At 71.8% G+C, this 55801-nt stretch carries 51 protein-coding genes and 3 pseudogenes (2 of these 54 cut by a window edge); 18 read left to right on the top strand and 36 right to left on the bottom strand.

Annotated features, from left to right (window positions below; genetic code table 11):
* On the bottom strand, nucleotides 1-891 hold the 5' portion of the coding sequence (locus AC067Z_RS02475; protein WP_478787540.1) for a hypothetical protein. The gene continues 423 nt to the left of window position 1, outside the view; only the first 891 of its 1314 coding nucleotides appear in the window; the start codon lies at nucleotides 889-891; the stop codon falls past the left edge of the window.
* Between the two features lie 167 nt (nucleotides 892-1058).
* On the opposite strand from AC067Z_RS02475, the gene AC067Z_RS02470 reads away from it, so the two are divergent.
* Nucleotides 1059-2102, top strand: a complete 1044-nt coding sequence (locus AC067Z_RS02470) for a small ribosomal subunit Rsm22 family protein (protein WP_478787539.1) — start codon at nucleotides 1059-1061, stop codon at nucleotides 2100-2102.
* Between the two features lies 1 nt (nucleotide 2103).
* On the opposite strand, the gene ddaH is transcribed toward AC067Z_RS02470, so the two are convergent.
* Nucleotides 2104-2919, bottom strand: coding sequence for a dimethylargininase (gene ddaH, locus AC067Z_RS02465; RefSeq protein ID WP_478787538.1), 816 nt, complete (start codon nucleotides 2917-2919; stop codon nucleotides 2104-2106).
* A gap of 219 nt (nucleotides 2920-3138) precedes the next feature.
* Here ddaH and AC067Z_RS02460 point away from each other — a divergent pair, with 219 nt between their 5' ends.
* Nucleotides 3139-3756: a TetR/AcrR family transcriptional regulator gene (locus AC067Z_RS02460; RefSeq protein WP_478787537.1), complete on the top strand. Its 618-nt coding sequence runs from the start codon at nucleotides 3139-3141 to the stop codon at nucleotides 3754-3756.
* A 185-nt stretch (nucleotides 3757-3941) separates the two neighbouring features.
* The gene (locus tag AC067Z_RS02455; protein WP_478787536.1) at nucleotides 3942-4709 is read left to right on the top strand and encodes a bifunctional DNA primase/polymerase; all 768 of its coding nucleotides are present in this window, start codon (nucleotides 3942-3944) and stop codon (nucleotides 4707-4709) included.
* A gap of 90 nt (nucleotides 4710-4799) precedes the next feature.
* Here the strand turns inward: AC067Z_RS02455 and AC067Z_RS02450 are convergent, their stop codons facing one another.
* The 4 genes from AC067Z_RS02450 to efeO are packed head-to-tail and all read right to left on the bottom strand — an operon-like array spanning nucleotide 4800 to nucleotide 9058.
* Entirely contained in the window at nucleotides 4800-5780 is a 981-nt protein-coding gene (locus AC067Z_RS02450; protein WP_478787596.1) for an SCO2278 family lipoprotein, read from the bottom strand.
* Nucleotides 5668-6633, bottom strand: coding sequence for an iron uptake transporter permease EfeU (gene efeU, locus AC067Z_RS02445; protein WP_478787535.1), 966 nt, complete (start codon nucleotides 6631-6633; stop codon nucleotides 5668-5670). The genes AC067Z_RS02450 and efeU overlap by 113 nt, the downstream gene beginning before the upstream one ends.
* A 15-nt stretch (nucleotides 6634-6648) precedes the next feature.
* Entirely contained in the window at nucleotides 6649-7893 is a 1245-nt protein-coding gene (gene efeB / locus AC067Z_RS02440) for an iron uptake transporter deferrochelatase/peroxidase subunit (protein WP_478787534.1), read from the bottom strand.
* A 13-nt stretch (nucleotides 7894-7906) separates the two neighbouring features.
* Entirely contained in the window at nucleotides 7907-9058 is a 1152-nt protein-coding gene (gene efeO / locus AC067Z_RS02435) for an iron uptake system protein EfeO (RefSeq protein ID WP_478787533.1), read from the bottom strand.
* A gap of 369 nt (nucleotides 9059-9427) precedes the next feature.
* Between efeO and AC067Z_RS02430 the strand changes: the two genes are divergently transcribed.
* A complete protein-coding gene (locus AC067Z_RS02430; RefSeq protein WP_478787532.1) occupies nucleotides 9428-10192 on the top strand; it encodes a PhzF family phenazine biosynthesis protein in 765 nt (254 codons plus the stop codon).
* Nucleotides 10193-10240: 48 nt separating this feature from the next.
* Here the strand turns inward: AC067Z_RS02430 and AC067Z_RS02425 are convergent, their stop codons facing one another.
* The gene (locus AC067Z_RS02425) at nucleotides 10241-10891 is read right to left on the bottom strand and encodes a biliverdin-producing heme oxygenase (RefSeq protein ID WP_478787531.1); all 651 of its coding nucleotides are present in this window, start codon (nucleotides 10889-10891) and stop codon (nucleotides 10241-10243) included.
* 125 nt (nucleotides 10892-11016) lie between these two features.
* Nucleotides 11017-11874, bottom strand: a complete 858-nt coding sequence (gene map, locus AC067Z_RS02420; protein WP_478787530.1) for a type I methionyl aminopeptidase — start codon at nucleotides 11872-11874, stop codon at nucleotides 11017-11019.
* Between the two features lie 58 nt (nucleotides 11875-11932).
* Between map and AC067Z_RS02415 the strand changes: the two genes are divergently transcribed.
* On the top strand, nucleotides 11933-12160 hold the full coding sequence (locus AC067Z_RS02415; protein WP_478787529.1) for a hypothetical protein: 228 nt from the start codon (nucleotides 11933-11935) through the stop codon (nucleotides 12158-12160).
* Between the two features lie 264 nt (nucleotides 12161-12424).
* On the opposite strand, the gene AC067Z_RS02410 is transcribed toward AC067Z_RS02415, so the two are convergent.
* Nucleotides 12425-13702, bottom strand: a complete 1278-nt coding sequence (locus tag AC067Z_RS02410) for an MFS transporter (RefSeq protein WP_478787528.1) — start codon at nucleotides 13700-13702, stop codon at nucleotides 12425-12427.
* A 62-nt stretch (nucleotides 13703-13764) separates the two neighbouring features.
* Nucleotides 13765-14373: a hypothetical protein gene (locus AC067Z_RS02405; RefSeq protein ID WP_478787527.1), complete on the bottom strand. Its 609-nt coding sequence runs from the start codon at nucleotides 14371-14373 to the stop codon at nucleotides 13765-13767.
* Between the two features lie 139 nt (nucleotides 14374-14512).
* Here AC067Z_RS02405 and npdG point away from each other — a divergent pair, with 139 nt between their 5' ends.
* The gene (gene npdG / locus AC067Z_RS02400) at nucleotides 14513-15232 is read left to right on the top strand and encodes an NADPH-dependent F420 reductase (RefSeq protein ID WP_478787526.1); all 720 of its coding nucleotides are present in this window, start codon (nucleotides 14513-14515) and stop codon (nucleotides 15230-15232) included.
* A 71-nt stretch (nucleotides 15233-15303) separates the two neighbouring features.
* Nucleotides 15304-15492 carry a hypothetical protein gene (locus AC067Z_RS02395; protein ID WP_478787525.1) on the top strand — a complete coding sequence of 63 codons (189 nt, stop codon included), beginning with the start codon at nucleotides 15304-15306 and terminating at the stop codon, nucleotides 15490-15492.
* Between the two features lie 13 nt (nucleotides 15493-15505).
* On the opposite strand, the gene AC067Z_RS02390 is transcribed toward AC067Z_RS02395, so the two are convergent.
* Nucleotides 15506-16303 carry a site-2 protease family protein gene (locus AC067Z_RS02390; protein ID WP_478787524.1) on the bottom strand — a complete coding sequence of 266 codons (798 nt, stop codon included), beginning with the start codon at nucleotides 16301-16303 and terminating at the stop codon, nucleotides 15506-15508.
* 213 nt (nucleotides 16304-16516) lie between these two features.
* Between AC067Z_RS02390 and AC067Z_RS02385 the strand changes: the two genes are divergently transcribed.
* Nucleotides 16517-19882 (top strand): AfsR/SARP family transcriptional regulator, encoded by a 3366-nt coding sequence (locus tag AC067Z_RS02385; RefSeq protein ID WP_478787523.1) that lies wholly within the window; start codon nucleotides 16517-16519, stop codon nucleotides 19880-19882.
* A gap of 11 nt (nucleotides 19883-19893) precedes the next feature.
* On the opposite strand, the gene AC067Z_RS02380 is transcribed toward AC067Z_RS02385, so the two are convergent.
* The 4 genes from AC067Z_RS02380 to panB all read right to left on the bottom strand — a co-directional run bounded on the left by AC067Z_RS02380 (nucleotide 19894) and on the right by panB (nucleotide 23191).
* Nucleotides 19894-20718: an ABC transporter permease gene (locus AC067Z_RS02380; RefSeq protein WP_478787522.1), complete on the bottom strand. Its 825-nt coding sequence runs from the start codon at nucleotides 20716-20718 to the stop codon at nucleotides 19894-19896.
* Nucleotides 20715-21719: an ATP-binding cassette domain-containing protein gene (locus AC067Z_RS02375; protein ID WP_478787521.1), complete on the bottom strand. Its 1005-nt coding sequence runs from the start codon at nucleotides 21717-21719 to the stop codon at nucleotides 20715-20717. The genes AC067Z_RS02380 and AC067Z_RS02375 overlap by 4 nt, the downstream gene beginning before the upstream one ends.
* A 90-nt stretch (nucleotides 21720-21809) precedes the next feature.
* Nucleotides 21810-22172: a cupin domain-containing protein gene (locus AC067Z_RS02370; protein ID WP_478787520.1), complete on the bottom strand. Its 363-nt coding sequence runs from the start codon at nucleotides 22170-22172 to the stop codon at nucleotides 21810-21812.
* Nucleotides 22173-22318: 146 nt separating this feature from the next.
* Entirely contained in the window at nucleotides 22319-23191 is an 873-nt protein-coding gene (gene panB / locus AC067Z_RS02365) for a 3-methyl-2-oxobutanoate hydroxymethyltransferase (RefSeq protein WP_478787519.1), read from the bottom strand.
* 162 nt (nucleotides 23192-23353) lie between these two features.
* On the opposite strand from panB, the gene AC067Z_RS02360 reads away from it, so the two are divergent.
* The 4 genes from AC067Z_RS02360 to AC067Z_RS02345 all read left to right on the top strand — a co-directional run bounded on the left by AC067Z_RS02360 (nucleotide 23354) and on the right by AC067Z_RS02345 (nucleotide 28391).
* Nucleotides 23354-24952: an MFS transporter gene (locus AC067Z_RS02360; protein WP_478787518.1), complete on the top strand. Its 1599-nt coding sequence runs from the start codon at nucleotides 23354-23356 to the stop codon at nucleotides 24950-24952.
* 128 nt (nucleotides 24953-25080) lie between these two features.
* A complete protein-coding gene (locus tag AC067Z_RS02355) occupies nucleotides 25081-25716 on the top strand; it encodes a TetR/AcrR family transcriptional regulator (RefSeq protein WP_478787517.1) in 636 nt (211 codons plus the stop codon).
* A gap of 372 nt (nucleotides 25717-26088) precedes the next feature.
* Nucleotides 26089-27009: an endonuclease/exonuclease/phosphatase family protein gene (locus AC067Z_RS02350; protein WP_478787595.1), complete on the top strand. Its 921-nt coding sequence runs from the start codon at nucleotides 26089-26091 to the stop codon at nucleotides 27007-27009.
* A gap of 146 nt (nucleotides 27010-27155) precedes the next feature.
* Nucleotides 27156-28391, top strand: a complete 1236-nt coding sequence (locus AC067Z_RS02345; RefSeq protein ID WP_478787516.1) for an MFS transporter — start codon at nucleotides 27156-27158, stop codon at nucleotides 28389-28391.
* On the opposite strand, the gene AC067Z_RS02340 is transcribed toward AC067Z_RS02345, so the two are convergent.
* Complete coding sequence (locus AC067Z_RS02340; protein ID WP_478787515.1) at nucleotides 28357-30117, bottom strand: NAD+ synthase; 1761 nt, start codon at nucleotides 30115-30117, stop codon at nucleotides 28357-28359. The two genes, AC067Z_RS02345 and AC067Z_RS02340, sit on opposite strands and share 35 nt — an antisense overlap.
* Nucleotides 30118-30195: 78 nt before the next feature.
* Nucleotides 30196-30544, bottom strand: a pseudogene (locus AC067Z_RS02335) (CBS domain-containing protein); the annotation flags it as partial.
* 179 nt (nucleotides 30545-30723) lie between these two features.
* Between AC067Z_RS02335 and AC067Z_RS02330 the strand changes: the two are divergent.
* Nucleotides 30724-31382, top strand: a pseudogene (locus tag AC067Z_RS02330) (GOLPH3/VPS74 family protein).
* A 73-nt stretch (nucleotides 31383-31455) separates the two neighbouring features.
* Here the strand turns inward: AC067Z_RS02330 and AC067Z_RS02325 are convergent.
* The 6 genes from AC067Z_RS02325 to AC067Z_RS02300 all read right to left on the bottom strand — a co-directional run bounded on the left by AC067Z_RS02325 (nucleotide 31456) and on the right by AC067Z_RS02300 (nucleotide 36253).
* A complete protein-coding gene (locus tag AC067Z_RS02325; protein WP_478787514.1) occupies nucleotides 31456-32109 on the bottom strand; it encodes a DUF305 domain-containing protein in 654 nt (217 codons plus the stop codon).
* 5 nt (nucleotides 32110-32114) lie between these two features.
* The gene (locus tag AC067Z_RS02320) at nucleotides 32115-32762 is read right to left on the bottom strand and encodes a DUF3105 domain-containing protein (RefSeq protein ID WP_478787513.1); all 648 of its coding nucleotides are present in this window, start codon (nucleotides 32760-32762) and stop codon (nucleotides 32115-32117) included.
* Nucleotides 32763-32826: 64 nt separating this feature from the next.
* The gene (locus tag AC067Z_RS02315) at nucleotides 32827-33225 is read right to left on the bottom strand and encodes a hypothetical protein (protein ID WP_478787512.1); all 399 of its coding nucleotides are present in this window, start codon (nucleotides 33223-33225) and stop codon (nucleotides 32827-32829) included.
* A gap of 134 nt (nucleotides 33226-33359) precedes the next feature.
* Complete coding sequence (locus AC067Z_RS02310) at nucleotides 33360-35477, bottom strand: MMPL family transporter (protein ID WP_478787511.1); 2118 nt, start codon at nucleotides 35475-35477, stop codon at nucleotides 33360-33362.
* A 159-nt stretch (nucleotides 35478-35636) separates the two neighbouring features.
* On the bottom strand, nucleotides 35637-35891 hold the full coding sequence (locus tag AC067Z_RS02305) for a hypothetical protein (RefSeq protein ID WP_478787510.1): 255 nt from the start codon (nucleotides 35889-35891) through the stop codon (nucleotides 35637-35639).
* A complete protein-coding gene (locus AC067Z_RS02300) occupies nucleotides 35888-36253 on the bottom strand; it encodes an ArsR/SmtB family transcription factor (RefSeq protein WP_478787509.1) in 366 nt (121 codons plus the stop codon). The genes AC067Z_RS02305 and AC067Z_RS02300 overlap by 4 nt, the downstream gene beginning before the upstream one ends.
* 234 nt (nucleotides 36254-36487) lie before the next feature.
* On the opposite strand from AC067Z_RS02300, the gene AC067Z_RS02295 reads away from it, so the two are divergent.
* Nucleotides 36488-37849 carry a glutamine synthetase family protein gene (locus tag AC067Z_RS02295; protein WP_478787508.1) on the top strand — a complete coding sequence of 454 codons (1362 nt, stop codon included), beginning with the start codon at nucleotides 36488-36490 and terminating at the stop codon, nucleotides 37847-37849.
* Between the two features lie 251 nt (nucleotides 37850-38100).
* Nucleotides 38101-38574, top strand: coding sequence for a carboxymuconolactone decarboxylase family protein (locus AC067Z_RS02290; RefSeq protein WP_478787507.1), 474 nt, complete (start codon nucleotides 38101-38103; stop codon nucleotides 38572-38574).
* A 218-nt stretch (nucleotides 38575-38792) separates the two neighbouring features.
* On the opposite strand, the gene AC067Z_RS02285 is transcribed toward AC067Z_RS02290, so the two are convergent.
* A complete protein-coding gene (locus AC067Z_RS02285) occupies nucleotides 38793-39197 on the bottom strand; it encodes a VOC family protein (RefSeq protein ID WP_478787506.1) in 405 nt (134 codons plus the stop codon).
* Between the two features lie 161 nt (nucleotides 39198-39358).
* Between AC067Z_RS02285 and AC067Z_RS02280 the strand changes: the two genes are divergently transcribed.
* Nucleotides 39359-39544: an antitoxin gene (locus AC067Z_RS02280; RefSeq protein ID WP_478787505.1), complete on the top strand. Its 186-nt coding sequence runs from the start codon at nucleotides 39359-39361 to the stop codon at nucleotides 39542-39544.
* Nucleotides 39545-39748: 204 nt separating this feature from the next.
* Here AC067Z_RS02280 and AC067Z_RS02275 read toward each other — a convergent pair whose 3' ends face one another.
* On the bottom strand, nucleotides 39749-40552 hold the full coding sequence (locus AC067Z_RS02275) for an alpha/beta fold hydrolase (protein ID WP_478787504.1): 804 nt from the start codon (nucleotides 40550-40552) through the stop codon (nucleotides 39749-39751).
* Between the two features lie 55 nt (nucleotides 40553-40607).
* Here AC067Z_RS02275 and AC067Z_RS02270 point away from each other — a divergent pair, with 55 nt between their 5' ends.
* Nucleotides 40608-40931 (top strand): MerR family transcriptional regulator, encoded by a 324-nt coding sequence (locus tag AC067Z_RS02270; RefSeq protein WP_478787503.1) that lies wholly within the window; start codon nucleotides 40608-40610, stop codon nucleotides 40929-40931.
* A 119-nt stretch (nucleotides 40932-41050) separates the two neighbouring features.
* On the opposite strand, the gene AC067Z_RS02265 is transcribed toward AC067Z_RS02270, so the two are convergent.
* The 3 genes from AC067Z_RS02265 to AC067Z_RS02255 all read right to left on the bottom strand — a co-directional run bounded on the left by AC067Z_RS02265 (nucleotide 41051) and on the right by AC067Z_RS02255 (nucleotide 44271).
* Complete coding sequence (locus AC067Z_RS02265; protein WP_478787502.1) at nucleotides 41051-41485, bottom strand: VOC family protein; 435 nt, start codon at nucleotides 41483-41485, stop codon at nucleotides 41051-41053.
* 37 nt (nucleotides 41486-41522) lie between these two features.
* Nucleotides 41523-42080 carry a pyridoxamine 5'-phosphate oxidase family protein gene (locus tag AC067Z_RS02260; protein ID WP_478787501.1) on the bottom strand — a complete coding sequence of 186 codons (558 nt, stop codon included), beginning with the start codon at nucleotides 42078-42080 and terminating at the stop codon, nucleotides 41523-41525.
* 76 nt (nucleotides 42081-42156) lie between these two features.
* Nucleotides 42157-44271: a DUF8189 domain-containing protein gene (locus AC067Z_RS02255; RefSeq protein ID WP_478787500.1), complete on the bottom strand. Its 2115-nt coding sequence runs from the start codon at nucleotides 44269-44271 to the stop codon at nucleotides 42157-42159.
* Between the two features lie 339 nt (nucleotides 44272-44610).
* Here AC067Z_RS02255 and AC067Z_RS02250 point away from each other — a divergent pair, with 339 nt between their 5' ends.
* A complete protein-coding gene (locus AC067Z_RS02250) occupies nucleotides 44611-47598 on the top strand; it encodes a bifunctional [glutamine synthetase] adenylyltransferase/[glutamine synthetase]-adenylyl-L-tyrosine phosphorylase (protein WP_478787499.1) in 2988 nt (995 codons plus the stop codon).
* Between the two features lie 43 nt (nucleotides 47599-47641).
* On the opposite strand, the gene AC067Z_RS02245 is transcribed toward AC067Z_RS02250, so the two are convergent.
* The 8 genes and pseudogenes from AC067Z_RS02245 to AC067Z_RS02210 all read right to left on the bottom strand — a co-directional run.
* On the bottom strand, nucleotides 47642-48553 hold the full coding sequence (locus tag AC067Z_RS02245; RefSeq protein ID WP_478787498.1) for a phosphatase PAP2 family protein: 912 nt from the start codon (nucleotides 48551-48553) through the stop codon (nucleotides 47642-47644).
* Nucleotides 48554-48645: 92 nt separating this feature from the next.
* Nucleotides 48646-49725 carry a LacI family DNA-binding transcriptional regulator gene (locus AC067Z_RS02240; RefSeq protein WP_478787497.1) on the bottom strand — a complete coding sequence of 360 codons (1080 nt, stop codon included), beginning with the start codon at nucleotides 49723-49725 and terminating at the stop codon, nucleotides 48646-48648.
* A 134-nt stretch (nucleotides 49726-49859) separates the two neighbouring features.
* Nucleotides 49860-50582, bottom strand: a complete 723-nt coding sequence (locus AC067Z_RS02235) for a TetR/AcrR family transcriptional regulator (RefSeq protein ID WP_478787496.1) — start codon at nucleotides 50580-50582, stop codon at nucleotides 49860-49862.
* Between the two features lie 80 nt (nucleotides 50583-50662).
* Nucleotides 50663-51730, bottom strand: a complete 1068-nt coding sequence (locus AC067Z_RS02230) for a PDR/VanB family oxidoreductase (RefSeq protein ID WP_478787495.1) — start codon at nucleotides 51728-51730, stop codon at nucleotides 50663-50665.
* Between the two features lies 1 nt (nucleotide 51731).
* Nucleotides 51732-52616 (bottom strand): metal-dependent hydrolase, encoded by an 885-nt coding sequence (locus AC067Z_RS02225; protein WP_478787494.1) that lies wholly within the window; start codon nucleotides 52614-52616, stop codon nucleotides 51732-51734.
* 77 nt (nucleotides 52617-52693) lie between these two features.
* Nucleotides 52694-54657 (bottom strand): annotated as a pseudogene (locus AC067Z_RS02220) (hypothetical protein).
* Nucleotides 54658-54703: 46 nt separating this feature from the next.
* Entirely contained in the window at nucleotides 54704-55504 is an 801-nt protein-coding gene (locus tag AC067Z_RS02215; RefSeq protein WP_478787493.1) for a tyrosine-protein phosphatase, read from the bottom strand.
* Nucleotides 55505-55563: 59 nt separating this feature from the next.
* A protein-coding gene (locus tag AC067Z_RS02210; RefSeq protein ID WP_478787492.1) for an alpha-N-acetylglucosaminidase crosses the window boundary here: on the bottom strand, nucleotides 55564-55801 show its 3' end. The gene runs 2882 nt beyond the window's last position; only the last 238 of its 3120 coding nucleotides appear in the window; its start codon lies off the right edge, out of view; it ends in the stop codon at nucleotides 55564-55566.

Below are 55801 nucleotides of genomic sequence, written 5' to 3'. Positions count from 1 at the left end.
CGTCGCGGAGTCCTCGCCGCCCTTCGCGACCCGCCACCGCGCCAGCACATAGCCCTCGACGACCGACGTGGGGACCCCGCTGCCGCGGTCGGCGCCCCGGGGGGCCACGTCGCGGCTCGCCCAGCCGCCCCGCACCCAGAAACCGGGATCGCCGCTCACCAGCAGGCCCTTGTCGGTCACCCCGCGGACCTCGGTCAGCCGCCGGCAGCCGGCGCAGCCCTTCGGGGCGCGCACGTCGTTCTCCGCCACGGTGGTGATCCCGCCCGACAGCGGGTCGACGACCGCGTTCGCCGTGCCGCCGTCGGTGATCAGGACACCGGGGCCGGTGCCGGACACCGAGGGCACCGCGGGCCAGGGGACCGCGACACGGCGGCGTGCGCCGTCCCCGGCCGCGTACACGTCGAGCACGACGGCCGTGCCGTCGGCCGCCGCCGTGCCGGTGCCCCGCCTTCCGAACGACCAGACGACGAAGAACTCCAGGCCGTCCTTGGCCACGGTCAGCAGCTGCGGCCGGCTGCCGGGGGAGCCCGACGGGGACCAGGGCGGGCCCGCCCAGCCGCGCCTGCCCGTCGCCGCGTCCAGGGTGCGCAGGCGGAAGCGGTCGCCGCCGGCCCGCTCCAGGTGGCCGACCACCCCGCTGTCCCGTGCGACGGCGTACTCGCCGACGACACCGGACACCTCCCAGCCGCGGCCGCCGTCGTACGCCGCGGGAAGCGTGATCCGGGTCGACGCCGTCGGGGCCGGCCGTGCCGAAGCGGACGTGTCGTCCCCGCGGGAGCCCTTGCCGCCGGCCCCGGACGTGTCCTTGCCGCCGCACATCGACAGCAGGAGCAGCAGGGCGAGCGTGACCACACCGGTGACCAGCGCAAGGCGCACCACGCGCTGTCCCATGGTTCCCCCCGTGAGCCGTGCTGCGTCACTGTGCGTGTGCGGCAAGGGCCGCCAGCGTAGCAACAGCCCCCCGGCCCGGGGCAGTTCGGGCAACGGGCGGGGAGGGCGCTCACGGTGCTCGTTCCCGTGCTCGTTCCCGTGCGCGCCGCAGGACCTAGAATTTCCCGGTGAACGCCACCGCCCCCACCGCCGAGACCCTGCGGACCACCCTCGCGGGACTGCTGGACGGGCTGCCGCCCACCCAGGCCGCGCAAGCCGTCGACCGGCTGATCGCCAGCTACCGGGGCACCACCCCCACGGACGCCCCCGTGCTGCGGAACCGCTCCGACGTGGTCGCCTACGCCGCGTACCGGATGCCCGCGACCTTCGAGGCCGTGCGGTCCGCGCTGTCCGCCCTGCGCGCCGCCGCACCGGGCTGGACCCCTGCCGCGCACACCGACATCGGCGGGGGCACCGGCGCGGCGAGCTGGGCGGTCGCCGACGCATGGGACGGCCGGGCACCGGAGACCAGCGTTCTCGACTGGGCCGAGCCCGCGCTTGCGCTCGGCCGCGAACTTGCCCTCGCCTCGCAGGTGCCGTCCCTGCGCGCCGCGACGTGGCAACGCTCTCGTATCAGCGCATCGCTCCGTATCGAGAGCACCGATCTCGTGACGGTGTCGTACGTGCTCAAGGAGCTGACCCCGGCCGACCGTGTCGCCGTCGTCGCCGAGGCCGCCCGTGCCGCGCAGGCCGTCGTGATCGTCGAGCCCGGCACCCCCGACGGCTACGAGCGGATCATCGAGGCCCGTGACGCGCTGATCGCGGCCGGCCTGACGATCGCCGCGCCCTGCCCGCACAGCGCCCGCTGCCCCATCGAGCCCGGCTCCGACTGGTGCCACTTCGCGGCCCGGGTCTCCCGTTCCTCCCTGCACCGCCAGATCAAGGGCGGCTCGTTGGCGTACGAGGACGAGAAGTTCAGCTACGTCGCGGCCGTGCGTTTCCCGGCCGACCCGTCCGCCGCCCGGGTGACCCGCAAGCCCCAGATCCGCAAGGGCCTCGTCCTGCTCGACCTGTGCACCGACGCGCAGGAGCTGCGCCGCGAGACGGTCACCAAGCGGCACGGCGCGCTCTACCGGGAGGCGCGTGACGCGTCGTGGGGCGACGCCTGGCCGCCCCACGACGGTGACGCCCACGACGGTGACGCCCACGACGGTGAAGCGCCTTCGACCTGACTCAGGGGCGCAACTCCTGCGTGCAGCACTTCACGCTGCCGCCGCCCTTCAGCAGTTCGCCCAGGTCCATCCCGATCGGCTCGAACCCGCGGGCGCGCAACGGACCGAACAGGCCGACCGCCTCCTGCGGGAGCAGCACATGGAGCCCGTCGCTCACCGCGTTCAGACCGAACACCGCGGCGTCCGCCTCGCCGGCGATCAGCGCGTCCGGGAACAGCCGGGCGAGGACCGCCCTGCTGCCCGGAGTGAAAGCGTCCGGCCAGTACATGATCTCGTCGGCCGCGTCGTCGAGGACGCTCAGCGCGGTGTCCAGGTGGTAGTGACGCGCGTCGACGAGCTCCAGACCGACGACGGGGCGGCCGAAGAACTCCTGTGCCTCGCAGTGCGCGAGCGGACTGGACCGGAAGCCGCGTCCGGCGAGCACGAAGGACGCGGTGACGGCGAAGTCGCCCTCGCCCTCGTTGACGTGCTCGGGTTCGAGGACCTCGGTGTAGCCGTTGCCCCGGAACCAGTCCACGTGGTGGCCCGCCTCCGCGGTCCGCTCGGGATGGGCGAAGCGGGCGCCGAGCACACGTCCGTCGACGACGGTGGCCCCGTTCGCCGCGTAGACCATGTCCGGCAGGCCCGGCCGGGCCTCCAGCAGGTCGACGCGGTGGCCGAGCGAGCGGTACCGGTCGCGCAGGGCCTCCCACTGGAGCTGGGCGAGCGGCAGGTCCACCGGCTTGGTGGGATCCATCCACGGGTTGATGGAGTACGAGACCTCGAAGTGCTCAGGTGGGCACATCAGGTATCGGCGGGGCGAAGCGTCACGAGGCAATGCGGGCTCCTCACGGCGGCCGGGTGCGCACGGTTGTGCGTGGAGCCATGGTGCGGCCTGCGGGGCGTGCCTGCTGCCAGCCGAAGGAGTGGTTCACCGACCCGCCCCGGAACCGCCTCCGCCGCGCCTGCGGCCGTACATCCCGCGGCACCCGGCCCTGTCCCCCGGGACACGTGCTAGGCGAGACGTCTCGTCTCCATGCTTGGTAGATTCGATGCCATGACCGAGGCCAAGGCACCCGACTCCTCCCGCCGCAGCGAACGCTCCCGCCGCGCGATCTACGAAGCCGCACTCGCCCTCGTCGGCGAGGTGGGATACGGCAGGACCACCATCGAGGGCATCGCCGCCCGCGCCGGAGTCGGCAAGCAGACCATCTACCGCTGGTGGCCGTCCAAGGCGGCCGTCCTGCTGGAGGCATTCCTCGACCTCGCCGAACAGGCCGCGGAGGCGGTCGGGCCGGGGGAGTACGAGATCCCCGACACCGGCGACCTCGAGGCCGACCTGCGGTTCGTCCTGCGCGCCACCGTCGACGAGATGAACAGCCCCGCGTACGACGCCCCCGCCCGTGCACTCGCCGCCGAGGGTGTGGTCGACGCGGAGGTCGGCGCCCAGTTCGTCGAGAAGCTGCTCGAACCCCAGCTCCAGCTGTACGTCATCCGCCTGCGCGCCGCCCAGGACGCGGGCCAGGTGCGGGCCGGGATCGACCTGCGCATCGCGCTGGAGCTGTTCACCGGCCCCCTCGCGCACCGGTGGCTGCTGCGCACCCTGCCCCTGACCCACGACTACGCGGACGCGATCGTCGACTACGCCGTCAACGGTCTCGCGCCCCGCTCCTGAAGCGCCCGCACCGGCACGGGGCACACCACGACGAGCACTGCGCCCGGACCCTGCTCCGGCGCGCCCCCCGCGCGCCGGGAACAGACGAGCAGGTACCCCGGTTGGAAACTGTGGCGAACGGCAGCGCAGGATGGTGGGACCATGGCTGGTGTCCGCATGGGCGAGCGCGAGGTGTGAGGGGATAGATGGGCGACGGTATCGGCCGCTTCCGCGGCACGGAGGGCAGGAAGTCCGGGGAGAGCAGGCTGGCCCAGTGGCTGCGCCGCCGTACCGGGAACACCGAGGCGGAGGACTCGCAGCGCGAGGCCCTGCTCCTGGCCACCGCCGCTGCCGGACTGCCGCTCGCGCCTGCCGCGCATCCCGTCGGCCCGAGCTGTTCCTGTGAGCGCATCGGCTGCCCCACCCCGGGCACCCACCCCGTCTCCTTCGCCTGGCAGACGCAGTCCACGACCGACCGGGCGCAGATCGAGCGCTGGGCCCGGAATCAGCCGCAGGCCAACTTCATCACCGCGACCGGCATGGTCCACGACGTCCTGGACGTTCCGTTGGAGGCCGGTCGCAGTGCTCTGCGGCGACTGCTGGAGCAGGGCATCGATGTCGGTCCCGTGGCGGAGTCCGGCGGACCGGGCGAAAAGGGCCGGATGCTGTTCTTCACCGCGACCCGGGGCACTCCCGAGGACGAGGACGAGTGGTGGCCCTGTGCGCTCGACTGCCATCCGGAGACGATGGACGAGCACCCCGGGCTGCGCTGGCACTGCCGGGGCAGCTATGTCCTCGTGCCGCCCGCGCAACTGCCGGGAGACGGCGACCGGGCCGTGACCTGGTTGCGCGGCGTGGAGCATCCCCTGCCCGACCCGCTGACCCTGCTGGCGGCACTGACGGACGCGTGCGCACGGTACGCGGGCGACAACGCCCACCTGGACCACGAGCCCGCCTGGCCCCTCGGCCGCTGACAGCCCGGCCCTGACGGCGCGCCGCCGGAGCGGGCCGCGCCCCGCACGGGAGCACGCCCCGCAGGGCAGCACGCCCCGACTCCCGGGCCGCTACGAGCCCTTGGCCGCCGTCAGCCCGGTCAGCCTGCCCAGGACGTCGGGCTGCCCGCCGCCGCTGCCCACCGGCACCGTGACCAGCTGGCTGGAGACCCGCTCCTTGGTGATCGTGGACTTCACGTCACCGGTGAGCAGTGCCTTGACATCCGGGATGATCTTCAGCTTCACGCCCTTGGCGGCGGTCTGCCGCTCGAAGTTCTTCACCGAGAAGAACACCAGCGCACCGCCGTCCTGCGTGACGAGCCCCAGCGGCGCGAAGTCCCCCGTGTCCAGGGGCTGGTCGAGGTACTGGGTGGACAGGCCCGGCACCGAGGCGTTCCGCTTGCGGATGTCGCGCCAGCCGGAGGTGTGCGTGCCGTTCTTGAAGTGCTCCGGCGTCCCGTTCTGCAGATACGAGGCGTAGTCCTCGCTCAGATTGCGCGGGGCGACCGCGAGCGCGGCGCTGTCCGGGGCGGCCGGTTCCGCGTATCCGTCCGCGTCGCGTTTGAAGGCCGGCATCAGCTTCGGCGACAGGATCGACAGATACGCGGCCTTCCACGGGGCGTCGACACCGCTGCGGACGAACACGACGAGCCAGCGGTTGTCCAGCTCGCCGCCGTTGTCCTGGTCGCGGTTGGAATCCGTGTCCGCGACGAACCAGCGCGGCCAGCCCGCCTTCTTCGGAATGATGTACTTCGCGTCCGCCAGTTCCAGCGGCACGTGCCGCGGATTGCCGTTCGGGAAGTTGACCTGCCGGGCCTTGAGGCCCGCCTGGTTGATCGCGCCGAGCGCCCCCGTGACGTGCTGCGCGTCGAGCGCGGGGTCGTAGGCCTTGTCGGCCTTGTTGTACGCCGTGGTGAACTCGGTGAGCGCCTTCGCGGCCTCACCCTCCGTCGCCGACGGGACGACCTCCAGCTCCCCGTGAACCGTCATGCACGCGCTCGCCGTCAGGGACAGCACCACTGTCGCCGCGAGCCCCGTCGCCGCCCGACCCAGCCTTCTCATCGGTTGCCTTCTGCTCCTCGCCCCGCACTGACCGTCCGAACCCTACCGGGGCCAGGAACAGGCCGAGCGCCGGGACCAGATACAGCGCCCACACCGTGACCTGGAGAACGGTCGGGTCCGGCTGGAAGTTGAACACGCCCTTCAGCAGCGTCCCGTACCAACTGTCCGGCGGGATCGTCGCACTGATGTCGAACGCCTTGTCCGCCAGACCGCCCAGGAACCGGGCTTCCTGCAGGTCGTGCACGCCGTACGCCAGCACACCGGCCGCCACCACGACGAGCATCCCACCCGTCCAGGTGAAGAACTTCGCCAGGTTGATGCGCAGCGCGCCCCGGTAGAACAGCCAGCCCAGCACCACCGCGGTGGCGATGCCGAGCAGCACACCCGTCAGCGGGGCGCTGTTGCCGCCGCCGTCGGTCGCGGCACGCACCGATGCCCACACGAACAGTGCGGTCTCCAGACCCTCGCGGCCCACCGCAAGGAATGCGGTGGCCACGAGCGCGCCCGTGCCCATCCGCAGTGCGGCGTCCAGCCTGCCGTGGAGTTCGGCCCGCAGATGGCGCGCGGTACGGCGCATCCAGAAGACCATCCAGGTCACCAGGCACACCGCGACGATCGACAGCGCGCCGCCGAGCAGCTCCTGCGCCTCGAACGTCAGCTCCTGCGAGCCGTATTCGAGGGCGAAGCCGAAACCGAGCGAGATCGCGACCGCGACCCCGATACCCGCCCAGATCGGGCGCAGCGCGTCGCGCCGCTCCGTCTTCACCAGATACGCGACGAGAATGCAGACGACCAGGCTCGCCTCGAGGCCCTCGCGCAGGCCGATCAGATAGTTGCCGAACACGTCGGTCCCCTCCGCTCAGGCCAGCAGCGCCCGGCCCCACCAGTCGTCCTTGTCACGGACGCCCGGCGGGACGGCGAACAGCGCCGAACCCACGTGCTGGATGTACTCGTTGAGAACGTCCTGCGCGGCGAGCGAACGCTGCACCGGGACGAACCCCTGATGGATGTCCCGCTGGTACGCCAGGAAGAACAGCCCCGCGTCGAGGCGGCCCAGACCGTCGGTGCCGTCGGTGAAGGAGTAGCCACGGCGCAGCATCCGCGCCCCGTTGTTGCTGTCCGGGTGCGCGAGACGCACATGCGCGGTCGGCAGCATCGCCGGCAGATACGGCTCGTCGTGCTCCTTGGCCTTGCCGACCGCCGCGCCCTCGCCCTTGTCCCGGCCGAAGATGTCCTCCTGCTCCTGCAGCGACGTGCGGTCCCAGGTCTCGATGTTCATCCGGATCCGGCGGGCCACCAGATACGAGCCGCCGGCCAGCCACGCCGGACCGTCCTTCGCCGACACCCACACATGCTTGTCGAGCGCCGCCGCGTCCGTGCCGGAGATGTTCCGGGTGCCGTCCTTGAAGCCCATCATGTTGCGCGGGGTCTGGGCCTCGGGCGTCGTCGACGACGTCTTGCCGAAGCCGAGCTGCGACCAGCGCACGGCGACCTTCCCGAATCCGATCCTCGCCAGGTTGCGGATGGCGTGCACCGCCACCTGGGGGTCGTCGGCACAGGCCTGCACGCACAGGTCGCCGCCGCTGCGGGCCGCGTCCAGATTGTCCCCTGCGAACTTCGGCAGCTCGGTCAGGGCGGCCGGCCGGCTGCCGCGCAGGCCGAACCGGTCGTCGAACAGCGACGGGCCGAAGCCGACGGTCAGCGTGAGCCGGGACGGCTTGAGACCGAGCGCCTCGCCCGTGTCGTCCGGCGGCGCCTCGGGGATGCCGCCGTACGAGCCCTCGCCGACCTCGCGGCCGGCCGTCATCCGCTCCGCGGCCCGCGTCCAGTCCTTGAGCAGCTGCACCAGCTCGGCACGGTCCTCGGTCTTCACGTCGAACGACGCGAAGTGCAGCCGGTCCTGAACGGCGGTGGCGATCCCGGCCTGGTGTGCACCGTGGAAGGGCACGGCGGCGCCGCTGTCGGCGGCAGGCGCCGTCGTGCCGTCGCGGCCGAGCGCGACGGCCGCGCCGCCGGCCGCGGCGGCGCCCAGCGCGAGACCGGACGCGCCCCAGCCGAGCAGCGAACGCCGCGACGGCGCACTGCTCTCCTGCTTCTCCGACATCTTCCGCCCCCTGTTACTTCACGACAGCCGCGGCGAGCTTCGACAGCGGTTCGGCGAGCGCGTTGACGCCGTCGCTGAGCTCCTTGCGCTCGGTCTTGCCGACCTTGTCGTACGAGGTGAACACGTACGAGTTCTTGTCCTCGCGGTACTTGTCGAGCAGCGTGTTCAACGCGGCGAACTGCTTGTCCAGTTCGGCCACGAGCTTCGGGTCGTTCTTGGTGGCGACCGGCTTCAGCAGCTCGAACGACTTCTGTGCGCCCTCGACGTTCGCCTTGAAGTCCACCAGGTCGGTGTGGGAGTAACGCTCCTCCTCACCGGTGACCTTGCCGGTGGCGACCTCGTCGAGCAGCTCCTTGGCGCCGTTGGCCATGAAGGTCGGGCTGAGTTCGGCCTTGCCCACGCGCTTGACCCAGTCGGCGAGGTCAGCGTCGAGGGTGTCGGCGAGCTTCCCCTCCGCGGCGCCGAGCTTCTTGTCCTGCCACAGCGCCTTCTCCAGGCGGTGCCAGCCGGTCCACTCCTGACCCTTCTCCAGGTCTGCCACGCCGTCCTCGCGGAGGTCGACCTTCGGGTCGATGTCGCCGAACGACTCGGCGACGGGCTCGGTGCGCTCCCAGCCGATGCGGGAGTCGGCGTACGCCTTCTTCGCGGCCTCGATGTCGCCCGCGCGCACGGCGTCGGTGAACACCTTCACCTTGGGCAGCGTCTCGTCGGCCTGCGCCTGGACGTACTGCCGGTACGCGGCGACAGCGGCGTCCATCTCCGGAGAGCGCTCGACGGTCTTGCCCCCGGTGACCTTGACCTGCTGGCGGATGCCGTCGCCCTTCATGCCGGGCTTGCAGGCGATCTCGTAGTCGCCTGCCTTGACCTCGGCGGTGATGGTGGCCTTGGTGCCGGGGCCGATGTTCTCCCGCTCGGTGACGATGCGGTCGTCCGGGAACAGGATGTAGACCTCGGTGACCTTGGATCCCTTGTTCTCGACGGCCAGTTCGACGTGCCCGGCGGGGAACTCCTTCTTCGACACCTCGCATGCGTCGTCCTTGGCGACGACCTGGACGGCGCCGTCGCCGCTTCCCTTGGCGTCGCTCTTCGCGGTGCAGCCCGTGACGGCGGTCAGAGCGGCCGCGGTGACGGCGACGGTGACGAGTGGGAGGCGGACGGGTCGCATGCGGGCTCCACAAGGGGCGAGTGTCGGGTGAGCGGTGGTGAGGCGGACCTAACTTAACGGAGGCTTACCTGAGCGATACCCCGCCGTCCAGTGATTCGGCTCTCATGAATCCGGGCCGGACAAGGCCCGGTCACGGCATGCCCATGGCCGGGCCACGACAGCGTCAAGACAAGGTCAAGAGGGCCGTTCCGGCACGATGAGGGGCGTTCCTGTGGCCGCGTCCGGTGTCGTCGTCGCGGCGGGGGCGGGCGTCGTCCTCGCCGTACGGCCGCCAGGACTCCCTCGCCTGATCCGGCGCCGGCCGACCGCCGCCCCCGCGCCGCACGGCCGGGGGCGGCGGTCCGCCGCCGGGGGTGCTTCAATGCCGGGGTGAACGAACTCGACGTGCTCCAGGTCTTCTGCGGCCCCGACGGCCGGTTCGGCAACGCCCTCGGCGTCGTACGCGACCCGAGCGGCCGCACGGACCGGGCGGCACGGCAGGCACTCGCGGCGGAACTCGGATTCGGCGAGACGGTGTTCGTCGACGATCCCGAGCGCGGCATCGTCGACATCTACACCCCCGGGCTGCGGCTGCCGTTCGCCGGGCACCCCCTCGTGGGTGTGGCGTGGCTGCTGGATCTCGAAGCGGTGCGGCCGCCCGCCGGTGAGGTGTGGGCGCGCCACGACGGCGAGTTCACCTGGATCACCGCGCGCGCCGAGTGGGCGCCGCCGCGGCAGTTGGTGCAGTACGGCTCACCCGCCGAGATCGATGCCCTGCCGGCGCCGCCGCCCGGCGAGGGCTGGCTGTACGCGTGGGCCTGGGAGGACGAGGCGGCGGGCCGGGTGCGGGCACGCGCATTTCCGCGACGCGACGATCCGATCGTGGAGGACGAGGCGACGGGCGCCGCCGCCCTGTTGCTGACGGACCGGCTCGGCCGGGCACTGAACATCACCCAGGGCCGGGGCTCGCAGATTCTGACCGCGCCCGGCCCCGACGGCATCGTGGAGATCGGCGGACGGGTGCGCCTGGTGAGGCCGGCGCGTGAGCCGGGCACCTCCGCCGAACCCGGAGCCACCTCCCGTATCGCGCCCGTGCGGCGCGCCGAGCGGTCCCGACTCCCGCACGCCGTGATCATGCCGGGCGCGGCGGGCTGACCGGGCGCGCCCGGCATGGGCCACGGGCACTGACGTGCCCCAGGGGCCCTACGCGCTGAGCGGGAACTCCGCAGCCAGCTCCCGGAACACCGCTCCGTTGAAGTCGAAGGCCCGCTTGCACTCGTCGACGATCCGCAGCTTCTCCAGGTCGTCGGCGTTCACCGCGTCCAGCATTTCGCGGTAACTGCGCTTGAACGCCGCCGGGTTGACTATCCGCTCGAAGACGTAGAACCGCACGCCGTCGCCCTTGCGCGCGAAGCCCCACGCCTTCTCCGCCGTGTCGCGGACGACCTGGCCGCCGGCGAGGTCACCCAGGTAACGGGTGTAGTGGTGCGCGACGTAGCCGGCGGGCCAGGTCCGCGCGCACTCCTCGATACGGGCGGCGTACGCCGCGGTGGCGGGCAGGGCGGCCATGCCCTCGCGCCAGCCCTCGCCCCGCAGATGCGTCAGGTCGCGCTCCAGCTCGGCTGTGCGGAACAGCTCGGGCTTGATGAACGGCCCGGCGACCGGGTCGTCCTTCAGCGACTCCACGGACCCCTCCAGGGCCCGGTACACGAACCACAGCTGCTCCGTGTAGCGCGCGAAGGCCTCAACGCCCAGCCCGCCGCCGAGCAGATCGCTCATGAAGCGCGAGGTGTTCACCTCGTTGTGCTTCTCGTGGGATGCGACGCGGATGACCGTCGAGAAGGGCGTGTCCAAGGCGGGCCTCCGGGGACCGATGGGGACGGGACGGTGCTCTTGCCTGCACCGATCATCGTACTTAGGCTTACCTAAGTCAATACGTTCCCGACGTCCTGTCGGTAAAACGCTACCCGCCCTGCGGCTCACGGCAACGTGAGGATGTCCGCCCCCGTCTCGGTCACGACCAGTGTGTGCTCGAACTGCGCGGTGCGCCTGCGGTCCTTCGTGACGACCGTCCAGCCGTCGGCCCACATGTCGTACTCGTGCGTCCCCAGCGTCAGCATCGGCTCGATCGTGAACGTCATCCCGGGCTGGATGACCGTGTTCGCGTGCGGGGCGTCGTAGTGCGGGATGATCAGCCCGGAGTGGAACGACGAATTGATCCCGTGCCCGGTGAAGTCACGGACCACCCCGTAGCCGAAGCGCTTGGCGTACGACTCGATGACCCGGCCGATGACATTGACCTGCCGGCCCGGCCTGACCGCCTTGATCGCGCGGTTGAGCGACTCCCGGGTGCGCTCCACCAGCAGCCGCGACTCCTCGTCGACGTCGCCGCACAGGTACGTGGCGTTGTTGTCGCCGTGCACGCCGTTGATGTACGCGGTGACATCGAGGTTCACGATGTCACCGTCCCGCAGGAGCGTGGAGTCCGGGATCCCGTGACAGATGACTTCGTTGACCGAGGAGCACAGCGACTTGGGGAACCCGCGGTAGCCGAGGGTGGACGGGTAGGCGCCGTGATCGCACATGAACTCGTGCGCGACCCGGTCCAGTTCGTCGGTGGTCACACCGGGCGCGATGTGCTTGGCGGCCTCCTCCATCGCCTGCGCGGCGATGCGCCCCGCGATGCGCATCCGCTCGATGGTGTCGGAGTCCTGGACCTCCGGCCCGGTGTACGGGGTCGGCGCGGGCTTCCCGACGTACTCGGGGCGCCGGATGTTGCCGGGAACGGAGCGGGTGGGAGAGAGCTCCCCTGGTACGAGCAGCGACTGGCCAGACATGCCGGCGAGTCTAACCGGGTGGTGTGGGGCAGCATGGCCTCAGAGGAAGGAGCCGACGATGGCCCTGTTCAAGAAGCGCACGGTGGGCAAACCGGGCGAGTGGTACTACTGCCTGGAGCACAGGAAGGTCGAGGAAGGCCCGGAGTGCCCCGCGAAGGACCGCTTCGGACCGTACGCCTCGCGCGTGGAGGCGGAGCGGGCGATGGAGACGGCGCGCGAGCGGAACCTGGAGTGGGAGAACGACCCGAAGTGGCACGACAAGGCGTCGCAGGCGGAGGACGAGTAGCCGAGGACTCCGCACCCGGACCCGCCCCCTACGCCCTGCGGGAGTGGGGGACCCCCAGCGCCTCGATCTCCCCCCACGGCCTGGCGGCCGTGGGTGGGGACACCCCCGGGACAGAGCCCGGGGGAGTGCCCCCGGTGGGGCGGGATTTCGCCGCGCGACATCAGCCCGTCCGGGGTCTCCCCCCACGCCCGCAGGGCACCGCGCGAAGCGCGGTACGGGGTCCGGGGCCTGCCCCGGTTACGGGAAAGGGCGGGGAGGGGAGTGTCACACCCCCGCCGACTCCTTCTGCGCGCGCCTGCGCACCGCGTCCTCGTCCGTCTCCGCGTCGTAGGTCACCAGCTTCGGCAGCACCGCCGCCAGGACCCCCACCGACGCCACACACGCCAGACCGCCGCCCCAGATCGCCGGGCGCGTGCCCGTCCAGCCCGCCATCGCCCCCGCACGGACCTGGCCCAGCTGGGGGCCGACGCTGTAGGACAGCACCTCGATGCCCGCGAGACGGCCGCGCAGCTCCTCCGGGATGGTCTGGTTCCAGATCGTCGAGCGGCCCAGCCCGCTCAGCATGTCGCCCGCGCCCGCGAACGCCAGGCACAGCAGCACCAGCCATACGTTGGAGAACCACCCCGCCGCCGCGACCGCCAGCCCCCAGCCGGCCGCGCCGAACACCACGAACAGACCGTGCCGCCGCACCCGTGAGGTCCAGCCGCTCGTCAGGCTCAGCAGCACGGAGCCGACGGAGCCCGCCGCGTACATGAGCCCCAGAGACCATTCCGCGTCCAGATCGTCCGCGAGGAACGGGAAGATCGTGTTCGGGAACGCCAGGAGCATCGCCGCCAGGTCGATCGCATAGGTCCCCAGCAGCACCGGCCTGCTCCACGCGTACCGCGCACCCTCGGCGATGCCCCGCAGGGACGGCTTGTCCGCATCGTGCGCGGGCGGCGCCGGTGCCAGTCGCAGGCACAGCAACACGGACACGGCGAAGCCGGCGATCGTGATCCCGTACGCCGTGGCATGGCCCGCGTACGCCACCACGATGCCCGCCAGTGCCGGGCCCGCGATCGCGCCGAGCTGCCAGCGCAGGGCGTTCAGCGCGGCCGCCGCGGTGAGCTGGTCGTGCGGCACGATCCGGGCCATCAGCGAGTCCAGCGCAGGGCGCTGCAGACCGGCGAGCGCGGAGACTCCGGCCGCGACCAGATACAGCGGCCACAGCATCGGCTCCGGCAGCAGTGCGTTCACCAGCAGGACCACGGCCAGCACGCCGAGCCCGGCCTCGGTGCCGAGGATCAGCCGGCGCCGGTCGACCGCGTCGGCGAGCGCCCCGCCGTACAGCCCGAAGACGATCAGCGGGACGAGTTCGACCGCGCCCATCGCCCCGACCGCGAGCGGCGAGTCCGTGAGGTCCTTGATCTGCAGCGGCAGCGCGATCATCGCCATGAAACTGCCGAAGTAGGTGACCAGGCCCTGCACCCACAGAAGCCGGAAGTCCGGTGAGGACCGCCACGGCGAGAGGTCGGGCAGTACGGCGGCAAGCTTCGAGGTCACGAAGGGCCATGCTCGGCGCACCTGGTCACCTGGGGCAACCGAATTTCGGCAGTCGCCCCGCCCTACCACCGCTCCGGCGGCGGCGACGTCAACTGGTCCGCCAGCCGCGACAGCCGGTCCCGGAACCGCAGCCGCCCACCGCCCCGCGGCGCGGGCACGCCGTTCTCGCCGGTCGCCGCGCTGACGAGGTGCTGCACGGTGTCGATGTCGACCCCCGCCTCCGCGGGAACCGTCAGCGCCTCGTGCGCCAGTCCGTGCACCTCCGGCTCCCCGCCGTCCAGCGCCAGCACGGTCGCACCTGCCCGCCGCGCGTCGTGCACCCGCTCCAGCAGCCCCGTGTCCGGCAGTTCGGGGGCCACCAGGAGCAGCGTCTCGCCGCGCCGGACCGCCTCCAGCCTGCCGAGGCCGACGGCCAGATGGTCGGGGCCGCCGGGCCGCGCCCGGTGGCGCACCAGCGTCGGGTTCAGCTCCGGCCGGCCCGACCACGCCGCCTCGTCCACCAGATGCGCGGCCAGATGCCACGGCTCGTACTCCTGCGTGCCCACCAGCAGCAGCCCGCCGCCCCGCTGCACCACGGACCCGCGCAGCGCCCCGGCGAAGCGCCTGGTCGCCGCGGGCCACTCGGTCCCGGCGAGCACCTCACGCAGCAGCGCGACACGTACGGCGTCCATGGGGCGGCATCCTGCCGCAAGCCCCGTCCCTGCACGGCCGGTTGGTGGCACTTCACCCGTACGGGACCGGCCGGAGCGCAGCGGTGGCGCCGACGCAGGCCGGGACGTGCCGTCCCGACCAGCCAGTAATGTCGGGACCATGACTACGAATGACAATCAGCCCGCCCCGGCCGCGCCGAAGGCCCCCGCGAAGGACCCCTGGGACCTCCCCGACGTCTCCGGCCTCGTCGTCGGTGTCCTCGGCGGCACCGGCGACCAGGGCCGGGGGCTCGCCTACCGGCTGGCCAGGGCCGGCCAGCGGGTGATCATCGGTTCGCGCGCCGCCGAGCGTGCCGAGGCCGCCGCCGGGGAGCTGGGCCTCGGCATCGAGGGCGCCGACAACGCCGAGTGCGCGCGTCGCAGCGACGTGGTGATCGTCGCGGTGCCGTGGGACGGGCACGCCAAGACGCTGGAGACGCTCCAGAAGGAGCTCGTCGGCAAGCTCGTCGTCGACTGCGTCAACCCGCTCGGCTTCGACAAGAAGGGCGCCTACGCGCTGAAGCCCGAGGAGGGCAGCGCCGCCGAGCAGGCCGCCGCCCTGCTGCCCGACTCGCGGGTGACCGCCGCGTTCCACCATCTGTCGGCCGTGCTGCTGCAGGACGAGTCGATCGACGAGATCGACACCGATGTGATGGTGCTCGGCGAGTCCCGCGCCGACACCGACATCGTGCAGGCGCTGGCGGGCCGTATCCCGGGCATGCGCGGAGTCTTCGCCGGCCGGTTGCGCAACGCCCACCAGGTCGAGTCGCTCGTCGCGAACCTGATCTCGGTCAACCGCCGCTACAAGGCGCACGCGGGTCTGCGCGTCACCGACGTGTGAGACGGTCCGGGGCATGGGGGACACTGGAGGGGCTTCACTCCCCCCGAAGGACCCGACAGGAGCCGCACCCCATGCCCCGCCTCGCACTCTTCTCCCTCGTCGTCTGCGCGCTCTCCGTCGCCGCGGCGGTGCTGTCGTTCGTGCAGGGCATGTGGCTCGGGATCGTCTGGGTGCTGCTCGCCGGCCTGTCGTCGAACATGGCCTGGTACTACCTGCGCCGGGCGAAGGCGCAGCGGCAGGCGGGCGTCCCGTCGGCGTGAGTCCCGTGCTGCGTCAGGGAGCGGCGCAGAAGTCGTTCTGTCCCTCCCAGAACGTGAACAGGTCCCTGCCGCAGTAGATCTCGATCTCGTGCACGCCCAGCGCGTTCATGACGCCGTAGATCGCGTCGAAGAACACCCCGTTGACCTCGGGGATCCACAGGATCACGAAGACGGCCAGCAGACCGAACGGAGCGAACGGCTCCACTTGGCGGCGCACCTTGTGCGACAGCCAGGGCTCGATCACTCCGTAGCCGTCCAGTCCCGGCACCGGCAGGAAGTTCAGGATCGCGGCCGTGACCTGCAGCATCGCCAGGAACGCGAGCGCGAGTCGGAACGGCAGCGGGACCCCGTCGAGCGCGTCCAGCCAGAACGGGGCGGTGCACACCGCGGCGAACAGCACGTTCGTCAGCGGGCCCGCCGCCGAGATCATGCTGTGCTTCCAGCGCCCACGGATGCGGTGGTGCTCGATGAAGACGGCACCGCCCGGCAGACCGATACCGCCCATGATCACGAAGATCACCGGCAGCACGATGCTCAACAGGGCGTGGGTGTACTTCAGCGGGTTGAGCGTCAGATAGCCCTTGGCGCCGACGGAGATGTCGCCGCCGTGCAGTGCGGTACGCGCATGCGCGTACTCGTGCAGACAGAGCGAGACCACCCACGCCGAGACGACGAACAGGAACACGGCGAGACCGGGACTGGACGCGAAGTCCGTCCACACCGCCCAGCCCGTCACCGCCATCACCGCGACGATCCCTATGAATACGGGACTGATCCTGCGGTCGCTGTGGCGCCTGGCAGCTGTGGTCATGAGGCGGGCTCCTGAAGTGCGGCGGGGATGTGCGGGTGGAGCGTACCGGTGGCCACCTTCGGGCCCGGCACGGGGAGAACGTCTCCGCGGACTCCACCGGTTCCTGCCCGCGGACCACGAACCGGCCCGGTGACGTTCCTGCCCGCGGACCACGAACCGGCCCGGTGACGTTCCTGTCCGCGGACCACGAACCGCACCGGGGACAATGGCCGGGTGCGCTTCTGCCTCCTCGGAACCACCCAGGCCCACCACGACGACGGGACACCCGTCGCGCTGGGCGGCGCCCGGCTGCGTGCCCTGCTGACCGTGCTCGCCCAGCGCGCCGGCCGGACCGTCCCCGTCGCCGTCCTCGTCGACGAGGTGTGGGAGGACGACCCCCCTGCCGACGCGCACGGAGCCGTGCAAGCCCTCGTCGGCAGGCTGCGCCGCGCGCTCGGGCCCGACGCCGTCGCCTCCGCCGAGAGCGGCTACCGGCTGTCCGCCGACGCGGACGACGTGGATCTGCACCGATTCGACCGGCTCGCGGGGGAGGGGGCGCAGGCGCTCGCCGACGGCGACGCGGCCAAGGCGGCGGCGCTTCTCGACGACGCGCTCGCCCTGTGGCGCGGGCCGGTGCTCGCCGATCTGCCGGACCGTACGGCCGCCGCTGCGCGCTGGGAGGCGAGACGACTGGAGGCCCGCCGCGCCCGGCTGGCGGCCGCCCTCGCGCTCGGCCGCGCTGACGAGGCCCTACCGGAGCTCGCCGATCTGTGCGAGGCGCACCCGCTGGACGAACCACTGCAAACCCTCCGTATCCGGGCGCTGCGGGACTCGGGCCGTCAGGCGCATGCGCTGGCCGCCTACGAGGAGGTACGGCGCCGGCTGGCGGACCGGCTCGGTGCGGACCCCGGGCCGGAACTCCGTGCACTGCAGGGCCGGTTGCTGGCGCCCGATGCGCCGCCGGTAGGAGGCAACCTGCCGGCCCGGCTCACCAGTTTCGTCGGCCGGGGACCCGACCTGCGAGAGATTCGCGACGACCTGTCCCGGGCACGTCTGGTGACCCTGCTCGGGCCCGGCGGCTCGGGCAAGACGCGGTTGTCACTCGAGGCGGCGGAAGCCGCCGCGCACCCCGACAGCCCGCACCCCGACAGTCCCTGGCCCGACGGGATATGGCTCGCCGAACTCGCGCCGGTCAACGATCCGGACACGGTGCCGGAAGCGGTGCTGACCGCGCTGGGGGCGCGCGAGACGGTCCTGCGCGGCGCGGGCGCGGAGGAGCTGAGGGCGGTGGACCGCCACGGGGACGACCCGGTCGTCCGCCTGGTCGAGTACTGCGCACGGCGCCGCATGCTGCTGCTCCTGGACAACTGCGAGCACGTGGTGGAGGCGGCGGCCACCCTGGCCGAACGGCTGCTGGCCCACTGCCCCGGCCTCACGATCCTCGCGACCAGTCGCGAGCCGCTGGGAGTGCCGGGCGAACGGGTCCGCCCGGTCGACCCGCTGCCGGACCCGATGGCGCTGCGGCTGCTCGCCGACCGGGGCGCGGCGGCGAGGCCGGGCTTCCGGGTGGACGCGGACGAGGCGACGGCCGCTGCGTGCGAGGAGATCTGCCGCCGCCTGGACGGCCTTCCACTCGCCATCGAACTGGCGGCTGCCCGGCTGCGGATGCTGACGCCGCGCCAGATCGCCGACCGGCTGGACGACCGCTTCCGCCTCCTGACGAGCGGTGCCCGCACGGTCCTGCCCCGCCAGCAGACGCTGCGCGCGGTCGTCGACTGGTCATGGGACCTCCTCGACGCCCCTGAACGGGCGGTCCTGCGCCGCCTGGCGGTCTTCGCGGGCGGCTGCGACCTCCCCGCCGCGGAATCGGTCTGCGCCGGCCCCGCCCACCGGGGCGAGTCACCGCCCCCGCCGGGCACTTCTCCCTCCCTCCCCGCGGCGACCGCGTCCGAGGCCGTCCCGTGGTGCGACGTCACGGACGTCGTCGGTTCCCTTGTCGACAAGTCGCTCGTCGTCGCCGCCCCCGATCATCGTGGGCACATGCGGTACCGGTTGCTCGAGACCGTCGCCGAGTACGCCGCCGGGCGTCTCGACGAGGCCCGTGAGCGAAGTGCCGTCGAGCGTCGGCATCTTGTGCACTACCGCGAGCTCGCCCGTTCCACCGATCCCCTCCTGCGCGGGCCAGGGCAGCGCGACGCCGTCGACAGGCTGGAGCTGGAGTACGAGAACCTGCGCACCGCACTGCGCCGGGCGGTCGAGGCCCACGACGAGCACGAGGTGCTCTGCCTCGTGCTGTCACTCGGCTGGTACTGGCAGATGCGCGACCTCCGCGCCGAGGCCCGCCACTGGTCGGGGGCCGCCGCCGGACTGGGGCCGGACCCGTTCGGGCCCGGCGCCCGCCCCGCGCCTCCGCTGGACGAGCGCTGCATCGACACACCACCGCCCATGCGGCAGGAAATCCTCGAGGAGGCCCGCCGCGGCGTCGCGCTGATGCGGATGGCAACCATGGAACACGGGGTGGAGGACTGGACCACTCCGCAGCGGCAGGTGTGGCTGCGTTCCCTCGTCGGCACGTACCGTCCGGGGCTGCCGCAGACCTGCCGTTTCCCCGGCTCGCTCTGGTTCTTCGCGCTCATGATGACCGGCGAGGTCGATCTGCTGATGCGCGTCCTCGACGAGTCGGTGCGTGTCGCGGACGAGAAGCGCCTGGAATGGGAGTTGGCCGGCACGCTCCAGATGCGGGCCAACGTGTTCGCCAACCGCAGCGAGTCGGCCGCTGCCGCCCTCCGGGACGCCAACCGCAGCCTGGAGATCTACGAACGGATCGGTGACGGCTGGGGCGCCGCCGAGGCGCTCTCGGTCCGTGGCGAGGCGTACGAGCAGCGCGGCGAGTACGAGCAGGCCGCGGCCGACTACGCGACCGCCGTCGGCCACGCCAGGATTCTTGGCGCGCAGAGCCAGATCGGCGTGCTGCGGACCCGGTACGCCGCGGCGATCCTGGAGACCGGCCGCGGCGAGGAGGGCGAGGCGATCCTGCGTGAGGTGCTCGCCGGGAGCGCCCCGCAGATGGGCCACGAGGGCATGCCGATGGCCCGGCTGTTCCTCGCCGTCCGGCTCGGCCGCACCGGCCGCACCGCCGAGGCCCGCGAGCATCTCGCTCTGCTGCTCGGCGAGTTCCGTACGGACACTCTCGCGTTCCTGGAAGGCGTGGTGGTCGGCTGCGTCGCCTGGCTCGACGTGCTCGACGGCCGCCACGCCGAGGCGCTGGAGGGCCTGCGGGCCGCCATGGAGCACGCCCTCACACCGCTGTCGATGATGATCGCGCCGCATGCCCCCGCGACCCACCTGCTCACCACGGCCATGGCGTTGACCGGCCTGGGCGGGGAGGAAAGGGTCCGCTGCGCCGCCCGCCTGATCGGCGCCTATGCGGTCCTCGTGCCGCCCGCCCACGTCCCGGCACCGCTGGAGCGGGAGAATCGCGTGCTCGGCGAGCACGCCGCACGCGCCGCCCTGGGCGATGCCGCCTTCGAGGCCGCGTACGCCGAAGGCGGCGGCCTCGGTCTGGAGGAGGCCACCGCCCTCGTGCGCGACGCGCGCTGAAACGCCGGACGTCACGTCTTCCTGCGGAACTTCGCGACCGCGAGCGGAGCCGTCACCACCGTGATCGCCGCCGCCCACGCCAGCGTCATCCACACCGAGTGGGCCACCGGCCCGCCGTTGATGAGGTTCCGTGCCGCGTCCGCGAGATTGGACAGCGGGTTGTACTCCGTGAACGACTCCAGCCAGCCCGGCATCGTCGTCGGCGGGGTGAAGATCGACGAACCGAACTGCAGCGGCATCAGCACCAGCATCGCCATCCCCTGGACGGCCTGCGCCGTCTTCATCGTCAGCCCCAGCAGAATGAAGATCCACGTCAGCGAGGCGCCGAACAGCAGGGAGAGTCCGACGGCCGCGAGCAGGCCGAGCACGGACGTCCTGATCTCCAGGCCGAGCGCGAAGCCCATGCCCAGCAGGATCGTGATGGCGACCAGCATCCGGCCGACCTCGACCACGATCTTCGCGACGAGAACCGACGACCGGGCGATGGGCATGGTCCGGAACCGGTCCATCACCCCCTTGCGGAAGTCGTCGTTGATCCCCGTGCCGACGGACATGGCGATGTTCATGCCCATCATCGCCATCAGGCCGGGGACGACGTAGTTGACGTACACGTCCTGGTTGCCCTTGCCGGCGATCGCGCCGCCGAAGACGTACACGAACAGCAGGGTGAAGACGATGGGCATCAGCACGGCGTCGAACATCGACTCCGGGTCCTGCTTGATCTGCATGATGTTGCGGCGCACCAGCGCGCCGATGTGCCGCAGGTTGGACCGCATGCCGATCCGGCCCTCTCCCGGAGGAACGGTGGCGGGGGCGGTGATCGTTGCCGCGCTCATGCCGCGACCTCCTCGGGGATCGTGCGGTCCGCCTCGGTGACCGGCGCGGCCTTCTCGCCGGTGATGGCCAGGAACACCTCGTCCAGGCTGGGCAGTTGGGTGCCGATGTGCGCGATGCCGAAGCCGCCGCCGCCCAGCAGACCGACGACCGAGGTCAGCTGGGTGTCGCTGAGGATCGGTACGTACAGCTGTCCCTCGTCGGGAACGATGTGCACCCCGGCGATGCCGTCGAGTCCCGCCTCGGCCACCGCCCGTGCCATGGCGGGGAGTTGGGCCGGGTCGCCCGTCCTGATCTGCAGCGTGCGGCCGCCGACCTTCGCCTTGAGCTCGTCCACCGCGCCGTTGGCGATGACCCGCCCGCGGTCGATGACGGTCAGCTCGCTCGCGAGCTGCTCGGCCTCCTCCATGTACTGGGTGGTGAGCAGCACCGTCGCGCCCTCGGCGACCATGCGCTGCACCTCGTCCCAGACCTCGTTGCGGGTGCGGGGGTCGAGTCCGGTCGTCGGCTCGTCCAGGAACAGCACGGCGGGTCTGCCGATCATCGAGGCGGCCAGGTCGAGCCGGCGGCGCATCCCGCCCGAGTAGGTCATCGCCGCGCGCTTCGCGGCCTCGGTCAGCGAGAAGCGTTCAAGCAGCTCGTCGGCCCGGCGGCGGGCGTCCTTGCGGGGCAGATCGAGCAGCCGCCCGATCATGTACAGGTTCTCCCAGCCGGACAGCTTCTCGTCGACGGAGGCGTACTGCCCGGTGAGCCCGATGGTCCGGCGCAGCTGCCGCGGTCGGAGGACGACGTCGTGGCCCCCGACGGTCGCGCGCCCCGCGTCCGGGACGATCAGGGTCGACAGGCAGCGTACGAGGGTGGTCTTGCCGGCGCCGTTGGGGCCGAGGACACCGAGGACGGTCCCTTCGCGGACGTCGAGGTCCACGCCGTCCAGCGCCTTCGTATCGCCGTAGTGCTTCACGAGGCCCCGGACCTCGACGGCGTTCTTGTCGGTTCGTGTCATGCCGGCCACGGTGCCGTGCTGCGCCGACAGAACGCCGACAGCCGTCCGACAGGATGCCGACGGCTGTCGTTGTCGCAGGTCAGGGGGGTGTCACTGCTTGGCGTAGTCCCCGAATCCGACCCAGTCGAGCATGACGCAGGGCTCGTCCCCGACGACGTACGCGTCGTGGCCGGGCTTGACGATGAGGAACTGGCCGGGTTCCGCGTCGGTCGTCTCGCCGTCGTCCATGGTGATCTTCATCCGGCCGCTGACGACGTATCCCACATGGGCGGCCATACAGCTGTCGGTGCCCGCGATGGGCTTGACGTGGGTGGACCAGCGCCAGCCCGGTTCGAATACGGCCCGACCGACCGGCCCGTGCTCCGTGTTGAAGAGGTCGAGCCTCCCCTTCCCGTCCTTGAACTCTCGTCGTTCGTCGGCCGAGTCGAAATTCCTGGTCACAATTCCGGCCATGATCATGCGCCTCCTGGTGGCGCGTGCGATGGGCCCCGAGTCCACTTCTCACACTACGCCGGGCCCCGGTTCGCCGATCCATGCCGACCATGCCGACAGCCCGCCGACGGGGGAAGATCGACGGGCTGCCGTGGTGCCGGAAATGGTCAGTGGAACGTGTGCTCCTCCTGCGGGAACGCCCCGCCGGCGACGTCCTCGGCGAACGCCTTCGCCGCATCGCCCAGCGTCGTGCGCAGGTCGGCGTACTGCTTGGTGAACCGCGGCACCTTGCCGCCGGTCATGCCTGCCATGTCGGTCCACACCAGGACCTGTGCGTCGGTGTCGGGCCCGGCGCCGATCCCGATCGTCGGGATGTGCAGGGAGCGGGTGACCTCGGCGGCAACCTCGGCCGGTACGAGCTCCAGCACGACGGCGAACGCGCCCGCGTCCTGCGCCGCCTTGGCGTCCCGGATCAGCCGGTGGGCGGCCTCGTCACCGCGGCCCTGGACGCGGTAGCCCATGGTGTTCACGGACTGCGGGGTCAGCCCCAGGTGGGAGACGACCGGGATGCCGGACTCGACGATCAGCTCGGTCTGCGCGAGGGAGCGCTCGCCGCCCTCCAGCTTGACGGCGCCGACGCCCGCCTCCTTGACCAGCCGGGTGGCGTTGCGCAGCGCCTGGACCGGGCCCTCCTGGTACGAGCCGAACGGCAGGTCGCCGACGATCATGGCCCGCTTGGTTCCCCGCACGACAGCGGCGGACAGCAGGGTCATCTCGTCCATCGTGACCGGCACGGTGGTCTCGTAACCGAGGTGGCAGTTGCCCATCGAGTCCCCGACGAGCATGACCGGGATGCCGGCCTCGTCGAAGACGGACGCCGTCATCGCGTCGTAGGCGGTGAGCATGGGCCACTTCTCACCGCGCTCCTTGGCTGCGGTGATGTCGTGGACGGTGATGCGGCGCCGCTGCGTGCCGCCGTACAGCGCCTTGCTGTCGGACGGGCGGGCGGTGGGGTCGTTCTGCGCAGCCTGAAGCGTCATGGCTGATCGGCTCCTTGTTGTCATCTCGAGGCGCCCTTACGGCGTCCCCGGATCCCCTCCATGGTGGCACCTCGTGCCGCCCCCGCGAAAGAGGGACCCGACACGTTGCTTCCGACTTCCTATACGAGACGGTCTCGTATCGAAATGACTTACGCTGCCCCCATGACCCTCCCGTCCGGACCTTCCCCCACGCCCCGGATTCCTGAAGCCGTCCACCGCCGCCGGTGGGCGATCCTCACGGTACTGATGTTGAGCCTGCTCATCGTGGTACTGGACAACTCGATCCTGAACGTGGCGGTCAAGACCCTTGCGAGCCCCGCACCGCACGGCCTCGGCGCCACTCAGAGCGAAATCGAATGGGCCATCAACGCGTACACGCTCGTCTTCGCGGGTCTGCTCTTCACCGCCGGCCTGCTGGGCGACCGCATCGGCCGGAAAAAGGTCCTGCTCTTCGGTGTCCTCGTCTTCGGCCTCGGCTCGGCGCTCGCCGCGCTCTCGGATTCGCCCGCCGAGCTCGTCGCCTACCGGGCGCTCATGGGCGTCGGCGGCGCCTTCGTGATGCCGGCCTCGCTCGCCGTACTGATGAACGTCTTCGAACGCGACGAGCAGGCCAGGGCCCTCGGCATCTGGGCGGGCAGCGTCGGTGTCGCGATCGCTGTCGGCCCGGTCACCGGCGGACTGCTCCTCGACCACTTCTGGTGGGGCTCCATCTTCCTGATCAACGTGCCGGTCGCCGTCCTCGCCCTCGTCTTCATGGCCCTGCTGGTCCCGGAATCCAAGGATCCCGAGCCGGGCCGGATGGATCTCGTCGGCGTCTCTCTGTCGATCGTCGGCCTGGTGCTGCTGGTGTACGGGATCATCCGCTGGGGCGAGCTCGGGGACGCGGCCGACCCGACCGTCCTGCTCCCGGTCGGCGCGGGGCTCGTGGTGCTCGTCGGCTTCGTGCTGTACGAGAGGCGCTGCGACCATCCCGCCCTCGACCTGGCGTATTTCAGGAACCCCGCCTTCGGCGCGGCAGTGGGAGCGGTCGCCCTCGTCTTCTTCGCGCTGATGGGCCTGACCTTCTTCTCCGCCTTCTATCTGCAGAGCGCGCGCGGCTACACCGCCCTGCAGGCCGGACTGCTCATCGTCCCCGTGGCCGTGGCGCAGATGTTCTTCGCGCCGCGGGCCCGGCTGGCCGTGGGCCGCTTCGGCACCAGGGTCACCTGTACGGCGGGCATGCTGCTGCTCGCGGCCGGCCTCGCGGCGTTCGCGCTGTTCGACACCACGACCCCGCTGTGGGTGCTCGAGATCGCCTTCTTCGTGCAGGGCATGGGCATGGCACTCGTCATGACACCGGTGACGGTCACCGTGATGCAGCTGCTGCCCCGCGAGAAGGCCGGCTCGGGCAGCGCGGTCAACAACACCTTCCGCCAGATCGGCGGCGCGCTCGGGGTGGCCGTACTCGGCTCGCTGCTGTCCGCGCGCTACCGGGTCGGGATCGAGGGGCGGCTCGACGCCGTCCCGGCGGATGCGCGGGCGGAGGCGAGCGAGTCGATCGAGGCCACCCTCGCCGCCGCGGAGAAGCTCGGCCCGGCAGGCAGGGCGCTGATCGCCCCGGCGAACGAGTCCTTCCTCGCGGCGATGCACCTGGCCGCCCTGGGCTCGGCGGCCGTCGCCCTCATCGGTGCGGTCGTGGTCGGACTCTGCCTTCCACGCAGGGAACCGGCAGCCCCGGCGCCCGCGGACGAGCCCCTCGCCACGGAAGGGGCGAGCTGGTAGTGACGCGTGCGGCGGCCGGCGGCGCCCACGGTGCGCCGGGGACCCGCGGCCCGGGCGTCCGAGGGTGCTTCGGCGCCCGAGGAATGCCGGGGGACAATGGTCACCACACGGCGGGAGGAGGAACGACAGTGCCCCGGGGGCAGCAGGAGGATGCGCGGCAGCGCACGACCCGCAACACGGCGGCACGGCGCGGACGGCCGCGCAGCGAGGAAGCCGAGAGGTCCATCATCGATGCCGTCGCGCACCTCCTCGAGGACGGAGTGTCCATCTCCGAACTGTCCATGGAGCGCATCGCACGCACCGCCGGTGTCGGCAAGGCAACCATCTACCGCCGCTGGGAGGGCAAGGAGTCACTCCTCGTCGACGTGGTCCGCTCGATGGAGCCCGACGATCCGCCCCTGCCCGGCACCTCCGTGCGCGACGACCTCGTCGCCCTCGTCGAGACGCTGCGGCAGCGCAGCCTCGCCAAACGCTCCTCCGCCCTGCTCCACAACGTCTTCGCGCAGATGCAGAGTTATCCCCAGTTGTGGGAGATGTACCACCGCACCGCCGTGGCGCCCCGCCGCCGGCGGATGGAGGCGGTCCTGCGCCGCGGTGTCGAGAGCGGCGAGATCCGCGCCGATGTCGACTTCGACCTCCTCGGCGACCTGTTCGTGGGGCCCATGCTGGTCCGCACGGTGATGCGCCCCGAGTACAGTCCCGGCCCCGGCAGTGCAGAGCTGATCGTCGACATCGTGCTCGGCGGTGTGCGGCCGCACGGCTGAACCGGGCCGCGTTCATGGCGCCGCGCCGCGAATGTGCGCGTTCTGTCACAGCCGTCCCACCAGGGTCGATACCCGGAACCCCGGGCGCGAACCGGTCGTCATCGAGGCAGTACGGCCGTCCCCGGACGGCGGAGTGACCACCGGTCATCGCCTAGGGTGCCCAGGGGCCCTAGGGTCCTTGGGAGGGCCCGGGACCACGGCATGCGCCGCACGGCGGGACCGGCGTGACAGCAAGGCAGTGAGGACAGCTTTATGACGCAGGCGTACACGGCGGATACGGGGAACGGCCGGACGAGCACGCGGCCGTCCGGATCCCGGGTGCGGGACCTGCTCGACCGTCTGCGCACCGGTGGCGGCGGGGACGGCGCGGGCATGTGGCGGCGCGGCATCCTCCTCGCGCTGCTCGCCGTGCTGATCGCCTTCCTCATGATCCTGCACGCCCAGATCCCCAACAGGATCGGCAACCTCGGCAGCCTCACCGAGACGTTCCTGCCCTGGTTCGGCGTGTTCGTGCCGCTGATCCTCGTCGCCGCGCTGCTGCGCCGTTCCGCCACCGCGCTGATCGCGCTGCTGCTGCCACTGGTCGTCTGGCTGAACCTCTTCGGCGGTCTGCTCACCGGCAAGTCCGCGGCGAGCGGCGGCGATCTGACAGTCGCGACGCACAACGTCAACGCCGAGAACAACGACCCCGCAGGCACCGCCAAGGACGTCGCGGCGTCCGGCGCCGACGTGATCGCGTTGCAGGAACTGCCCGCCGGGCAGGTGGCGACGTACGAGCAGGCTCTGGCGGACACGTACAAGTACCACGCGGTCGAGGGCACCGTCGGGCTGTGGAGCAAGTACCCCCTGACTGGCACGTCCGCGGTGGACATCCGGCTGGGCTGGACCCGCGCGATGCGCGCCACGGTCGCGGCGCCGGGCGGCGAGGTCGCCGTGTACGTCGCGCATCTGCCCTCCGTGCGCGTGAAGCTCAACGCGGGTTTCACCGCCAACCAGCGCGACAACAGCGCGGACGCCCTGGGGGAGGCGATCGCGGACGAGCGACATGAACGCGTCGTGCTGCTCGGGGACCTCAACGGCACCATGAACGACCGCTCGTTGAACGCGGTCACCTCCCAGATGCGCTCGACACAGGGCGCGGCGGGGGACGGCTTCGGCTTCAGCTGGCCGGCGGCGTTCCCGATGGCCCGGATCGACCAGATCATGGTCAAGGGCGTGGAACCGGTGTCGTCGTGGACCCTGCCGCGCACCCCCAGTGACCACCTGCCGATCGCGGCCCGGGTCCGTCTCTGACGGCCGGGGCCGGGACCGGGCGTGCCCGGGGCACGGCCGGCGCTGTGACCGGGACAACCTTCCCGCAACCGATCGTTCACCGCGGGGAACAAAACATCTGAGACCATTTGTTCCGAGAACGAACTTAACTCGGAAAGGCTCACCCCGTGCCCTTGGCGCTCCTCGCCCTCGCCATATCCGCCTTCGGCATCGGAACCACCGAATTCGTCATGATGGGGCTCCTGCCCAACGTCGCCGACGATCTCGGGACCTCCGTCCCCTCCGCCGGCCACCTCGTCTCCGCCTACGCCCTCGGTGTCGTCGTCGGCGCCCCGCTGCTGACCGCACTCGGCTCGCGCATACCCCGCAAGCGGATGCTCCTGCTGCTGATGGCCCTGTTCACCGTCGGCAACCTGGCCTCCGCCCTCGCGCCCGGCTTCGGCACCCTGCTCGCCGGGCGTGTGCTCGCCGGGCTGCCGCACGGCGCGTTCTTCGGCGTCGGTGCCGTCGTCGCGGCCCGGCTGGTCGAGGAGGGACGGCAGGCCCGCGCCGTGGCCACCATGTTCCTCGGCCTCACCGTCGCCAACATCGTCGGCGTCCCCGCCGCGACCGCGCTCGGCCAGCAGCTCGGCTGGCGTGCCACGTTCCTCGTAGTCACCGCCATCGGCCTCGTCTCCATGGCCGCCCTGGCCCGGCTCGTCCCGCACATGCCGCTCGAAGCGCACCAGAGCGTCGGCCGCGAGCTGCGCGCCCTCGGCAACCGTCAGGTTCTGCTCGGCCTGCTGACCGCGGTCTTCGGATTCGCGGGCGTCTTCGCCGTGTACTCGTACCTCGCCTCGATGACGACCGGGGCGATGGGACTCGGCGAGTCCTCCGTGACACTCGTCCTCGCCCTGTTCGGCATCGGCATGACCCTCGGCGCCCTCGCCGCGGGGCCGCTGACGGACCGGGCGCTGCGGCCCACCCTGTACGGATCGCTGACCGCACTCGCTCTGGTCCTGGCCGCTTTCCCGTTCACGGTGCACATCACCTGGCTCGCCCTCGTCGCCGTCGCCGTCCTCGGCGCGGTCGGCTTCCTGACCACCACACCGCTGCAGATGCTGGTGATGCGCAAGGCGCAGGACGCCCCGACCCTGGCGTCCGCCTCCAACCACTCGGCGTTCAACCTCGCCAACGCGGGCGGTGCCTGGCTTGGCGGGGCGGCCATCGCGGCGGGCTGGGGCTGGACGTCCCCCGCCTACGTCGGTGCGGTCCTGACGGTGGTGGGCCTGGGCATCGCCGCACTGGCCGGCTTCCTCGACCGTACGGAGAAGGGGGCCTCCCGCCTGATCGCGGGAAGCCCCCTCGCCGGGACCGGGACCGGGACCGTCAGCCGGACGTCGTCTCGCGCCAGCGGTTCGTGATCGGCAGCCGCCGGTCCTTGCCGAAACCCTTCGCCGAGATCTTGGTGCCCGGCGGGTACTGGCGCCGCTTGTACTCCGCCGTGTCCACCATTCGCAGCGTCTTCGCCACCAGCTCCTCGTCGAAGCCGGCCGCGACGATCGCGTCCTTGCCCTGGTCCCGGTCGACGTACAGCTCCAGGATCCGGTCCAGCACGTCGTAGTCGGGCAGGGAGTCGGTGTCCACCTGCCCCGGGCGCAGCTCGGCGCTCGGCGGCTTGGTGATCGACGCCTCCGGGATCGGCGGGGCCTGCCCACGCTCCTCGGCGGCGCGGTTGCGCCACTGCGCGAGCCGGAAGACGGTCGTCTTGTACACGTCCTTGATCGGCCCGTACGCACCGACCGAGTCGCCGTACAGCGTCGAATACCCCACCGCCAGCTCGGACTTGTTGCCGGGCGCGAGCACGATGTGGCCCTCCTGGTTGGAGATCGCCATCAGCATCGTGCCGCGCAGCCGCGACTGCAGGTTCTCCTCCGCGAGACCGGTGAGACCGAGTGCACCCATGTACGCGTCGAACATCGACTCGATCGGCACGGTGCGGAAGTTCAGACCGGTCCTGCGGGCCAGCTCGGCGGCATCGCCCTTGGAGTGGTCGGAGCTGTACTTGGACGGCATGGAGACGCCGTACACGTTCTGAGCGCCCAGCGCGTCGCAGGCGATCGCGGCGACGAGCGCGGAGTCGATGCCGCCCGAAAGGCCGATGACCACGGACCGGAAGCCGTTCTTGGCGGCGTACGCGCGCAGGCCGACGACCAGCGCGGAGTACACCTCCTCGTCGTCGTCGAGCCGGTCGGCGTAGCCGCCCGCGAGCTCGGCGTCGTACGCGGGCAGCGGCTCCTCGGAGAGCACGACGCGGTCGATGCGCAGTCCGTCGTCGACGACGCCGGTGGGCGCCTCGGCCGCGGCGGCGGGCAGCTCCAGGTCGAGGACGACGCACCCCTCGGCGAACTGCGGGGCGCGTGCGATCACTTCACCGTCGGCGCCGACGACGATCGAGTCCCCGTCGAAGACCAGCTCGTCCTGTCCGCCGATCATGGCGAGGTAGGCGGTGGTGCAGCCCGCCTCCTGGGCGCGCTTGCGCACCAGCTCGAGCCGGGTGTCGTCCTTCTCCCGCTCGTACGGCGAGGCGTTGACCGAGATCAGCAGCCCGGCACCGGCGCTGCGGGCGGCGGGCACGCGGCCGCCGTCCTGCCAGAGGTCCTCGCAGATCGCGAGCGCGACATCGACGCCGTGCACGCGGATCACGGGCATCGTGTCGCCCGGCACGAAGTAGCGGAACTCGTCGAAGACGCCGTAGTTGGGGAGGTGGTGCTTGGCGAACGTCAGCACCACCTCACCGCGATGGAGCACGGCAGCGGCGTTGCGCGGGGCGCCGGCGGGCTGCCCGTACTTGGGCTGCGCCGTCTCGGAACGGTCCAGATACCCGACGACGACCGGCAGTTCGCCGAACCCCTCGGCGGCGAGCCGCGAGGCGAGTGCGCGCAGCGCGGAGCGGGAGGCTTCGACGAAGGACGACCGCAGGGCGAGGTCCTCGACGGGGTAGCCGGTCAGCACCATCTCGGGGAAGGCGACAAGGTGCGCCCCCTGCGCTGCGGCGTGCCGGGTCCAGTGGACGATCGCCTCGGCGTTGCCGGCGAGATCGCCGACGGTCGAGTCGATCTGATTCAGGGCGAGACGTAGTTGAGGCACGGGGCCAGTGTAATCGTCTTACTGACGCGATGTCCTTCCGGAGGGGAAAGCCACCGCTGCGGACCCGCGCCCCACCCGCTACATGCGGGGGCCGGACTCCGCGTACACCCGTTCCGCCCACGCCGCGATCTGGTCCTCGCTCAGGTGCTGTGCAAGATCCGCCTCGCTGATCATCCCCACCAGCCGCTTGTTCTCGATCACCGGCAGTCGCCGGATCTGGTGGCCCTGCATCGCGCAGTACGTCCCGTACGTCCGCCCCCGCCTCGATCCAGCGCGGCGTGCCCTTCGCCATGTCGCCCGCGGTCGCCCGCGACGGGTCGTGGCCCATGGCCACGCAGCCGACGACGATGTCCCGGTCGGTGAGAATGCCGCACAGACGCTCCTCGGCGTCCGCGATGGGCAGGGCGCCCACGTTCAGGTCGCGCATCGGGATGCCGTCGAAAGGCCCCGAGCCACCCCGCGCCGTTCGGAGTACGCGACCGCTGCAGCCCTCCGGCGAGGGGCGGCGGGAACTCCTCGTGCACTCACCGCGTCGTATGGATCAGCGGGTCATGTGACCGATGACCCCGACGTACTTACGAGACGCACTTACGAGGGGAGCCGTGCATGCCCGTCACGCTGGGCGAGGAGATCATGCTGCTGTCGCTGGACGACGAGTCCGGGGCCGCGAAGGACAGGAGCTCCGCGGCCTGGGCCGTCGCCGGCGGCATTCTGCTGGATCTGGCCATGGCGGGACGGGTTTCCGTCGCCGACAAGTGCCTGCGGACGGTCGACCAGACGCCGACCGGCATCGCCCTCCTCGACGGACGCCTCCGGCAGATCGGCGACTGGACGGCGAACCGCCGCAAGGCCAAGCTCGTCAACTGGCTGACCAAGGACCAGAGCAAGGCGCCGCGTGCCGCGCTCGACAGCCTCGTCGCCCACGGCCTCGTCACCGAGGAGCGGCACAACGCCCTGGGCATCTTCCCGGTGCGCCGCTACCCCGAGGCGAACGGCGAGGTGGAGCGGGAGCTGCGCGAGCGGCTGTCCGCGGCCGTCCTCGGCGGCGGCGAGCCGACGACCGCACCGCGGGGCTCGTCGCCCTGGTGCACGGGGCGAAGCTGCACCGGATCGCGTTCCCCGATGTGCCGCGCAAGAAGGTCGAGCCCCGGATGAAGGAGATCGCCGACGGGCAGTGGGCCGGCGACGGCATCCGTGAGGCGATCCGCAACATGCAGGCGGCGATGGTGGCCGTCACCGTGGCCACGGTCGCGGCCGCGGGCTGACGGCCGGGACGGACAGGAAGGGCCCGGTCCGACACCGTGAGGTGTCGGACCGGGCCCTGTCCGTGCATCGGCGTCATGTGCGCGGCTGCGCACCCCGCTTCTTCAGCAGGTCGACCATCAGCTCGACCTCCGAGCGCTGCGCGTCGACCATGGTCTGCGCCAGATTGCGCTCCGCGGAGACGTCGCAGAGCTTCACGCAGCCCTCCGCCATCGCCACGCCACCGTTGTGGTGGTTGATCATCAGCTGGAGGTAGAGGACCTCGGCCTGCTTGCCGCTGAGCGTGCCCAGCCGCTCCAGGTCGGCCTTCGTCGCCATGCCAGGCATCGCCGGGGCGTCGTCGGCCGCAACGGCACCGTGTCCGCCGTGACCGGAGTCGGCACCGCTGCTCATCCAGTCCATCGGCGCGCGGTCGGGCGCGATCTTCGGCAGCTCCCACAGATCCAGCCAGCCCAGCATCATCCCGCGCTGGTTGGCCTGGGTGTTGGCGATGTCGTAGGCAAGCCTGCGCACCTCGTCGTCCTTCGTCCGGTCCCGGACGATGAACGACATCTCCACCGCCTGCTGATGGTGGACCGACATGTCACGCGCGAACCCGGCGTCCGCCGAGCCCATCTTCGGCGTACGGGAGGCGGGCGCGTCCCCGCCCGCGGAGGCCATCGTGGCGGCCCCCGCGAACAGCAGCGCCAGCACCATCGCCGCTATGGCGGCCCAGTGCGTACGCGTCATGCGCATCACTTCCCGCTCAGTCCGCTCGTGCAGGCCGCACCGGGCTCGGGCGTCTGCGGGCCCTGGACGTACTTGGTGAAGAACTGGTTCACCCGCGGGTCGTCGGCCGAGTCGACCGTGACCTGCTTGCCCCAGGCGCTCAGCATGATCGCGCCCTTCTGGTCCTTGAACGGGCTCATCAGCGAGTACGGCGTGTCCTCGACCTTGGTGGCGAGCTTCGTGACGTCGGCGTCGGAGGCCTTGTCGGTGTACGTCACCCAGACCGCGCCGTGCTCCAGCGAGTGGACGGCGTTCACCTCGGGGACCGGCTCCTTGTAGACGTTGCCGTCGCAGTTCATCCACGCCTGGTGGTGGTCGCCGCCGACCGGGGGCTTCATGTCGTACGCGACGGTGGTGTCGACGTGCTTGCGGCCGAGCTTCTTGGCGTCCCAGGTCTGTTCGCCGGTGATGGGCGCCTTGGCGGCCGCGGCCTCCTTGTCCTTCTCCTCGGACTTCTTGTTGAGGACGAAGGCGCCGAAGCCGACGAGCGCGGCGACGACGACGGTACTGATGCCGATCACGACGATGCGGTTGCGGCGCTCGCGGGCCTGCTCGGCGCGGCGCATCTGCTCTATTCGGGCCCGGCGCTCGTTGGTGGTGTTGCGGGAAGCCATCGTGGGTCGTCCTTCGTGAGGTCTGCGGGGTTGTGGTCGGTGCGCGGGAGGGCGTGCGGGGCTGTCACGCCCGCAGCACCTGAAGGACGTGCAGATCGGGGGCGCGGGGCAGCGCTCCGGCCCACTGCGGCCGGCCGGACACGGCCGGCGACACGGTGTACGGGAGAGCGACGCCCGCATCGAGCGGGGCGTCGAGAGGCGGGGCCGTGAGCACGGCCTGGCTCAGCACCGGCAGGAGACCGCAGTCGCCACGGTCGTACGGACATGTGAACGCGGCCGTGGGCTCGGGACCTTGTCCGGCAGCGGCGACACCGTGCGGCGGCGATCCCGCCGCGTCGTGGTGGGGTGCCGGGCCGGAAGGTGCGAGGCAGAGGAAGAGCGCGCCGAGGAGCGTCGCCACGGAGCTCAGCAGAGCCGTGGGACGCGCGCTGCGCGAGACGCGGTCGCTCCGCGAACCCCTCATGAGCCGAGATCGTAGTCGGCGCACCGGGCGCAGGGGCCACACGGGGACGGAAACCTGACAACTCGGAGGGCGGACAACGGCGCGAACCGGCGAAAGGCCCCGCCGCGTGGAGCGGCGGGGCCTTCGGCCACGGATCAGACAGGCTGCGGCGCCCGGCCCTGGTCGGCCGCCTCCAGCGGGTCCGGCCGCGTCCCGGAGCGGAACAGCCGCCCCGGCCACCAGAACCAGCGCCCCAGATCCAGTGCCAGCGCCGGCACCAGCACGGTACGGACGAGGAAGGTGTCGAGCAGGACGCCGATGCCCACGAGCACGCCCATCTGCGCCATGGTCACCAGCGGCAGTCCGGCGAACACGGCGAACGTCGCAGCCAGTACGACACCCGCGCTGGTGATCACGCCCCCGGTGGTCGTCAGTCCCTCCAGCACCCCGCGTGCGAGGCCGAGGCGCTCCGACTCCTCCCGCACCCGGTGCATCAGGAAGATGTTGTAGTCGATACCGAGGGCCACCAGGAACACGAAGCCCAGCAGCGGGATCGACCAGTCCACGCCCGCGAAACCGAGGACGTGCTCGAAGAGCAGGTTCGAGGCGCCGAGCGCCGCGAAGTAGGACAGGACGACCGTCGCCAGGAGCAGCACCGGGGCGACGATCACCCGCAGCAGCCACACCAGCACCAGAAGCACCACGAGCAGAACCACCGGGATGACGGTCCGAAGATCGCGGTCGGCGGCCCGCTGGGTGTCCAGCGTCTGCGCGGTCGTGCCGCCCACCAGGGCGTCTGCGCCCTCGACTCTGTCCACCGCGGTGCGCAGGGCGTCCACGGTGTCCTTCGCGGCGTCGCTGTCCGGGGCGTTGTCGAGGACCACGCTCAGGGTCGCCAGCTTCCCGTCCCGCGTACGCTCGCCGTCCTCCACGCGGGCGACACCCGCGACGCCTGCGGCAGCCGCCTTCACATCGTCGGCCCGCGCGGTGTTCGTCACGACGGTCGCCGGGTCGGAGGCGCCCGACGGGTAGTGCGCCGAGATCCGCTCCTGCGCGACCACCGACTCGGGCTTGTCCTGGAACATCTCGGACTGCGTGAGGCCCATGGAGATGCCGAAGGCGCTCAGCGCCAGCACACCCGTGACGCCGACGGACATCAGCCACGACCAGCGCGGGCGGCGAGCGACGGCGCTCCCGATCCGGGACCAGGCGGTGACCGGCTTGCGCACGGCGGTGCCGAAGCGCGGCACGAACGGCCAGAACACCCAGCGGCCCGCGATCACCAGCAGGGCGGGCAGCACGGTGACCATTGCCAGGAATCCGCAGACCACGCCGATGGCGCCGACGAGGCCGAGGGAACGGGAGGAGTTGATGTCGGCGAGCGACAGGCACGCGAGACCGACCGCGATCGTGCCGGCGGAGGCGAGGATCGCCGGACCGGAGCGCTGCAGGGCGAGTTTCATCGCCGTGTGCCGGTCCTCGTGCCGGTGCAGCTCCTCGCGGTAGCGGGCGATGAGCAGGAGGGCGTAGTCGGTGCCCACACCGAAGACCAGGACCATCAGGATGCCCGCGCTCTGCGGGTCCACCGGCAGCCCGGCGTACTCGGCCAGCAGATAGGTGCTGACCTGGGTGAGGACCGCGGCAAAACCGACGGCGAGCAGCGGGAACAGCCACAGGACCGGGCTGCGGTAGGTGATCAGCAGCAGGAAGGCCACCACCAGGCCGGTGGCGATCATGAGGGTCGAGTCGAGGGTGTCGAAGACGGCGACCTGGTCCATCAGCGAACCGGCCGGTCCGCCGACGGCGACGTCGAGGCCGGGCGGGGCGTTGGCGCCGGCGATGTCACGGATCTCCTCGACGCGGTTGCCCAGGTCGTCGGACAGCGGGACGACCACCATCAGCGCCCTGCCGTCGTCGGAGGGCAGCACGGGGGACATCTGCTGTCCCTTCGCGGCATGCTCGGCGAACGCGCGCCGGTCCGCCTCCGCCTTCGCGCGGGCGGCGGCGCCGACTGCCGCGCCACCGTCGCTGCTGCTGTAGACGGCGACGAGGGGCATCACCTCGTCGGTACGGAACTTCTCCAGCTCCGTGTTGACCTGAGCCGACTCGGCACCGCGCGGCAGGAACGCGTTCGGTCCGGTGTTCTCGACCTCGCCGAGCTTCCCGGCGAGCGGCCCGAGGGCGACGGCGAGGACGATCCAGCCGACGAGGACCAGCCACTTGGTGCGACGGCCACCGGGCGCTGAGGCCAGGCGCTTGAGCAGCGCTTTCATGAGTAGTCTCCTGTGTGTGGAGTTCGGGGCGCACGGGTCCCGCACCGCGGCGTGAGGGTTTGCAGACCTGCCGCGGAGTGGGGTGATGTGCCTGGGATGTGTTCTCCATGGGTACGGCCGGGAGTTGCAGCTCCTGGCCGTACCGTGCTTCGTGCGGTGCTACTCGATCTCGCGCATCATCTTCTCCATCGATGCGAGCGAGGTGCGGGTCTGCGTCAGCTCGTCGAGGGTGCGGCGGTGCAGTTCGGTGCTGTCCTCCAGCAACTGCGCGTACTTGTCGGCGAGTCGGCGGTACTGCTCGTCGCGGGCGGCAACCGCGCGGGCCCGCCAGGTCGCCGCGATCTGCCAGACGATGACGATGCACAGCAGGAAGACCCCGGCCGCTCCGACCGCTCCGACCACGTCCCCGTTCATTTCGCTGTCTCCTTCATCGTGTCCTTCTCCTCCTCGGTCAGCGTCCGCGCCGCCGCCGCCACTGTTTCGGGCGTCAGCGCGAAGCAGAAGGGCGTCAGCTCGAAGTACTTCATCGCCTTGCCGCCGTCGGACAGCTCCAGTTCGCCGCGGACCAGGCCGGCCGCCTCCAGCCGCTGCAGATGCATGTGCAGCAGGGGCCGCCCGATGGCCAGCTCGCGCGCGAGCCGGCTGACGTAGTCGCGGCCGTCGAGCAGTGCCGCGACGATCCGCATCCGGTGGGGATTGCCCAGAGCGGTGAGGACCTTCAGCAGCGCGTCGCCCGTGAGCTCCGGTCCCGGTGCCGGGCCCGGGTTCTCGCCCATCGCGCCCCCTTCGCTCGTATGTGTCGGTTCAGGCTGACACCCGCGGAAGACATGTGTCAAAGAAATCTGACACATGTCCGGGAGGAGTGAGGGACCCCTCAGGGTCGTCTCGGGGTGTGCCCTGACCCACAATGGGCTCAGCCGCGGTCCGCAACGCGCCCGAAACCCATGGATGGCATGCTCGGGGGCAGCAGGGCAGGCGGCACGTGGTGGGACCGGCAAGGATGGGTGGATATGGACAAGCAGCAGGAATTCGTGCTCCGCACGCTCGAGGAGCGCGACATCCGCTTCGTGCGCCTGTGGTTCACCGATGTGCTCGGCTTCCTGAAGTCGGTCGCGGTCGCGCCCGCCGAGCTCGAGCAGGCATTCGACGAGGGCATCGGCTTCGACGGCTCCGCCATCGAGGGCTTCGCCCGCGTCTACGAGTCCGACATGATCGCCAAGCCGGACCCCGGCACCTTCCAGATCCTGCCCTGGCGGGCCGAGGCGCCGGGCACGGCCAGGATGTTCTGCGACATCCTGATGCCGGACGGCTCGCCGTCCTTCGCGGACCCGCGCTTCGTGCTCAAGCGGATCCTCGCCAAGACCTCCGACCTGGGCTTCACCTTCTACACCCACCCCGAGATCGAGTTCTTCCTGCTGAAGGACAAGCCGGTCGACGGCACCCGCCCGACCCCCGCGGACAGCTCCGGCTACTTCGACCACACCCCGCAGAACGTGGGCATGGACTTCCGCCGCCAGGCCATCACCATGCTCGAATCCATGGGCATCTCGGTGGAGTTCAGTCACCACGAGGGTGCCCCCGGCCAGCAGGAGATCGACCTCCGGTACGCGGACGCGCTCTCCACGGCCGACAACATCATGACGTTCCGCCTGGTCATGAAGCAGGTGGCACTGGAGCAGGGCGTGCAGGCCACGTTCATGCCGAAGCCGTTCTCGGAGTTCCCCGGCTCCGGCATGCACACCCACCTCTCCCTCTTCGAGGGCGACCGGAACGCCTTCTACGAGTCGGGCGCCGAGTACCAGCTCTCCAAGGTCGGCCGCTCGTTCATCGCGGGCCTGCTCAAGCACGCCGCGGAGATCTCGGCCGTCACCAACCAGTGGGTGAACTCCTACAAGCGCATCTGGGGCGGCTCGGCCCGTAGCGCCGGCGCGGGCGGCGAGGCCCCCTCGTACATCTGCTGGGGCCACAACAACCGCTCGGCCCTGATCCGCGTCCCGATGTACAAGCCGGGCAAGACGGGCTCGGCCCGTATCGAGGTCCGCTCCCTGGACGCGGGCTGCAACCCCTACCTGTCCTACGCGCTCCTGCTCGCGGCGGGCCTCAAGGGCATCGAGGAGGGCTACGAACTCCCGGCCGGCGCCGACGACGACGTCTGGGCCCTGTCCGACGCCGAACGCCGCGCCATGGGTATCGCCCCGCTCCCGCAGAACCTGGGCGAGGCGATCGACCTGATGGAGCGCAGCGAACTGGTGGCGGAGACGTTGGGCGAGCACGTCTTCGACTTCTTCCTGCGCAACAAGAAGCAGGAGTGGGAGGAGTACCGCTCCGAGGTCACGGCCTTCGAGCTGCGCAAGTCGCTGCCGGTGCTGTAACCGCAGGTCAGGGCGCTTTCGCGCGTTACCGCCACTCCGGGCCGACGGTCACCGACCGCCGGCCCGGACTGCGTCTCACTCCTCCTCGGCCGTCCGTGGGCCGTCCCTCGCGCTCGCCGACGGGCAAGTGCGGGTCCTCGTGGGGTGCTTCGTGCGGGAGGGGAGACACAGGCCACAGGCGCTCATGTCACATCCTGGCGAGCTGTGCCGTCGTACGTGTGCAAGCACCGACAACGGCAGAGGAGATCACCATGAGTGCCCGCTTGGACGCCTTCGGCAGCCCGACCGTAGGCAAGGTTTTCAAGCACATCATCGCGGCAGGCAAGCTGCTCGAGGACTCGACGCTGCCGGCCGCGACGCAGGAGCTGGTGAAGCTCCGCGCCAGTCAGATCAACGGGTGCGGCTTCTGCACCGACATGCACAGCAAGGACGCCGCCGCTGCCGGTGAGACCTCGGTTCGTCTCAGCCTGGTCGCGGCGTGGCGGGAGGCCACGGTCTTCACCGAGGCCGAGCGGGCCGCGCTGGAGCTGGCGGAGCAGGGCACCCGCATCGCGGATGCGGCCGGCGGGGTCACGGACGAGGCCTGGGAGAACGCCGCCAAGCACTACGACGAGGAGCAGCTGGCGGCCCTGGTGTGCGGGATCGCCCTGATCAACGCCTTCAACCGGGCGAACGTCATCATCCAGCAGCCGGCCGGCGACTACCGGCCCGGCCAGTTCGCATAACCCCGACCCTGGCCGGGGCTGCCGGTGCCCCCGCGGCCGCAGCATCACCCGCCCCGGACAGGGCCTAGCGGGCCCCGGGGCGTTGCTGTGGTCCGCCCGGTGGCCCGACCGATCCAGCGAGTCGGCCCGGACGGCGCCGTTCAACTGCCATTCCTCGCTCAGGCGTCGACGGCGCAGTGCACCCTTGTCGGCTGCGGCCGTCGTGCCGGGCCGCCGGTCTACCGGGCAGTGCGGCCCAGCATGTCCATGTAGTGCGGGTTCGACATGATCCCGAGGACGTTGCCGAAAGGGTCCACGACCGAGGCCGTGGCGAAGCCCGCGTCGCCGTGGGCCGTCGGCGGCTGGTACTCCTTCGCGCCGTGGGCGAGGAGCCGGTGGTAGCCGCCCGCCAGATCGTCCACGGCCCAGTGCACGACGGCGCCCCCGGGCTGGACTTCCCGCGCCCCCGCCGGGGCGTAGGCGGCGTCGATGATGCCGAGCTCGTCCTGCTGGTCCCCGATCCGGAACTCGATGTAGCCGGGGCGCGTGAAGTACGGCTCGCATCCGAACAGTTCGCCGTACCAGGCCTTCGCGGCGTCCAGGTCGGCGGCCCAGAAGCTGACGGTGCACAGTCCTCGCAACATGACGTGATTCCTTGCCTCGGGATGGAACGTCCGGGTGTGATTCCGACAGTAGCGAGCTATTAGGACGGATTCTGTCCTCTTTACCCCCGTGCGGATGCGAACCCGGCCGCCTGCGGTGACCCTGGAGTGACGGGGGACCCTGCGCCGAGGAGGAAAACCCCATGTCCATGATGGACAAGCTCAAGAGCATGCTCAAAGGTCACGAGGACCAGACCGACAAGGGCATCGACAAGGCCGGCGACATGGTCGACGACAGGACTCAGGGCAAGCACGCGCGCCACGTCGACACGGCCCAGGACAAGATGAAGGACCAGTTCGGCCGTCGCGAGGAGCCGCCGCAGCAGTAGCGCCGCCGGCGAGCACACCGACCGCACGAAGCCCGGCCCGTGGGAGCACGTCCCGCGGCCGGGCCTCGTGGTGCTCGGCCGAGTGCCCAGTGCCTCAGGTGATGTGCGCGTATCGCTGTCGCCGGGCCGTCCGGGCTCGGGCCGCCCGCGACTCGGCAGCCCGAGCCGTCGTCGCCCCGCTGCACCGGCCTGAAGCGCGCCCGTTCACAACCCGTGCCGTGACAGGAAGTCCGCCATCAGCGCCCCCCACGCCTCCGGCTGCTCCGCCATCACCACGTGGCCCGTCTCCAGCTCCGCGTACTCCGCGTGCGGGATCAGGTCGGCCAGTTGGCGGGAGTGGGACGGGGGGATGAGGGCGTCCGCGGTGGTGGCGATCACCAGTGACGGGACTCGCAGCGCAGGCAGTTCCGCCACCGTGTCCACCGCGCTCACCAGCGCCGCGTGGTCCGCCGTGCCCAGGGGGACCGAGGCGGCCGTGGCGGAGATCGTGGCGTCGAGGACCGACGGGGACAGCGCGTCGAGGAAGGGCCCGCCGAAGGCCGTCAGGGCCACGAAACGGGCGAACGCGTGAGGGTTGCCGTGCCGCAAGTGGTCGCGCCAGAGGGCCATCGCCGTCCGAACGTGGTTGTCCGGACGGGCGAGGCCCGCCGTCAGGACGAGGCCGCGGACCCGGTCCGGGTGGCGCGTCGCCGTGCGGACCGCCACCGCCGTGCCGAGCGAGAACCCCACCACCGTGAAGGTCTCCACTCCCGCCTTCAGCGCCGATGCCACGATCGAATCGGCCAGGTCGTCGAGGGTGAGCGGCATCTCCGCGCGCGGAGTCGCGCCCGAGCCCGGGTAGTCGGGGCCGACGACGGTGTGGGAGGCGGCGAGGCCCGGGAGGACCGGGCCGAAGTTCGGCGTGATGCCGCCGCCCGCGCCGTGCGCCAGGAGGATGCCGGGCCCGGCGCCGGTCACGTGCGTGTCGAGGAGGTAAGGGGCAGCGGAATGAAGGGGAATGCCTGTCATGCGGGCCAGGTTGCAGCCTGACATCAGTGTGAAGGTCAAGCCCGGGGGGCGAACGATGCGTATCGGCGAGTTGGCGGAGGCGACGGGTGCGAGCCCGCGGTCCTTGCGGCACTACGAGGAGCACGGGCTCATCGGTGCCCGGCGGGACAGCAACGGCTACCGCCAGTTCGAGCCCGGCACCGTGGTCACGGTGCACCACATCCAGGAGTTGCTGGCCCTCGGGCTGAACGTCCGGAAGGTACGCGAGCTGCTGCCGTGCATGCGGGACGACATGACCTGCGACGAGGCGCGCCGGGTCGTCAACGACCAACTCGCGCGCCTCGACTCCCAGATCGAGCGGCTCAACCGGCAGCGTTCCGGTCTGCTGGCGTACGCCTAGGTCCTGTCCCGGCCCGAGAAGATCGCCCAAACACGCCCTGGGTGCGCGGCCGGGAAGGTTCCGGGATTCCGTGTACGCCGTGTCCGGCCCGGCCGGACACGGCGTACACGGAACCGATGTCAGCGCTCCGACAGCGGCGCCGGCGCCTCCTGCACGCACCAGCTGTTGCCGTCCGGGTCCTTGAAGAACATGAACGAGTTCCACTCGTCGTCTCCCGGGCCGTCCTCCCAGCCCGTCGCGCCCACGTGCTGGATCGCCGTCACCGGGACCCCGCGAGACATCAACTCCGAGTGGGCCTTGGCGATGTCCGTGACGCAGAGCTGCAGCGCGTGCAGCGAACCGGCGGCCATCGCGGGCTGTTCGGGGTGGTTGGGCATGCCGCTCATCAGGACGGCGGAACAGCGCGAGCCGGGCGGCGTCAGCTGGACGATGCGCATGCCGGGGGCGACCTCCTGGTCGAGGTCGACCTTGAAGCCCACCGCCTCCTCGTAGAAGGTCTTCGCGCGGTCGACGTCCGTGACCGGGATCGTGACGACTTCGAGGGTCATGTCCACAGGGAATCCTTTCGCCCGGGCCACGCGGCCCCGGGGGTCAGTGCGTGAAGAGCCAGCGGGTCTGGCCGAACGGGTCGCCCTTCGCGAATCCGAAAGCGGTCCGCGGCTTCACACGGAACACCAGCGCGTCGCCCCCGTCGCCCACGAACACGCCGTCGCGGACGTCGAACCGCCAGACCTCACCGTATTTCTCGACCCAGAGTCCGGCCAGGGTGCGCAGCGTGTTCTCGTCGGTGACGCGGACGGCCTCTCCCTCGACGACCACGTCCGATCCCTCGCTCAGGGAATTGCCGCCCGTGGTGAGGACGACCTCCCGGTTGCGGCGGAGATTCTTCGCCTTCCGCTCCTCCGGACCGGTGCAGAAGTGCAGTGCCTCGTCGTGCCAGACGGCGATCAGCGGGGTGACGTGCGGGCGGCCTCCCGGCCGCACGGTCGTCAGCCAGAAGACCTCCGCGTCGCGCAACAGTGCGACGGCCTCGGGCCAGGGGGTGGCCGACGCCTTCGGGTCGCTGAAGCGGGCGTCCAGTTCGACCTCGGGCTCTGACGCCTGGGGTTCCACGGGCTCGACGGGCTCGGACTGCGGGGTCGAGGGCATGACGGGTCCTCTCACATGCGCGTGACGGTCAGCGAATGTGTAGACCGTGGCCGTCGCCGTTACTCATCGGCCGTGCTCAGTTCACCGGCTCCCAGGTGTCCGGTGCGCCCGGTCGGGCCCAGTACAGCCGGCCGTCCTGGCCGATCGCGCCCAGGCCCGAGTCCGTACCCGCCGGAGAGCCCACGAACAGCGGGCCGCCCGACTGCCACCCGGTGGCGCCCGCGGACCTGCCCGCCGAGCCCGTGCCGCCCGCCGCGGGCAGCGACACGCTCGGTACACCGGTGCCGGAGCGGATCGCCAGCAGCAGGTTGTCCGGGCCCGACGCGCTGACCGGCCCGAAGCCGGCGGGGCCGCCGAGTTCGGTCACGGGGGACGCCAGCGGTCCCGAGAAGCGAGCCGTGCGCACAGCGCCCGACGAGGGCTTGCGGAACCAGAGCCGTACGCCGTCCCCGTCCGCGGCGGTGCTCAGCGTGAGGGTCGTCGGCGGCAGACCGGTCGCCGTCGGGCCGGTCAGAGGTCTGCCGGGCGCCGCCTGGGTCCAGGTCCACACGGACCGGGGGGTGGCGACGAACACCTGCTGGCGGCCGCCCGCGTCGGAGGTCACCGCCGGATCGCCGTGCAGATCGCCGCCGCCGCGCTCGCGCCAGCGGGTCCAGGAGCCGTCGTCGTGCTGGGCGATGGAGCTGAGCGAGTAGTGGCCGTTGCGCAGGTAGACCGTGATCCGGCCCGCCAGGTCGACCGTCGCCGCCGGCGCGCTGATGTCGGACAGGGCCGAGGTGTCGCCTGGCTCCGGTGTTCCGAGGGACTGCCACGGGCCGAACGCGCCGTCGGGGGTGCGCTGCACCGCGGTCACCACGTCCCGCCGGTAGTCGGCCGGCCCCGCGCCCAGCGTCGTACGCGTCGCGAACACGGCGATCCGCCCGTCGGGGAGCCGCACGGACGTCACACCGCTGTCGAGACCGGTGCCGGGCAGCAGCGAGGGGCCGCTCCAGGGCCCCCCGGGCCGCTGATGCCAGACCGCGAGCCGGGTGTCGAGCACCGAGAACGCGTACAGCCCGCCATCACCGCCCGGCTGTACCCACGACGTGGACTCCCCACGGGTGTAGCGGATGGACTGCGTCCAGCCGTGGCCGCCGGGGCGGGAGGCCACCTTGCGGTCGCCGCAGCCCACCACGTCGCCGCAGTAGTTCTCGTCGTCCATCCACGCGTACGTGTGGATGGTGCGCAGCTTCGCCGCCGCGGTCGCGGGGTCGAGGGTGCGCGGCAGACCGCTGGTGAAGTAGCCGAGGTAGTTCTGCACGCTGAACGCGGGGTGGTCGGGCACGGCCGCGTACTGCAGGAGCGCGGCCTGCGCGAAACGCGCCCCGAAGACATGGTCCTGGTGATCGGTGTAACGGGTGGTGCCCGCCAGCAGGCCGGGCGTCGGGTCCTGCATCCGTATGTGCGTGGGGGCGAACCGCTTCAGCAGCCCCGCAACGGTGTCGACCACCTGCTGCTTGCCGTACGTGTACGGCCGCTGCGCGGGGGAGCCGGAGGCCGGCTGCGACGGCAGCGCGGCGATGCGGCCGTCCCACAGGCCGCGCAGGCTGACGGGCCGGTCACCGCCGACGGAGCCCGCCTCGCGCAACTGCATCCACACCAGCGAGATCTCCGGACGGGCGGTCAGCACGTCCAGCTCGGCCGTCCCGCCGCCGGCCGTGGGTATCGCGGTGCGCCGCCAGGGGCTGGTGCGGTCGCCGGTGGCCATCTCGGCGTAGGCGGCGCGTATCCCGTTCTGCCGGGCCTCCGCGTAGCCCGCCTTGTCGGCGGCGGGCGCGACGGGGAGGGACAGCGGGCCGGTGCGGGCGGCGTTGACCCCGTCGGACTCGCCCGCCGTGAGGTAGACGGAGGTCAGCCGGCGGCCCGAGGCGACGGACTGGCGGGTGTCGGGGTTCATGAAGAACAGGTCGTCGTCCGGGTGCGCGACGATCTGCACCACGGAAGCGGCGGGCGGCGGGGCCGCCGAGGGGGACCTGTCCGGTGAGGCCGCCGTGCGCCGGGCCGGCGCCGGTGCTCCGTCGTTCGTGTCCGAGGAGGCCAGGCCGGTTCCGAGGAACCAGCCGATCGCGGCGAGAGGGGCGAGGGACAGGATCGCCACCGGCCCCCGGCGGGACAGCAGGGCGAAGCGGGGGCGGGACCCGGACGTGCGCATGTGCGGTGGTGCTTTCGCTGTTCTGGTCGGTCGAGGTGCTGACCGGAGCGGCGGGGCCGCACCGGTCGGTCATGAAGACGGAACTTCCCAGCATGCGGCTCATCGGGGCCGGGAAGTGAAGAACATGGCGTATCTCACGAGCCACGTACGTCACTCCTGTGACGCCCGCCCGGCACTGCGCGGTCCGCCGGGCCGGTCCCGGCCCCTTCGGGCTAGGCTCGAATCCCGCGAGGTGACCCGGGGGCGGGCGGCCCCGCGTGCCGCGTGAGGCACGGACGGCACGGACGGCACCGTGCGGCGATCGGACCGGACGGGACAGGGCGAGGACGGGAGACCGGGATGACGGCGCCGGGGCGCAGAAGCAGCACGTTCACCCGACTCCTGCGGCACGGCTTCACCGACCCCTCCGCCGCCGAGCGGCTCCTCGACCTCCCCGACATGTCCCCCGTCCGCGGCGACCCCGTCCTCCTCGACGCGCTCGGCGCCACCGCAGACCCCGATCTGGCGCTGCGTTCCCTCGTACGCGTCGCCGAGGCCCACGAGGACGACGAACGCCGCCACTTCCTCGACACCCTCGTCGCCGCAAAACCCCTGCGCGACCGGCTGCTCGGCGTCCTCGGCGCCTCCGAGGCGCTCGGCGACCACCTCGCCCGCCACCCGCACGACTGGCAGGCGCTCTTCACCTACGAGTCCGCCGATCTGCATCCCGGCGTCGCCGAGTTCGAACGCGGCCTCGCCGAGGCGAACGACTCCGTGTCCCTGCGCGTCGCCTACCGCCGCTGTCTGCTCGCCATCGCGGCCCGTGACGTGTGCGGCACCACCGACGTCGCACAGGCCGCCGCCGAACTCGCCGACCTCGCCACCGCCACCCTGCGCGCGGCGCTGGCCATCGCCCGCGCGGCCGCGCCCGACGACGCCTCCGCGTGCCGCCTCGCCGTCATTGCCATGGGCAAGTGCGGCGGCCACGAGCTGAACTACGTCTCCGACGTCGACGTCATCTTCGTCGGCGAGCCGACGAACGGCACCGACGAGAGCAAGGCGGTCCAGGCCGCGACCCGGCTCGCCTCCCATCTGATGCGGATCTGCTCCGAGACCAACGTCGAAGGCACCATCTGGCCGGTCGACGCCAATCTGCGCCCCGAGGGCCGCAACGGGCCGCTCGTCCGCACCCTCTCCAGCCATCTCGCCTACTACCAGCGCTGGGCCAAGACCTGGGAGTTCCAGGCGCTGCTCAAGGCGCGGCCCGTCGCCGGGGACCTGTCGCTCGGCGAGGACTACATCGAGGCCGTGGCCCCCCTGGTGTGGCAGGCCGCGGAACGCGAGAACTTCGTCGCCGACGTGCAGAAGATGCGTCGGCGCGTCGTCGACAACATCCCCGTCGCCGAGATCGAACGGGAGCTCAAGCTCGGACCCGGCGGGCTGCGCGATGTCGAGTTCGCCGTCCAGCTGCTCCAGCTCGTGCACGGCCGCAGCGACGCCACCCTGCACAGCGGCAAGACCCTGGACGCCCTCCAGGCGCTGGCGGCCGGCGGCTATGTGGGCCGCGCCGACGCCGCCCAGCTCGACGACGCGTACCGCTTCCTGCGTGCGATGGAGCACCGCATCCAGCTCCACAAGCTGCGCCGCACGCATCTCGTGCCCGAGCAGGAGGCCGATCTGCGCCGCCTCGGGCGCTCGCTCGGACTGCGCACCGACCCCGTCGTGTCCCTCACCAAGGAGTGGAAGCGGCACGCCGCCGTGGTGCGCCGGCTGCACGAGAAGCTGTTCTACCGACCACTCCTCGACGCCGTCGCCCAGCTCACGCCCGGCGAGACCCGGCTCAGCCCCAAGGCGGCAGGCCAGCGCCTCGAAGCGCTCGGATACGCCGACCCCGCCGCCGCCCTGCGGCACCTGGAGGCCCTGTCGTCCGGCGTGAGCCGCAAGGCCGCGATCCAGCGCACGCTGCTGCCCGTCCTGCTCGGCTGGTTCGCCGACTCCGCCGACCCCGACGCGGGCCTCCTCGGCTTCCGCAAGGTCTCCGACGCGCTCGGCAAGACGCCCTGGTACCTGCGGCTGCTCCGCGACGAGGGTGCCGCGGCCGAGAACCTGGCGCGGGTGCTGTCCGCCGGCCGCCTCGCCCCCGATCTGCTGCTGCGCGCACCCGAGGCCGTCGCCCTCCTCGGCGACCCCGAAGGACTGAAGCCGCGCGGTCGCGACGCCCTGGAACAGGAGGTGCTGGCCGCCGTCGGCCGCGCCGACACCGCCGAGGGCGCGGTCGCCGCGGCCCGCGGGGTGCGGCGGCGGGAGCTGTTCCGTACCGCGGCGGCCGACCTGATCGGCTCGTACGGCACCGAGGACAGCCCCGCCGAGGCCGATCCCGGTGCCCTCGTCGACCGCGTCGGCACCGCCGTCACCGACTTGACCGCGGCGACGATCGCGGGCGCGCTGCGGGCGGCCGTACGGCAGGGGTGGGGCGACGAGCTGCCCACCCGGTTCGCCGTCATCGGCATGGGCCGCTTCGGCGGCGGCGAGCTGGGCTACGGCTCCGACGCCGACGTCCTGTTCGTTCACGAGCCGCGCGAGGGCGTGGACGAACAGGAGGCGGCACGCGCCGCGAACACCGTCGTCACCGAGATGCGCAGGCTGCTGCAGCTGCCCACCGCCGACCCGCCGCTGCTCATCGACGCGGACCTGCGGCCCGAGGGCAAGAGCGGGCCGATGGTGCGCACGCTCGCCTCCTACGGGGCCTACTACCGCCGCTGGTCACTGGTCTGGGAGAGCCAGGCGCTGCTGCGGGCCCGGCCCATGGCGGGTGACGCCGAGCTGGCCGACAGGTTCGTCGAACTCGTCGACCCGCTGCGCTACCCCGCCGAGGGCCTGGGCGAGGACGCGGTGCGCGAGATCCGCAGGCTCAAGGCACGCATGGAGTCCGAACGGCTGCCCCGGGGCGCCGACCCGACGCTGCACGCCAAGCTGGGCCGCGGCGGGCTGAGCGACGTCGAGTGGACGGTCCAGCTGCTGCAGATGTGCCACGGCTGGGCGGAGCCCGGCCTGCGCACCACCCGCACCCGCGAGGCCCTGGCCGCGGCGCACGCGGCGGGCCTGATCTCGACGGAGGAAGCCGCGACGCTGGACGAGGCATGGGTGCTGGCGACGCGGGTCCGCAACGGCGTGATGCTGGTCCGGGGCCGCGCGGGAGACACGTTCCCGTCGGACGCCCGGGAACTGGCGGCGGTGGGCCGGTACCTGGGGTACGGGCCGGGACATGTGGGAGCCATGCTGGACGACTACCGCCGGGTGACGCGTCGTGCACGGGCGGTGGTGGAGGAGCGCTTCTACGGGGCGTAGCCCTCGGGCGGGCGGCGAGCCCCCACCCGTCCGTCGAATGGCGTCAGACGCCGCGCGACGACAGCGCGCGGCGGAGGCGGGACGGGGACCCGGCAGCGGTGACCGGCACCCTCCGGGGGAGCTGCTGCGGCAGCGCCCGATACCACGCGTACGACACCGCGAAGCCGAACGCCAGGCAGATCATCCCGCCCACCGCATCCAGCCAGAAGTGGTTCGCCGTCGCCACGATGACGACCAGCGTCAGCGTCGGGTACAGCACGCCCAGGATCTTCGCCCACGGCGCCGTCGCCAGAGCGCAGATGATCACGCCGCACCACAGGGACCACCCGATGTGCATCGAGGGCATGGCCGCGTACTGGTTCGACATGTTCTTGAGGTTGCCCGAGGCCATCGAACCCCAGGTGTGGTGGACGAGAACGGTGTCGATGAACTTCTGGCCGTTCATCAGCCGGGGCGGGGCGAGCGGATACAGGTAGTAACCGACCAGAGCGACACCGGTGGTGGCGAAAAGGACGAGGCGTGCGGCTGCGTAACGGCCCGGATGCCCTCGGTAGAGCCAGACGAGCACACCGATGGTCACCACGAAGTGGAGTGTCGCGTAGTAGTAATTCATGGACACGATCAGCCATGTCACCGAGTTCACGGCGTGGTTGACCGACTGCTCCACTGCTATGCCGAGAGCCCTCTCGGCCTCCCAGATCCAGTCCGCGTTGTGCAGGGCCTGGGTCTTCTGCTCCGGCACCGCGTTGCGGATGAGCGAGTACGTCCAGTAACTGACCGCAATCAACAGGATTTCGAACCAGATCCGCGGGCGGCGGGGCGACCGCGGGGACCAGGTGGTCTTCGCGGTCGGGGCCTCGCGTACATGCGAGGCCCCGGTCGCGGCCTCGTCCTCCACTATGGGTGACGGGGTCGCCGTCCGGCTGTCCAGAGTCTTCACGGTCGCTTCACCCATGGGACGAGAGTCTGCCAGATACACGGCGCACACCGATCATCCCTCGGACGGGTTCCCGACGCACGCGCTACACCTTGCGGACGAGGACTGTCTCAGGGACGTCGCAGAGGTGTCCCGGAGGCGGGCCCGGACGCTGTTGAACCGCGTACGACCAGCTCCGGCATGAAGACGAACTCGCCGTGCACCGGTGCCCTGCGGTCACCGGGTCCGTCGCCGGAAAACGCGTCGCCGATCTCCTCCAGCAGCGCCCGCACGGTCGCCTGGCCCATCGCCGGCACCGGCTTGCGCACCGTGGTGAGCGGGGGGTCGGTGAAGGCGATCAGCGGGGAGTCGTCGAACCCCACGACGGAAATGTCGTCGGGTACTTCGAGGCCGCGTTGCCGGGCCGCACGTACCGCCCCCAGCGCCATCATGTCGCTGGCGCACACAACCGCCGTGCAGCCGCGGTCCATCAGCGCGGAGGCGGCGGCCTGGCCGCCCTCCAGGGTGTAGAGGGAGTGCTGTATCAGCTCGCGCTCGACCGTGTGCGGATCGAGGCCGAGCTGGTCCCGCACGGCGCGGACGAAACCCTCGATCTTCCGCAGTACGGGGACGAAACGGCGTGGTCCGACCGCGAGTCCGAGCCGGGTGTGACCGAGGGACACCAGATGTGTGACCGCCAGCTGCATCGCGCCGCGGTCGTCGGGCGAGATGAACGGCGCGCGGACGTCCGCCGAGAACCCGTCGACGAGGACGAAGGGCACGCCCTGTGCGCGCAGGCGCTCGTAGCGGTCCATGTCGGCGGTGGTGTCGGCGTGCAGACCGGAGACGAAGATGATGCCGGAAACGCCCCGTTCCACCAGCATTTCGGTGAGTTCGTCCTCGGTGGAGCCGCCCGGGGTCTGGGTGGCGAGGACTGGGGTGTAGCCCTGGCGGGTCAGCGCCTGCCCGATGACCTGCGCGAGCGCGGGGAAGATCGGGTTCTCCAGCTCGGGCGTGATGAGGCCGACCAGTCCGGCGCTGCGCCTGCGCAGCCGCACGGGACGCTCGTAGCCGAGCACGTCGAGGGCGGCGAGCACGGACTGGCGGGTGGTCGCGGAGACGCCTGGTTTTCCGTTGAGAACCCGGCTCACCGTCGCTTCGCTGACCCCCGCCTGGGATGCGATGTCGGCCAGGCGTGCGGGTGCGGTCACAGGATTGGACTGTACCGGTCGCACCGGCGGCTGGACACCGCGCCACGGCGGCAGCCGGCGCTCCGAGCCGGGTGAAGTGCCGTGCAGTGTCCGCTCGTTGAGCCCGTCGAGGTGCGTGCGAAGGTCCGGTCCGCCTACCGCAGGCGCTGCGCCGGCACCTTCGCCACCGCGGGCGCCAACTGGAGCAGGCGACCGACGAGATCGCCGAACGGCCCCTCGGCCGGCTCGTCCGCGAGCATGCGCACCACGATCTCCGCCATCTCCGCGTCGTACGCCGCGCTCACCGCGGACAGCGCGGCGAAGTCGTGCACCAGCTGCAACTCCAGCTCGGCGCGCGGGATGCTGCGGCCGTCCAGCCACAGCAGTGCCGTGGACTCGGCGAGCGAGACCCAGGAGCGTACGACCAGTTCGAGCCGTGCCGGGGGCGTATCGATCCCCAGATGCGACAGGATCTGCTCGTACGCCGCCTGCCGGACCTCGTCGATCATCGCGTTCGTGGTGGACGAGCCGACCGCGGGGCCGCCGCGCATCAACGCCGAGAAGCCGGGGCCGTGTTCGTCGACGAAGTCGAAGAACCGGCCCATCACCCGCAGCAGCCGCGCCCCGAGCGGGCCCTCACGCGGCTCGTCGAACCGACCGGCCAGTTCGTCGGCGGCCCGGCGCAGCGCCGCTTCGTACAGACTCTGCTTGCCGGGGAAGTAGTGGTAGACGAGCGGCCGTGAGATGCCCGCGGCCGCCGCGATCTCGTCGATCGAGACATCGTCGGGGGAGCGGTGGCTGAACAGCTCCAGCGCCACACCGATCAGCTGCTGCCTGCGCTCCTCGACGCCCATCCGGCGCCGCACCCCGGTCGTCATGCGAACACCCTACCGACCGGCCGCGATACGGGGCCCCGGGGGCGGCCGCGGACGCCCGGCGGCTCGCCCCGTGCCCCGGCTCACAGGTCCAGCACCAGCCGCCGGCCGTGGCAGCGCGAGACGCAGATCAGCATCGAGTCGTGCCGCTCCGCGTCGGTGAGCAGATCGTCGCGGTGATCGATGTCGCCTTCCAGTACGCGCTGTTGGCAGGTGCCGCAGAATCCCTGCTCGCAGGAGTACGACACGTTCGGAACCTCGCCGCGCACCGCGGCCAGCACCGACTGTCCGGCCGCGACCGGGACGACCCGGCCGCTGCGGCGCAGTTCGACCTCGAAGGGGCCGCCGGGTGCCGAGGGCGCGGCGCCCGGCGCAAAGCGTTCCAGGTGCAGCGTGCAGTTCTCGGGGAGCAGTTCGGCGACCGCGTCCATGAGCGGGTCCGGGCCGCAGCAGTGGACCGCCGTGCCCGCCGGGACGCCGGCCAGGAAGGCGGCCAGATCCGGCAGGCCCGCCTCGTCCTCGGGCACGACGGTCACCCTGCCGTCCTCGGCGCCCAGCTTCTCCAGCTCGTCGACGTACGGCATCGACGCCCGCGTACGGCCGCCGTACAGCAGCCGCCAGTCGGCGCCCTCGGCCGCAAGGGCGCGCAGCATCGGCAGGATCGGTGTGATGCCGATGCCGCCGGCGACGAAGACCCGGGTGTCGGTCCCGGCCAGGGGGAACCGGTTGCGCGGGCCGCGGATCTCCACCTCCGCGCCCTCGTGGAGTTGTTCGTGGACTTCCCGGGAGCCGCCCCGGCCGTCCTCGATCAGCCTCGTGGCAATCGTGTATGCCCCGGCCTCCGACGGGCTGCCGCACAGCGAGTACTGGCGGACCAGTCCCGAGGGGAGCACCACGTCGATGTGCGCGCCGGGCTCCCATGCAGGCAGTCCGGCGGCCTCCAGGCGCAGTTGCACCACGCCCTCGGCCGGGCGGCTCCGTTCGGTGATCAGGGCACAGAAGGAGTTCGTCCGGCTGCGGGGGCGGCCCGAGACCGGGGTCTCCAGGGCGGGCAGCGGCCACAGCGGCGCCTGCCGGATCCTCCGGCGCACGGCCCGCTTGGCGAACAGCGCCGCACCGGCGACAAGGACGACGGAACGCATACGGGGCATGTCAGTGGCCCCCGTTGGCGCCGGGGGACGACGCCAGATAGGCCACGGCCTGGGCCGTACTGCCTTCCTGCGACGGATGGTAGGAGCGGCTGAGGTAGCGCGGGATGGAGCGCAGCATCGCGTCGGTGCGGGGCAGCACACCTGCCTTGCCCGCCCGGTGGAACCGGCCGAAGCTGGCCTTCCCGTCGAGCAGCGTCGGGTCGTTCTCCATGAAGAACCGGGCGCCGCGCTGCCACAGGAACACCAGTGCCGAGAAGGCGATCGCCCACGTGCGGGCGCGGCGCCGGTAGCCGCCGTCCACGTGCATGAAGAGCTCGAAGGCGACCGAGCGGTGCTCGACCTCCTCCGCGCCGTGCCAGCGCAGCAGATCCAGCATCACCGGGTCGGCGCCGCGCCGGTCGAGTTCGTCGGCGTTCAGAATCCAGTCGCCGAGGAACGCCGTGTAGTGCTCGATCGCCGCGATCATCGCGACCCGCTCCATCAGCCACCACCGGCGGGCCGGGCCCGGCGGGAGCGTGCGGTCGCCGAGCAGCTTCTCGAACAGCCAGTCCACCTGCGCGGTGTAGGGCGTCGGGTCGAGGCCGAGGTCCGACAGATGCGGCAGCACCTCGTCGTGGGCCTGGGAGTGCATGGCCTCCTGGCCGATGAAGCCGATGACGTCCTCGCGCAGCCGGTCGTCCTGGATGTACGGCAGGACCTGCTTGTAGACGTGCACGAACCAGCGCTCTCCCGCCGGGAGCAGCAGATGGAGCACGTTGATCGTGTGGGAGGCGAACGGCTCTCCGGGGACCCAGTGCAGGGGCGTGCCCGCCCACTCGAAGGCGACCTTGCGCGCCTTGAGCGGTGTGCGCTCGGCCGCCACCGGGCGAGGCTGCGTATTAGACATGCCGTCAATGTACTGAGGGGTACATGTACGCAACAGGGGGCTGCGGCGGGTTCTTCACCCGGATCCGCCCCACGGGTTCAGCGCAGGGCGCCCACCCGAGTCCCGTCCGCCAGAGTGCCGTTCAGCTGCGCCCGCGCACCCGCCTTCGCCCGTACGGCCAGCACATGGCCCGCACCGGTGCCCGACACCCCGCCCGACACGGTGAGCGCGGTGAACTGACGGCTGCCTGCGGCCAGTACGTACCACTGCCCCGCCTGCGACTTCCACAGCACGCCAGCCAGCACCCGCGGCTCGCGCACACCGCACGACGGCGAACCCTCCGCACGCGCCACGACCGCACCGGGCGTGCTCGGCCTGTCCGGCGGCGCGGGGGCCTGGAACTGGGCCATCGCCCGACCGCCCGTGCCCCGCCATGTCTCCGCGCGGGTGCACAGCCATGCGGCGGTGCCGTTGGCTTCCGGGAGCTTCTGCCGTGCGTACTCCCACGCATTGACGCCCCGCACGCCGTGCGCCCGCATTCCCGGCAGCGAACAGGCCGTACGGGCCCAGGCCGCGCGCGCCGCCGTACCCGTGGCGTCCTGCGGCGCGGCGGGAGGGCCGAACGTGAGCCGTGCCGGGGCCAGTTCGCCGAGGTCCGACAGCAACCGCACGCCGGCCCCGTCGTCGACCTGCAGCGTCTGCCACGCGCGGCACTCGCGCGCGAGCGCCGGACTCGGCAGCGCAGCCGTCAGCCCGTTCGCGTCCCGGCCCAGCGCGCGGGGACGCGCCGCCGGGGTGAGCAGATCGCGCACGGACACCCCGCGCACCCACGGAGCGGTCAGATAACGGACATCGCCCCCCGAACGACCCGCGACGAGCGCCGCAGACGACACCGCATCCGCGCCGTCGGTCCGGGCGAAGTCCAGCGCCGCCCCCGAGCCCTCGCGCGGCTCCGCGTATCGCACCACCCGCAGCCCGTCGTGCAGCAGCACCACCCGCGCCAGGTCCACCTCACCCGCGAACAGCAGCTGCGGCGGGCCCATCGGCGGCCCGGAGGGGGTGCCGGGCGTCGCCGAGACGCGTACGGTCGCGCCGGGCCGCGCCCACACCGCCAGCGCGCGGCCGAGCAGAGCGCGGTCGGCCACGAGCGGCCCGCGCGCAGGCCACACCGAGAAGTCCCGGCGCGTCGACTGCAGCCAGGCCGCAGGGGCCACCCGGGTCAGCAGGCCCGGGTCGAGGGCCGCCTCGGCCGCGGGATTACGGGCGTTCAACGCCGCCGCCGGCCCGTCCGCGCCCCCACCCGGCACCCCCAGCAGCGCCCCGCACACCGCGAGCGCGGCGAGGCCCACCACCGCCGCCTTCGCATGCTGACGGCGGCGCATCAGATCCGGCGGGCGCACCTGCAGCGAACAGGGGTCGAACTCGGGCGAGCCCAGCAGCGCGGCGGACTCCCTCGTGCCGGGCACCGTGTCCGCCTCCGTCAGCGCCGCACCCGGCTCCGCGATCCCGGCGGCGGCCAGCACCTCGCGCACCTGCGCGTCGTCCAGCCCCTCCAGGCCGCGCAGCACGCACGCCGCACGTGCGGGCCCCGAGAGGGCGGACAGGCGCTGGTCCAGGGACAGTTCGTCCGCCCCGCCGGAGCGCGGGAAGACCCGCAGTGCGGCAGCAGCGGCGGGAACTGGGCGCGCCGCGGCAACGCGAGCCGCCGCAACGGCAGCCCGGCGTCCAGCGCCTGGCGCAGCACCCGGCCCCGTACATAGGCGTAGCCGGGACCGGCAGCAGTCTCGTCGCGTGCCCGCGGCACGGCGGCCACGGCCGGGTCCGTGGCGGACGCGCGGCCGCGTGGCAGCGAACGCTGCGCGATCGCATGGGCGGTCAGCACCCGCCGGTTGCGGCCGAGCGTGGGCGGCAGCACCAGGTACGCGATCCGTGCGAGGCGCGGGTAGTGCTCGACGAGCGCGGCTTCCGCCTGCTCGACCCCGACCCCCGCCGGTCCGGAGGGGCGGGGGTCGGCGGAGGGTTCCTGGGCGGTGACGGCTTCCTGTGGGCGCACGTTCAGCAGAACGAGCGAATCGTCCTATGGTCACCAAGCGGTGGTCGTCGCGCCCTCACGGCTCCACGACGAGACGGTCCCGGATGCGCTGCAGCGACGCCGCCGGCACGCCCAGGCCCTCGCGCACGTACGTCTCCATCGAGCCGTAGCGCCTGTCCACCTCGTCCAGCGCGGCCGCCAGATAGTCCGGTGCCACGCCGATGATCGCCAGCGCCGTCTCGGGGCGGCCGCCCTGGAGCGTGAACCCCTCGACCATCGGCGCGAACGCCTCGCGCACCGCCGCGTTGACGGACAGGTACTCCGCCTCCACTGCCTGAGGAGCCGCCCCCAGCAGCGTGAGCACGATCGCCGCCGCCCAGCCGGTGCGGTCCTTTCCGGCAGTGCAGTGGAACAGCAGGGGTGTGACGTCCGGTTCGGCGAGCTCGTTGAGGAACGCCCCGTAGGACGCGCGCGCCGAGTCGGTGGTGACGAACGCGCGGTAGATCCCCTCGAACAGCTCCTGCCCCCGGCCGTCCCCGAACTCCTGCTCGGCGACGGCCGGATCGGCAAGCAACTGACGCAGCCGGGCCGCCGCCGGCATCCGGCCCGATGCGACCTGGTCCGCCAGCACATCGGCGAACAGCAGCCGCCCGCCCGACGGGACCCGGTCCGGGCGCGCCTCGCGCTCGGACCGGGTGCGGAAGTCGACCACGGTACGGATACCGAGGGCGGCGACCGCCGGATCGGCCCTGGCATCGAGCCGGTCCAGCTGCCCGGAGCGCAGCAGCACGCCACTGCGGACCGTGCGTCCGCCGGCCAGGGGCGTGCCGCCGAGGTCGCGGAGGTTCGCCACCGTGGTGGCGGGGATCGCGTTCATGGCGGGCGGCTCCCTGACGACGCTGACACCCCCTGCCCAGAATGTATGCGTCCGCCCCGTCAGCCGGTGGCCGCGACACCTCCCGTGACCGACCAGCCGCTGAACCGGACCGTCCCGCGTGCGCCGCTGCCGCCGTTCGTCGCGCTCATGAACAGCCCGACGTCCTGCGCCGCCGCCGCGCCGGGCACCGACGCCGTGGCCACCGTGCGCCAGGTCGCACCGCCGTCGGTCGAGCAGGCGCCGGTGAACGACACCCCGGCGTTCTTGGTGAGCCGCAGCAGCACCGGGGCCTTGATT

This window comes from Streptomyces sp. NPDC043812 (genome assembly GCF_056436245.1).
The sequence above is the reverse complement of the archived record's forward strand: the minus strand, read 5'-3'. Positions and strand labels throughout refer to the sequence as shown.

Excerpts from the sequence above, each read along its gene's own strand:
- AC067Z_RS02460 (WP_478787537.1), top strand. The coding sequence starts at position 3,139 with ATGACCGAGGCCAAGGCACCCGACTCCTCCCGCCGCAGCGAACGCTCC.
- AC067Z_RS02315 (WP_478787512.1), bottom strand. The coding sequence starts at position 33,225 with ATGAGGGGTTCGCGGAGCGACCGCGTCTCGCGCAGCGCGCGTCCCACG.
- AC067Z_RS02260 (WP_478787501.1), bottom strand. The coding sequence starts at position 42,080 with ATGCCCTCGACCCCGCAGTCCGAGCCCGTCGAGCCCGTGGAACCCCAG.
- AC067Z_RS02280 (WP_478787505.1), top strand. The coding sequence starts at position 39,359 with ATGTCCATGATGGACAAGCTCAAGAGCATGCTCAAAGGTCACGAGGAC.
- AC067Z_RS02275 (WP_478787504.1), bottom strand. The coding sequence starts at position 40,552 with ATGACAGGCATTCCCCTTCATTCCGCTGCCCCTTACCTCCTCGACACG.
- AC067Z_RS02270 (WP_478787503.1), top strand. The coding sequence starts at position 40,608 with ATGCGTATCGGCGAGTTGGCGGAGGCGACGGGTGCGAGCCCGCGGTCC.
- AC067Z_RS02320 (WP_478787513.1), bottom strand. The coding sequence starts at position 32,762 with ATGGCTTCCCGCAACACCACCAACGAGCGCCGGGCCCGAATAGAGCAG.
- AC067Z_RS02230 (WP_478787495.1), bottom strand. The coding sequence starts at position 51,730 with ATGCCCCGTATGCGTTCCGTCGTCCTTGTCGCCGGTGCGGCGCTGTTC.
- AC067Z_RS02285 (WP_478787506.1), bottom strand. The coding sequence starts at position 39,197 with ATGTTGCGAGGACTGTGCACCGTCAGCTTCTGGGCCGCCGACCTGGAC.
- AC067Z_RS02245 (WP_478787498.1), bottom strand. The coding sequence starts at position 48,553 with ATGGGTGAAGCGACCGTGAAGACTCTGGACAGCCGGACGGCGACCCCG.
- npdG (WP_478787526.1), top strand. The coding sequence starts at position 14,513 with ATGACTACGAATGACAATCAGCCCGCCCCGGCCGCGCCGAAGGCCCCC.
- AC067Z_RS02295 (WP_478787508.1), top strand. The coding sequence starts at position 36,488 with ATGGACAAGCAGCAGGAATTCGTGCTCCGCACGCTCGAGGAGCGCGAC.
- AC067Z_RS02305 (WP_478787510.1), bottom strand. The coding sequence starts at position 35,891 with ATGAACGGGGACGTGGTCGGAGCGGTCGGAGCGGCCGGGGTCTTCCTG.
- AC067Z_RS02375 (WP_478787521.1), bottom strand. The coding sequence starts at position 21,719 with ATGACACGAACCGACAAGAACGCCGTCGAGGTCCGGGGCCTCGTGAAG.
- panB (WP_478787519.1), bottom strand. The coding sequence starts at position 23,191 with ATGACGCTTCAGGCTGCGCAGAACGACCCCACCGCCCGCCCGTCCGAC.
- efeB (WP_478787534.1), bottom strand. The coding sequence starts at position 7,893 with ATGTCGGAGAAGCAGGAGAGCAGTGCGCCGTCGCGGCGTTCGCTGCTC.
- AC067Z_RS02235 (WP_478787496.1), bottom strand. The coding sequence starts at position 50,582 with ATGACGACCGGGGTGCGGCGCCGGATGGGCGTCGAGGAGCGCAGGCAG.
- map (WP_478787530.1), bottom strand. The coding sequence starts at position 11,874 with ATGTCTGGCCAGTCGCTGCTCGTACCAGGGGAGCTCTCTCCCACCCGC.
- AC067Z_RS02250 (WP_478787499.1), top strand. The coding sequence starts at position 44,611 with ATGACGGCGCCGGGGCGCAGAAGCAGCACGTTCACCCGACTCCTGCGG.
- AC067Z_RS02380 (WP_478787522.1), bottom strand. The coding sequence starts at position 20,718 with ATGAGCGCGGCAACGATCACCGCCCCCGCCACCGTTCCTCCGGGAGAG.
- AC067Z_RS02455 (WP_478787536.1), top strand. The coding sequence starts at position 3,942 with ATGGGCGACGGTATCGGCCGCTTCCGCGGCACGGAGGGCAGGAAGTCC.
- AC067Z_RS02360 (WP_478787518.1), top strand. The coding sequence starts at position 23,354 with ATGACCCTCCCGTCCGGACCTTCCCCCACGCCCCGGATTCCTGAAGCC.
- AC067Z_RS02405 (WP_478787527.1), bottom strand. The coding sequence starts at position 14,373 with ATGGACGCCGTACGTGTCGCGCTGCTGCGTGAGGTGCTCGCCGGGACC.
- AC067Z_RS02225 (WP_478787494.1), bottom strand. The coding sequence starts at position 52,616 with ATGTCTAATACGCAGCCTCGCCCGGTGGCGGCCGAGCGCACACCGCTC.
- AC067Z_RS02300 (WP_478787509.1), bottom strand. The coding sequence starts at position 36,253 with ATGGGCGAGAACCCGGGCCCGGCACCGGGACCGGAGCTCACGGGCGAC.
- AC067Z_RS02325 (WP_478787514.1), bottom strand. The coding sequence starts at position 32,109 with ATGACGCGTACGCACTGGGCCGCCATAGCGGCGATGGTGCTGGCGCTG.
- AC067Z_RS02215 (WP_478787493.1), bottom strand. The coding sequence starts at position 55,504 with ATGAACGCGATCCCCGCCACCACGGTGGCGAACCTCCGCGACCTCGGC.
- AC067Z_RS02255 (WP_478787500.1), bottom strand. The coding sequence starts at position 44,271 with ATGCGCACGTCCGGGTCCCGCCCCCGCTTCGCCCTGCTGTCCCGCCGG.
- AC067Z_RS02350 (WP_478787595.1), top strand. The coding sequence starts at position 26,089 with ATGTGGCGGCGCGGCATCCTCCTCGCGCTGCTCGCCGTGCTGATCGCC.
- AC067Z_RS02310 (WP_478787511.1), bottom strand. The coding sequence starts at position 35,477 with ATGAAAGCGCTGCTCAAGCGCCTGGCCTCAGCGCCCGGTGGCCGTCGC.
- efeO (WP_478787533.1), bottom strand. The coding sequence starts at position 9,058 with ATGCGACCCGTCCGCCTCCCACTCGTCACCGTCGCCGTCACCGCGGCC.
- AC067Z_RS02290 (WP_478787507.1), top strand. The coding sequence starts at position 38,101 with ATGAGTGCCCGCTTGGACGCCTTCGGCAGCCCGACCGTAGGCAAGGTT.
- AC067Z_RS02415 (WP_478787529.1), top strand. The coding sequence starts at position 11,933 with ATGGCCCTGTTCAAGAAGCGCACGGTGGGCAAACCGGGCGAGTGGTAC.
- AC067Z_RS02395 (WP_478787525.1), top strand. The coding sequence starts at position 15,304 with ATGCCCCGCCTCGCACTCTTCTCCCTCGTCGTCTGCGCGCTCTCCGTC.
- AC067Z_RS02390 (WP_478787524.1), bottom strand. The coding sequence starts at position 16,303 with ATGACCACAGCTGCCAGGCGCCACAGCGACCGCAGGATCAGTCCCGTA.
- AC067Z_RS02370 (WP_478787520.1), bottom strand. The coding sequence starts at position 22,172 with ATGGCCGGAATTGTGACCAGGAATTTCGACTCGGCCGACGAACGACGA.